Origin of the sequence: Glutamicibacter sp. V16R2B1, assembly GCF_005774635.1 — a bacterium.
Taxonomy (GTDB): domain Bacteria; phylum Actinomycetota; class Actinomycetes; order Actinomycetales; family Micrococcaceae; genus Glutamicibacter; species Glutamicibacter creatinolyticus.
In genome coordinates, this window is sequence record NZ_VATX01000004.1 from 1 (window position 1) to 57671 (window position 57671).

General features: G+C 66.8%; 46 protein-coding genes, 1 pseudogene and 1 riboswitch (1 of these 48 running past the window's edge). Of the genes and pseudogenes, 24 read left to right on the top strand and 23 right to left on the bottom strand.

What is annotated here, in order from left to right; translation table 11 throughout:
• Positions 1–222, top strand: a 222-nt coding sequence (locus FDN03_RS01540) for an integrase core domain-containing protein (RefSeq protein ID WP_138173444.1), incomplete at its 5' end; no start/stop codon positions are given.
• A 66-nt stretch (positions 223–288) separates the two neighbouring features.
• The gene (locus FDN03_RS01545; RefSeq protein ID WP_171021090.1) at positions 289–1143 is read left to right on the top strand and encodes a siderophore-interacting protein; all 855 of its coding nucleotides are present in this window, start codon (positions 289–291) and stop codon (positions 1141–1143) included.
• Positions 1144–1565: 422 nt separating this feature from the next.
• Here the strand turns inward: FDN03_RS01545 and FDN03_RS01550 are convergent, their stop codons facing one another.
• Positions 1566–2447 carry a DNA-3-methyladenine glycosylase gene (locus FDN03_RS01550; protein WP_171021091.1) on the bottom strand — a complete coding sequence of 294 codons (882 nt, stop codon included), beginning with the start codon at positions 2445–2447 and terminating at the stop codon, positions 1566–1568.
• Complete coding sequence (locus FDN03_RS01555) at positions 2444–3037, bottom strand: DNA-3-methyladenine glycosylase I (RefSeq protein WP_138173448.1); 594 nt, start codon at positions 3035–3037, stop codon at positions 2444–2446. The genes FDN03_RS01550 and FDN03_RS01555 overlap by 4 nt, the downstream gene beginning before the upstream one ends.
• An 84-nt stretch (positions 3038–3121) precedes the next feature.
• Between FDN03_RS01555 and FDN03_RS01560 the strand changes: the two genes are divergently transcribed.
• From FDN03_RS01560 to FDN03_RS01575, 4 genes are all read left to right on the top strand, one after another.
• Positions 3122–3496, top strand: coding sequence for a metalloregulator ArsR/SmtB family transcription factor (locus FDN03_RS01560; protein ID WP_281283955.1), 375 nt, complete (start codon positions 3122–3124; stop codon positions 3494–3496).
• On the top strand, positions 3486–4406 hold the full coding sequence (locus FDN03_RS01565; RefSeq protein ID WP_246049706.1) for a cation diffusion facilitator family transporter: 921 nt from the start codon (positions 3486–3488) through the stop codon (positions 4404–4406). Before FDN03_RS01560 ends, FDN03_RS01565 begins: the two co-directional genes overlap by 11 nt.
• Positions 4407–4541: 135 nt before the next feature.
• Complete coding sequence (locus tag FDN03_RS01570; RefSeq protein ID WP_054820852.1) at positions 4542–5291, top strand: ABC transporter ATP-binding protein; 750 nt, start codon at positions 4542–4544, stop codon at positions 5289–5291.
• An 8-nt stretch (positions 5292–5299) separates the two neighbouring features.
• A complete protein-coding gene (locus tag FDN03_RS01575; RefSeq protein ID WP_138173452.1) occupies positions 5300–7795 on the top strand; it encodes an ABC transporter permease in 2496 nt (831 codons plus the stop codon).
• Positions 7796–7912: 117 nt separating this feature from the next.
• Here FDN03_RS01575 and FDN03_RS01580 read toward each other — a convergent pair whose 3' ends face one another.
• The 3 genes from FDN03_RS01580 to FDN03_RS01590 are packed head-to-tail and all read right to left on the bottom strand — an operon-like array spanning position 7913 to position 13457.
• Positions 7913–11248 carry an ATP-binding protein gene (locus FDN03_RS01580; RefSeq protein WP_138173454.1) on the bottom strand — a complete coding sequence of 1112 codons (3336 nt, stop codon included), beginning with the start codon at positions 11246–11248 and terminating at the stop codon, positions 7913–7915.
• A 5-nt stretch (positions 11249–11253) separates the two neighbouring features.
• On the bottom strand, positions 11254–12000 hold the full coding sequence (locus tag FDN03_RS01585; RefSeq protein ID WP_138173456.1) for a DUF4194 domain-containing protein: 747 nt from the start codon (positions 11998–12000) through the stop codon (positions 11254–11256).
• Positions 11997–13457 carry a DUF3375 domain-containing protein gene (locus tag FDN03_RS01590; protein ID WP_138173458.1) on the bottom strand — a complete coding sequence of 487 codons (1461 nt, stop codon included), beginning with the start codon at positions 13455–13457 and terminating at the stop codon, positions 11997–11999. The genes FDN03_RS01585 and FDN03_RS01590 overlap by 4 nt, the downstream gene beginning before the upstream one ends.
• A gap of 237 nt (positions 13458–13694) precedes the next feature.
• Here FDN03_RS01590 and FDN03_RS01595 point away from each other — a divergent pair, with 237 nt between their 5' ends.
• Positions 13695–14975, top strand: coding sequence for a polysaccharide deacetylase (locus FDN03_RS01595; protein ID WP_249354183.1), 1281 nt, complete (start codon positions 13695–13697; stop codon positions 14973–14975).
• A 173-nt stretch (positions 14976–15148) separates the two neighbouring features.
• On the opposite strand, the gene FDN03_RS01600 is transcribed toward FDN03_RS01595, so the two are convergent.
• The 5 genes and pseudogenes from FDN03_RS01600 to FDN03_RS01620 form a co-directional block, all read right to left on the bottom strand.
• Positions 15149–15421 (bottom strand): HAD-IA family hydrolase, encoded by a 273-nt coding sequence (locus FDN03_RS01600; RefSeq protein ID WP_249354186.1) that lies wholly within the window; start codon positions 15419–15421, stop codon positions 15149–15151.
• Between the two features lie 28 nt (positions 15422–15449).
• A pseudogene (locus FDN03_RS01605) lies at positions 15450–16756 on the bottom strand (ISL3 family transposase).
• A gap of 91 nt (positions 16757–16847) precedes the next feature.
• Entirely contained in the window at positions 16848–17264 is a 417-nt protein-coding gene (locus FDN03_RS01610) for an HAD hydrolase-like protein (protein ID WP_138173462.1), read from the bottom strand.
• Between the two features lie 274 nt (positions 17265–17538).
• Positions 17539–20997, bottom strand: coding sequence for a bifunctional RecB family nuclease/DEAD/DEAH box helicase (locus FDN03_RS01615; protein ID WP_138173464.1), 3459 nt, complete (start codon positions 20995–20997; stop codon positions 17539–17541).
• A 104-nt stretch (positions 20998–21101) separates the two neighbouring features.
• Positions 21102–21407, bottom strand: coding sequence for a hypothetical protein (locus FDN03_RS01620; protein ID WP_138173466.1), 306 nt, complete (start codon positions 21405–21407; stop codon positions 21102–21104).
• A 199-nt stretch (positions 21408–21606) separates the two neighbouring features.
• Between FDN03_RS01620 and FDN03_RS01625 the strand changes: the two genes are divergently transcribed.
• Positions 21607–22326, top strand: coding sequence for a M50 family metallopeptidase (locus tag FDN03_RS01625; protein ID WP_138173468.1), 720 nt, complete (start codon positions 21607–21609; stop codon positions 22324–22326).
• Here the strand turns inward: FDN03_RS01625 and FDN03_RS01630 are convergent.
• Positions 22294–23496 carry a YihY/virulence factor BrkB family protein gene (locus tag FDN03_RS01630; protein WP_138173470.1) on the bottom strand — a complete coding sequence of 401 codons (1203 nt, stop codon included), beginning with the start codon at positions 23494–23496 and terminating at the stop codon, positions 22294–22296. The two genes, FDN03_RS01625 and FDN03_RS01630, sit on opposite strands and share 33 nt — an antisense overlap.
• Before the next feature lie 608 nt (positions 23497–24104).
• Here FDN03_RS01630 and FDN03_RS01635 point away from each other — a divergent pair.
• Together FDN03_RS01635 and FDN03_RS01640 are read left to right on the top strand one after the other, a co-directional pair.
• Positions 24105–24824, top strand: coding sequence for a transglycosylase family protein (locus FDN03_RS01635; protein ID WP_138173472.1), 720 nt, complete (start codon positions 24105–24107; stop codon positions 24822–24824).
• A 380-nt stretch (positions 24825–25204) separates the two neighbouring features.
• A complete protein-coding gene (locus FDN03_RS01640; protein WP_138173474.1) occupies positions 25205–26608 on the top strand; it encodes a CoA transferase in 1404 nt (467 codons plus the stop codon).
• On the opposite strand, the gene FDN03_RS01645 is transcribed toward FDN03_RS01640, so the two are convergent.
• Both FDN03_RS01645 and kynA read right to left on the bottom strand, forming a co-directional pair.
• Complete coding sequence (locus FDN03_RS01645) at positions 26557–27444, bottom strand: PaaX family transcriptional regulator C-terminal domain-containing protein (RefSeq protein WP_138173476.1); 888 nt, start codon at positions 27442–27444, stop codon at positions 26557–26559. The two genes, FDN03_RS01640 and FDN03_RS01645, sit on opposite strands and share 52 nt — an antisense overlap.
• Positions 27431–28297, bottom strand: a complete 867-nt coding sequence (gene kynA / locus FDN03_RS01650; protein WP_054820982.1) for a tryptophan 2,3-dioxygenase — start codon at positions 28295–28297, stop codon at positions 27431–27433. Before kynA ends, FDN03_RS01645 begins: the two co-directional genes overlap by 14 nt.
• Before the next feature lie 154 nt (positions 28298–28451).
• On the opposite strand from kynA, the gene FDN03_RS01655 reads away from it, so the two are divergent.
• From FDN03_RS01655 to FDN03_RS01670, 4 genes are all read left to right on the top strand, one after another.
• Positions 28452–29138 carry a CE1759 family FMN reductase gene (locus FDN03_RS01655; protein WP_138173478.1) on the top strand — a complete coding sequence of 229 codons (687 nt, stop codon included), beginning with the start codon at positions 28452–28454 and terminating at the stop codon, positions 29136–29138.
• Between the two features lie 153 nt (positions 29139–29291).
• A complete protein-coding gene (gene hpaH, locus FDN03_RS01660) occupies positions 29292–30077 on the top strand; it encodes a 2-oxo-hept-4-ene-1,7-dioate hydratase (protein WP_138173480.1) in 786 nt (261 codons plus the stop codon).
• Positions 30062–30871, top strand: coding sequence for an aldolase/citrate lyase family protein (locus FDN03_RS01665; RefSeq protein ID WP_138173482.1), 810 nt, complete (start codon positions 30062–30064; stop codon positions 30869–30871). The genes hpaH and FDN03_RS01665 overlap by 16 nt, the downstream gene beginning before the upstream one ends.
• A 111-nt stretch (positions 30872–30982) precedes the next feature.
• The gene (locus FDN03_RS01670) at positions 30983–32272 is read left to right on the top strand and encodes a DUF6350 family protein (RefSeq protein ID WP_138173637.1); all 1290 of its coding nucleotides are present in this window, start codon (positions 30983–30985) and stop codon (positions 32270–32272) included.
• 34 nt (positions 32273–32306) lie between these two features.
• Here the strand turns inward: FDN03_RS01670 and FDN03_RS01675 are convergent, their stop codons facing one another.
• The gene (locus tag FDN03_RS01675) at positions 32307–32828 is read right to left on the bottom strand and encodes a DinB family protein (RefSeq protein WP_054820988.1); all 522 of its coding nucleotides are present in this window, start codon (positions 32826–32828) and stop codon (positions 32307–32309) included.
• A 344-nt stretch (positions 32829–33172) separates the two neighbouring features.
• On the opposite strand from FDN03_RS01675, the gene FDN03_RS01680 reads away from it, so the two are divergent.
• Positions 33173–34321: a calcium:proton antiporter gene (locus FDN03_RS01680; RefSeq protein WP_249354189.1), complete on the top strand. Its 1149-nt coding sequence runs from the start codon at positions 33173–33175 to the stop codon at positions 34319–34321.
• 70 nt (positions 34322–34391) lie between these two features.
• The gene (gene purN, locus FDN03_RS01685) at positions 34392–34964 is read left to right on the top strand and encodes a phosphoribosylglycinamide formyltransferase (protein WP_138173486.1); all 573 of its coding nucleotides are present in this window, start codon (positions 34392–34394) and stop codon (positions 34962–34964) included.
• A 10-nt stretch (positions 34965–34974) separates the two neighbouring features.
• Here the strand turns inward: purN and FDN03_RS01690 are convergent, their stop codons facing one another.
• Together FDN03_RS01690 and FDN03_RS01695 are read right to left on the bottom strand one after the other, a co-directional pair.
• Entirely contained in the window at positions 34975–35694 is a 720-nt protein-coding gene (locus FDN03_RS01690; RefSeq protein ID WP_138173488.1) for an aminoglycoside 3'-phosphotransferase, read from the bottom strand.
• Positions 35687–37021, bottom strand: coding sequence for an MFS transporter (locus FDN03_RS01695; RefSeq protein WP_138173490.1), 1335 nt, complete (start codon positions 37019–37021; stop codon positions 35687–35689). Before FDN03_RS01695 ends, FDN03_RS01690 begins: the two co-directional genes overlap by 8 nt.
• 148 nt (positions 37022–37169) lie before the next feature.
• On the opposite strand from FDN03_RS01695, the gene FDN03_RS01700 reads away from it, so the two are divergent.
• The gene (locus FDN03_RS01700; RefSeq protein WP_138173492.1) at positions 37170–37931 is read left to right on the top strand and encodes a hypothetical protein; all 762 of its coding nucleotides are present in this window, start codon (positions 37170–37172) and stop codon (positions 37929–37931) included.
• 88 nt (positions 37932–38019) lie between these two features.
• A complete protein-coding gene (gene purH, locus FDN03_RS01705; RefSeq protein ID WP_249354192.1) occupies positions 38020–39690 on the top strand; it encodes a bifunctional phosphoribosylaminoimidazolecarboxamide formyltransferase/IMP cyclohydrolase in 1671 nt (556 codons plus the stop codon).
• Positions 39691–39818: 128 nt separating this feature from the next.
• Here the strand turns inward: purH and FDN03_RS01710 are convergent, their stop codons facing one another.
• Genes FDN03_RS01710 through FDN03_RS01720 form a run of 3 tightly spaced genes read right to left on the bottom strand, consistent with a single transcriptional unit; the run spans position 39819 to position 42918 of the window.
• Positions 39819–40550: a GntR family transcriptional regulator gene (locus FDN03_RS01710; protein WP_138173496.1), complete on the bottom strand. Its 732-nt coding sequence runs from the start codon at positions 40548–40550 to the stop codon at positions 39819–39821.
• A complete protein-coding gene (locus FDN03_RS01715; RefSeq protein ID WP_138173498.1) occupies positions 40547–42163 on the bottom strand; it encodes an urea amidolyase family protein in 1617 nt (538 codons plus the stop codon). The genes FDN03_RS01710 and FDN03_RS01715 overlap by 4 nt, the downstream gene beginning before the upstream one ends.
• Complete coding sequence (locus FDN03_RS01720; RefSeq protein WP_138173500.1) at positions 42160–42918, bottom strand: 5-oxoprolinase subunit PxpA; 759 nt, start codon at positions 42916–42918, stop codon at positions 42160–42162. Before FDN03_RS01720 ends, FDN03_RS01715 begins: the two co-directional genes overlap by 4 nt.
• A 366-nt stretch (positions 42919–43284) precedes the next feature.
• Between FDN03_RS01720 and FDN03_RS01725 the strand changes: the two genes are divergently transcribed.
• A complete protein-coding gene (locus FDN03_RS01725; RefSeq protein ID WP_138173502.1) occupies positions 43285–45507 on the top strand; it encodes an NADP-dependent isocitrate dehydrogenase in 2223 nt (740 codons plus the stop codon).
• Positions 45508–45773: 266 nt separating this feature from the next.
• Entirely contained in the window at positions 45774–46580 is an 807-nt protein-coding gene (locus FDN03_RS01730) for a nitrilase-related carbon-nitrogen hydrolase (RefSeq protein ID WP_138173504.1), read from the top strand.
• Positions 46581–46593: 13 nt separating this feature from the next.
• Here FDN03_RS01730 and FDN03_RS01735 read toward each other — a convergent pair whose 3' ends face one another.
• Complete coding sequence (locus tag FDN03_RS01735) at positions 46594–48264, bottom strand: PucR family transcriptional regulator (RefSeq protein ID WP_138173506.1); 1671 nt, start codon at positions 48262–48264, stop codon at positions 46594–46596.
• Positions 48265–48358: 94 nt separating this feature from the next.
• On the opposite strand from FDN03_RS01735, the gene FDN03_RS01740 reads away from it, so the two are divergent.
• Both FDN03_RS01740 and FDN03_RS01745 read left to right on the top strand, forming a co-directional pair.
• On the top strand, positions 48359–49849 hold the full coding sequence (locus FDN03_RS01740; protein ID WP_138173508.1) for an amino acid permease: 1491 nt from the start codon (positions 48359–48361) through the stop codon (positions 49847–49849).
• Positions 49850–49920: 71 nt separating this feature from the next.
• Entirely contained in the window at positions 49921–51579 is a 1659-nt protein-coding gene (locus FDN03_RS01745) for an NAD(P)/FAD-dependent oxidoreductase (RefSeq protein WP_249354194.1), read from the top strand.
• Here FDN03_RS01745 and FDN03_RS01750 read toward each other — a convergent pair.
• The 3 genes from FDN03_RS01750 to FDN03_RS01760 form a co-directional block, all read right to left on the bottom strand.
• Entirely contained in the window at positions 51576–52523 is a 948-nt protein-coding gene (locus FDN03_RS01750; RefSeq protein WP_217496551.1) for a 2-hydroxyacid dehydrogenase, read from the bottom strand. The two genes, FDN03_RS01745 and FDN03_RS01750, sit on opposite strands and share 4 nt — an antisense overlap.
• Before the next feature lie 157 nt (positions 52524–52680).
• Entirely contained in the window at positions 52681–54213 is a 1533-nt protein-coding gene (dgt, locus tag FDN03_RS01755; RefSeq protein ID WP_138173643.1) for a dGTP triphosphohydrolase, read from the bottom strand.
• Positions 54214–54266: 53 nt separating this feature from the next.
• Positions 54267–54671, bottom strand: a complete 405-nt coding sequence (locus FDN03_RS01760) for a hypothetical protein (RefSeq protein WP_138173510.1) — start codon at positions 54669–54671, stop codon at positions 54267–54269.
• A gap of 364 nt (positions 54672–55035) precedes the next feature.
• Positions 55036–55126, top strand: a riboswitch (SAM riboswitch).
• A gap of 109 nt (positions 55127–55235) precedes the next feature.
• Here FDN03_RS01760 and FDN03_RS01765 point away from each other — a divergent pair.
• Positions 55236–56156, top strand: coding sequence for a methylenetetrahydrofolate reductase (locus FDN03_RS01765; protein ID WP_138173512.1), 921 nt, complete (start codon positions 55236–55238; stop codon positions 56154–56156).
• 83 nt (positions 56157–56239) lie between these two features.
• Positions 56240–57671 carry the 5' portion of a 5-methyltetrahydropteroyltriglutamate--homocysteine S-methyltransferase gene (gene metE / locus FDN03_RS01770; protein WP_138173514.1) on the top strand. Its footprint extends 920 nt past the window's final position, so 1432 of the gene's 2352 nt are visible here — the first part of the coding sequence; the start codon lies at positions 56240–56242; its stop codon lies off the right edge, out of view.

Below are 57671 nucleotides of genomic sequence, written 5' to 3' on the forward strand. Positions count from 1 at the left end.
TGCACCAGACCGCAGTGGCCTCAGACGAATGGGAAGATCGAGCGCTTCCACCGCACTCTCGCGTTCGAATGGGCCTACGCCCGGCACTACGGCTCAGAAGCCGAGCGCGCCGCCGCTTACCCGGCCTGGCTCCATGAGTACAATCATCACAGACCCCATACCGGCATCGGCGGCAAATCACCCATCGACCGCGTACACAACGTCCATGGGAAGAACAGCTAGATGCCGTTGGGCCCAAAAATGAATTAGGCTAGCTATATCTAACCTATTAGTTCAAGGGGTGTTTTTGTGGCCAAGAGTGATGGTCGTCGTCCGGTGCGTCCGCAGGTAGTGCTCGAAGTGGTGGCTCGCCAGCAGATCTCCGCGCACCTGGTGCGCCTGACCTTCGGCGGTCCAGGGTTTTCCGACTACCAGGACAAGGAGGTCACCGACCGCTACGTGAAGATCCTCTTCGCCAAGCCCGAGCTGGGGCTGCAGCCGCCCTACAACCTTGATGAGCTGCGGGCCATTCTCCCGGCCCAGGATCTGCCGGTACGCCGCACCTACACTGTGCGCAACGTGGACACCGAGGCCCGGACACTGGACATCGACTTTGTGGTCCACGGGGACGAGGGGCTGGCCGGGCCGTGGGCACGCGACGCGCAGGTCGGTGACAAGATCTGCTTCAGCGGTCCCGGCGGACGCTATGCGCCCAGCGCGGAGTACGACTTCCAGTTCCTGGTCGGGGACGAAACCGCGATCCCTGCCATCGCCTGCGCGCTGGAGGCCATGGATGAGGACATGGTTGGGCGGGTGATCATCGAGGTCAACGATGCCAAGGACGAAGTACAGTTCCAGGCGCCGAAGGGCATCGAGATCACCTGGCTGCACCGCAATGCGCCGTTCTCTCCGCAGACAACCATCCTTGAACAGGCGGTTCGCCAGGTGCCGTGGCCCGAGGGCAAGGTGCAGATCTTCTGCCACGGCGAGCGTGAGGTCATGAAAAAACTGCGCATGTACTTCCATGGGGAGCGCGAAGTGCAGCGCCAGGCGATGTCCCTGTCCGCGTACTGGGCCTACGGCCGGGTGGAGGATGAATTCCAGGCCGAAAAGCGCAGCGCCATCGGCCAGATCTTTGACGAGGAGCCGGCGCCGGCAAAATAGCGTCAGCGGCGGAAGATTCTAGGGGCCTGGCCCCGCAGTGGCTCGGAGCGACACCCGCTCCGGGCCGCTTTTTCTTAGATTAGACACACCTAAGAAAAGCTTTGAAAAATTAAGCCAGATGCACTTGACGTTATTGTGGTGGGGTGTCGTATGCTTAGTGCGGAGCCTTCCCCGTGTGTGGTCGGGGGAGGCGCTGACTTTGGTCGATGCGAGTCGACCAAGAGCCGTCACGGGACTTGCTCAATCCCCGGCGGTGGTCGGCCTAGCCGGCTTGAAGTAAAAGGGAAAGGGAACGGCTGACCTGCTCAGTCAGCCGATTCGCAGAATGAAGCGCATCAAGCATGCACGCCTTGATGCGCTTCTTCTGTTTTAAGTCCGGGTTTTGGCTGCGTGAGATTTGCCTGGGTGAGCCAGGGCCGTCCTCACATCGGTAGCGCACCTGCGCCTGGCAGAGCGCCAAGTTCGCCCGCGACCTTCCAGAGCAGCACGGTCGCCAGCGCGTTGTCCTTTTCCCAATCCAGCAGGGACGCCTTCTGCTCCCAGCCCAGCAGTTGCAGGGCGCGGCGCACCACCAGGTCCGAAGCCAAGAAGACGCGCGGGTCGCGCAGCCCGCGCAACGCCACATAATCCACCGTCCACGGGCCGACTCCCTTCAGGGCCAGTAGACTCTGGCGCAGCTGCGGGGCCGGGGCCTTCATCGACGGGCCGAAATCCAGGTACCACTGGGCCACCCGTTGCAAGGTTGCCGCCCGGGAGGCGGGGCACCTGATGATGGACACCAAATCGGGAACCGATGTTCCGGCGACCCTCGCGGCCTCTGGAAAGGCGTGGAACCCGCTCGCGTGCTCGACCCCCAGTGCCGTGACAAGCCGCAGCGCCAGCGTGCGGGCGGCACGGGTGGAAATCTGTTGACCCAGCACCGTAGTCACCAGGGCCTCAAAGAAATCCGGGTAGCTGATCAGGCGCAGGTGCGGATGCCTTCGGGCGCAGGCGCTGAGCAATGGATCCCTGGACAGGCGGCGCAATCCCGCAGTGCCGTCCTGCGCCAACCCCAGCCAATGGGTCACGGCGTCCCGCAGCCCTGCTTCGGCGCTCGCCGGCGCCTCGGTGGTCACCCCGACGCCGCCGGCATCTACCCGCAGCTCGGTCAGCTGCCAGCCGGTGGCCGTGCGCAACAGCCGGGTGATCGTGCCCTGCGCCGGATCCAGGGTTTCCTGAATGGGCAGTGAATGCACCTGCAGCACCTGGAACAGATGCGCCACATCCAGCGCCCCGGTGGAGGTGAGGCGGAACCGGTGCGTCACTGTCGCCAGATTCCGGAACTGCCGCGGCGGTGCGAACCCAGCAGGTGGGTGTCCACCATGCCGATGGCCTCCATCAGCGCGAACATGGTGGTGGGTCCCACGAACCTGAAGCCGGCCCGTTTCAGCGCCTTGGACAGCGCCACCGATTCGGGGCTCTGCGTGGGAATCTCGGCCAGGGTGGCCGGCTGTGGGGTGTGCTGCGGGCGGTGTGACCAAATTAGCTCCGATAATCCGCCGGCGGCGCGCAGGGCGACGGTTGCCCGCGCGTTGCTGATGGTGGCCTCAATCTTGCGCCGGTTGCGCACGATCCCCGCGTCCTGCAGCAGCTGGTCAATCTGCGATTGGCCGAAGGCCGCGACCGCGTCGGGGTCAAAGCCGGCGAATGCCCGGCGGAAGTCCTCCCGCTTCTTCAGGATGATCGCCCACGACAGGCCGGACTGGAAGGCCTCCAGGCTCAGGCGCTCAAACAGGCCGCGCTCATCGGTGATGGGCATGCCCCATTCGGTGTCGTAGTACTCACGCAGCAGCTCGCTGCTGGCTGCCCACGGGGGCCGCGCCAGCCCGTCGACCCCGATGATTAAATCTCCCATGCCACCATCCTGCCACTGCCGCCTGGCCCCGCTTGCCCTCGCGTCCGTTCCTGCTATCATCGTTATATGGCGATAATAGAGTCAGTGACCGATGAAGATGCGGGTGCGGTGACCCGCCGACGCACCGCGGCCCTCTTCCACTGCCTGGCCGACCCGATGCGGCTGATGATCCTGGAACACCTGAAGACCGGGGAGCACAAGGTCAAGGAACTGACCGAGCACCTGGGCCTGGCCCAAAGCACCGTGAGCGCCCATTTGGCGTGCCTGCGCGAAGGCAACCTGGTCAAGGCCCGTTCGGTGGGGCGTTCCAGCCTCTACTCGCTGAACGACGAGGCGGGGCTGCAGACCCTGCTGAAACACGCAGGACCGTTGGTGCGCGCCGAGCGGGGCGAGCACCACTGGCTCGACGAACACGAAGGCCCGAATTCCAACCAGGAGGCGCTGCACAGTGTCCCATGACCACTCCCATGACCACGGCCTGGCCGAGATGAACCGCAAACGCCTGGCCTGGGCGTTTGGCATCACCGCCACGATCCTGATCGCCGAGGTCGTCGGGGCGCTGCTGACCAACTCGCTGGCGCTGCTGGTGGACGCCGCCCACATGCTCACCGACACGCTGGGGCTGCTGATGGCGCTGACCGCCGCCAACCTGGTGATGCGCAAATCCACCGACCAGCGCACCTGGGGTTTCCGACGTGCCGAGGTGCTCTCCGCGACGCTGCAGGCGGCGCTGCTGCTGGCGGTGGGCATCTATGCGGCCATTGACGCGGTGCGCCGCATCTTTGAACCGGCCGAGATCCAGTCCACCGGCCTGCTGGTCTTTGGCGTAATTGGGTTGCTGGGCAACCTGGTTTCCATGTGGATCATCTTCGCCGGGCGGCAGGACAACCTGAACATGCGCGCCGCGTTCCTGGAGGTGCTGAACGACGCGCTGGGTTCGGTGGCGGTCATTGTGGCCGCAGTGGTCATCTGGCTGACCGGCTGGGCCACCGCCGACTCGCTGGCCGCACTGTTCATTGCCGCGCTGATTGTGCCCCGCGCACTGAAGCTGCTGGGGGAGACCACCCACATCCTGCTCGAATCCACCCCCCGGGGCCTGGACCTGCATGACGTGCGCCAGCACCTGGAGAAGCTGCCCGGGGTGTTGGCGGTGCATGACCTGCACGCCAGCCAGATCGCCTCGAACCTTCCGGTGCTCACCGCCCACGTGGTGGTGGCCGATGAAATGTTCTCCTCGGACTCCACCGGCGAGCTGCTGCGCCTGCTGCAGCAATGCGTCGCCGAGCACTTCGAGGTGAGCATCAGCCACTCGACCTTCCAGATCGAACCGGCCTCACATCGCCGGAGCGAATACCACGTGGACTGCTGATCGTGTGGGGCGCGTGCCTTGCGGCACTGCGACGGCCGGTGGGCGCAGCTCTCCACCCCTGGTATGACACTGTGGCGCCAAACACCGTTCATTTGGCCGATCCCTTGGTGGCATGCGGGTTTGTAGTCTTGGACTATGAATCAAGAAACCGTTGTGGAAACAGATTTCGCCGTGCAGGCCCGGGGCCTGACCAAGACCTACGGGCACGGCTCGACCCGTGTCGAGGCGTTGAGGAGCGTTGACGTTTCCTTCGTGCGTTCGCGCTTTACCGCCATCATGGGCCCCTCCGGCTCCGGCAAGTCCACCCTGATGCATTGCCTGGCCGGGCTGGACACCGCCGATGACGGGCAGATCCTGATCGGCGGCAAGAACCTGATGCAGCTCAGCGACGACCAGTTGACCGAGATGCGCCGCGAACAGATCGGCTTCGTCTTCCAGTCCTTCAACCTGGTGCCCACCATCACCGCGCGGGACAACATCCTGCTGCCGCTGGCGCTGGCCGGCAAGAAGCACGACCCGGCCTGGTTCGAGCAGGTGGTGGGGATCCTGGGGCTGAACGACCGCCTGGATCACAAGCCGCACGAGCTCTCCGGCGGCCAGCAGCAGCGTGTGGCCGTGGCCCGCGCCCTGCTCACCCGCCCCGAGGTGGTCTTTGGCGATGAACCCACCGGCAACCTCGATTCGCGCACCGGCGCCGAAGTGCTGTCCCTGCTGCGCGCCTCCACCCGCGAAATGGGCCAGACCATCATCATGGTCACCCACGACCCGGTGGCCGCCTCCTACGCCGACGAAGTGCTGTTGATGAAGGACGGGCAGCTGGTGGGCAAGCTGGCCGAGCCGACCGTTGCCTCGGTGACCGACGCGCTGGCCAACCTGGCGGAGTAGGACTGATCATGCTTCACGTCGCATTAGCGAATATCAAGACCTATGCGCGGCGCTACATCGCCGCGGTGTTGGCGGTGGCCATCGGCACCGCATTCCTCGGGGCCAGCCTGGCGGTGGACACCTCCACCCGGGCCACATTGAAGAACTCCGTGGGCGAGGTCTACCGCAACGCCGACCTGGTGGCCTTCCAGGACTGGAAGAACGAGGACTACGGCACCGAGTCGGACAAGCCCATGACCCTGGACGTGCTGAACTCGGTGCGCAAGCTGCCCGAGGTGTCCACCGCCTACGGTTCGGTGCGGGCCGGCACCAGCCTGCGCACCGACAAGAACGCGTTCGGCGCCTGGCTGGTTCCGGTCTCCGCCGAGAACCGCTTCTCCGGGCTGAACCTGATCGAGGGCCGGGCCCCGACGAAGGAAACCGAGATCACCGTCGATGAGAAGGGCGCCCAGGAGGAAGGCCTTTCGCTGGGGGACGTCGTCGCCCTGGACGGGGTCAGCGGCGAGGACGGACTGCAGGAAGTGCGCATCGTGGGGCTCAGCGCCCCCAGCGCCGACCCGTTCATGGGCGGGATGATGCAGGTGGGCGTGTCCGAAGACGCCTTTGAATTTTTGATGGGCGAGCAGGCGCAACTGGATGAGCTGATCGTCAACGCCTCCGGTGACGTTTCCGCCGCCGCGCAGGCGCTGCGCGAAGAACTGGCCGAGCAGTCGGTGAAGAGCGCCTCGGTGCTTACCGCCGATGAAAAGATCATCGAGGACGTCGCCCAGCTCACCGGCGGCACCGACCAGCTGACCGTGGTGCTGCTGATCTTCGCCCTGGTGGCCCTGGTGGTCACCGGCCTGGTGGTGATGAACACCTTCTCCGTGGTGATCGCCCAGCGCACCCGCGAACTGGCCCTGCTGCGCACCCTGGGGGCCAAGCGGGGGCAGATCCGCTCCTCGGTGCTCATTGAGGCGCTGCTGATCGGCGTGGTCTCCTCGCTGCTCGGCGTGGCCGCCGCGGTGGGCCTGATGGCCGGGCTGATCAAGCTGCTGCAGGTGACGGTGCCGGACATGGCCTACGCCACCCTGGCGCTGGATCTGAAGGTGCTGCTGGTGCCGTTGGCCATCGGCATCGTGATGACCGTGCTCTCCGCCTGGGTTCCGGCCCGCCGGGCCATGAAGCTGGCCCCGCTGGCGGCGCTGCGCCCCTTTGACGCGGCCAGTGTGAAGAACCGCGCCGGCAAGCTGCGGATCGTCTTTGGCGCCATCCTGGCCCTGGCCGGGATCGCCGGGCTGGTGGCCGGGGCGATGCTCAAGTCGCTGCCGATCGCCTTTTTGGGCGGATTGTTCTCCTTCCCCGGCATCCTGATGCTCGCCTCGCTGTTCGTGCCCTCCGCGGTGTACGGCATCGGGCGCCTGGTCTCCGGGGGCAAGGTGGCCGGCAAGCTGGCGGCACTGAACTCGGTGCGCAACCCCGGTCGCACCACGGCCACCGCGACGGCGCTGCTGATTGGCGTGACCCTGGTGTCCATGATCATGGTGGGCGGGCAAAGCGCGAAGGTGTCCCTGAACCAGGGGCTGACCGAGGAATACCCGGTGGACCTGATGGTCCAGTCCGGGGACCTGAACCCGGCGCAGGAAACCCAGCTGCGCCAGATTGAGGGGATCTCGGCGGTGAGCCGGTACGAATCCGGGGCACCGAAGATCGAGCTGGACAACGGCACCAGCGACGAGTCCTACCTGTTCATCGTGGACACCACGACGCTGCAGGATGTGCTGCAGCAAAACGCCCCGCTGCCGCAGGACGGCGAGCTGGTGTACACCAGCGGGGCCAGCGGGGACGCCAAGGCCACCACGGCCACCATCAAGGGGCATGAGCTGAAGCTGGTCACCTCCTCGGCCAGCTACCTGCCGAACATGATCACCCAGGACACCGCGCAGCGGATCGGGCTGCAGCATGAAGAGGTGATGGGCGGTGCCCTGGTTCGCCTGGACGACTCGGTCAGCGACAGCCAGGTCAAGCAGATCGTGGAGCAGATCTCCAAGACCCTGAACGTTGACCAGGCGCTGGTCAGCGGCGGGGTGACCGAGAAGGCGATGTTCTCCCAGATCATCGACGTGCTGCTGATGATCGTCTCCGGCCTGCTGGCAGTGGCGGTGCTGATCGCGCTGATCGGTGTGGCCAACACGCTCAGCCTCTCGGTGCTTGAACGCACCCGGGAGAACTCGCTGCTGCGGGCCCTGGGCCTGAAGAAGAAGCAGCTGCGCTCCATGCTGGCGGTGGAGGCGGTGCTGATCGGCGGGGTGGCCGCCCTGCTGGGCCTGATCCTGGGCGTCATCTACGGCATGTTCGGGGCATACAGCACCCTGGCGGCCGTGGGCACGGTGTACTTCGACATCCCGTGGCTGCAGCTGGCTCTGGTGCTGGGTGTCAGCCTGGTCGCCGCGCTGCTGGCCTCGCTGACCCCCTCCCGCCGGGCCGCGAAGCTCTCCCCGGTGGAGGGCCTGGCCACCGAGTAGCCCTCCGGGGCTGGGCACAGTGAAGGGCTGGTTCCACCTGATGGTGGGACCAGCCCTTCACCTGGTTAACCACAAGGTTGGGGCCGCGGCAACCAACGCCGCCGCCCGCCGCCCCTTCTAGTCGCGCAGCGCGATGGTGGTGGCCATCGCCGGGGAGCGCCCGGTGGTGACAAACCCGGAGATGTTCGAGCCCGGGTGCTTGATGATGTCGGTGATGGAGCCCAGGTGGCTGCTCAAGTCGATCTTGTCCTCCGGGGCGGCCAGCACCAGGTGGAAGCCGAACTCCTGCAGGGCCCGGATGCCGGCGGCGGCATATTCCGAGTTCGCCTGGATGAAGGCCTCATCGATCATCACGGTGCCGTAGGAGGTGAACCCGGCGGTGGCGAAGCCCAGCTGGTAGGCCAGGGCGGCGCCCATCACGAACGAGGTGAAGCGCTGGCCCTCACCCCCGGAGAGGGTTCCGGGCTCCAGCCCGGTTTCCACCTCGCCATTGGGCTTGTGCTCATCGCAGCGGATCACCACGTGGTGGCGCACATCCAGCACGGTGGCCCGCCAGGAGCTGCGGCCCGGGTCGGCCAGCGCCTCCACGATCGCCTCCAACGCGGCGTAGGAGCGCTTCAGGGTGCTTTCCTCCCGGGTGCTGTAGGCCTCGTTCAGGGCCTGCTTCAGTTCGCGGCGGAACGTTCCGGCCTCGGCCGGGATGGCCGGCTCCACCTCGAAGCGCAGGATCGACCCGTGCTCGAAGGGCACGTCGGCCAGGATCTGGTTCAGCGGCTTGATGCGTTCGGCGATCATCCTGCGTTCCTCGTCAAGCAGCTGCAGCAGGTCGCTGAAGCGCTCGTAGGAGCGGTTGGCGAAGTACTCGCGGAACTGGGCCTCATGGTGCGGCAGGCCCTCGGCGACGATCTGGTCGTGCAGCCGTTCATAGTGTTCGCCGGCCTGCGCCCCGGTGCCGTGGGTCTGGGCGTGGGAGGTGCCGAATTCGCGGGCGAAGCGCTTGAAGGTGTCGCTAAGCTCGTTGGCCACCGCCACCCGTTCGGCGTTCAGGGTGCCCAGCTCACCGGTCAGCTGCACCCGGGCCTCGGCGAAGACGGTGGTGAGCTGCGCCGGGTCGGCCTGCTCGGCCTGCTGCAGCGCACCGATCACCGTCTTGACCGGTTCCAGCTGGGTGACGCCCTCGGGCAGCTGTCCCAGCAGCTGCCGGGCGTCGGCCTGCTCCTCGCCCAGGGCCTGCACCACCCGGCCCGCCTTGGCGATCTCGGCCTCCAGCTCCTGGATCCGGGAGCGGATCAGGGCCAGCTGGCCGATCACCTCATCGGATTCGGTCTGGGCCTGCTTCAGCTGCTGACGCAGCCCGGAGGAGTCCCCGGACCGGCTCAGCGCGTCCCCGAGCTTCTGTTCGCTGCGGCGCAGCGCCTCCAGCGCCGCGGAGGTGTCCAGCTGGGCGAAGCTGCGATCATCCTCGCTCAGGGCCTGGAGCACCCGCGCCTTGGCCAGCACCTGCTCCTTGGCGGCGCTGCGCTGGTCGGCGGCGGCCTGCGCGTCGGCGATCTGCTCCTGCAGCCGGGCCTGCTTGGCCTGCAGCTCGGTGATCTTCGCTTCGTTGGTGAACCCCAGCAGGTGCTCGGAGACCGGCAGGCTGCGGGTGTCGCGTTCGAAGCTGCCGGTGCCGGACTTCAGGGTGCCGGCCGGGGTGATCGCCTTGGTGTGCCGGTGCATCTGGGCATCGTTTTCCACGCACACCAGCGGATAGTCGGCGGTGATCTTGGCCTGCAGCCAGTGCCCGGCGGCGGTGGACATGAATTCGAGCTTGCTCACCAGGTCCGAGGCCCCGGCAACCGCCGGCTTGGGGGTTTGGGACATGTCCACCCAGCGGATCCGGCCCAGCCCGTCCAGCTGGTCGATGGCGTGGGTGACCGCCGCCAAATGCTCCCCGGGGACCAGGATCGAGCGGGCCAGGGTGCGCAGCGCCTTTTCCGCGGCCGTGCGCCAGCCCGCCTCGCTGGCCGCCACGTCCATCAGCTCCCCGGCAAAGGGCAGCTGGTCCTCGGGCACACCGCTGGCCGAGGCGATCGCCCGCCGGGCGGCCACCGAACGGTCATCGATGTTGCTGGTGCGCCGCTGGTAGGAGTCGATCTGCTTTTGCAGGTTGGCCGCCCGCTGGCGCAGGTTCATCAGCGAGGCCATGGCCTCGTACTCCACGGTCTGCGCGTCCTTGGTGATCGAGTCCAGCTGCTGCACGGTGCGCGCCGCATTGGCGCGCAGCTCATCCAGGCCGGTGGCGCTGAAGTCAAAGCTCAGCCCGGCCTGGGTGACCTGTTCGTGCAGGGCACGCAGCACGCTCTCCTTTTCGGACAGCGCCTTGCGCGCCGCATCGGCCTCCCGCTCCAGCAGCATCAGCGCCTGGGCGCCGGTGTCGTCCTGCAGCTGGCGCAGCTGGCCAAGCTGGCCGGCCAGCTCCTCCCTGCGGGCCTGCAGCTGCCCCTCCTGCTCGCGCAGCGTGGAGAGCTGCTTGGTGTGCACCTGCAGGTCCCGGCGCAGCACCTGGGCGCGCACGGCCTGCTCCAGCTCGGCCAGCTGGGTGTTCACCAGCTGCTCAATCCCGGCGATCTGCTCGGCCAGGGCCGCGTACTGCCGGTTCTGTGCCGGCACCTGGGCCAGCACGTCGCGCTGGCGCCGGGCGGTGTCCAGCTGGCGGTAGATGCCGCGCAGGTGGGCGAAGTCCTCCACGGCTGCGGCCGCGGCCTTCAGGGTGGCCGGTTCCTCCAGCACCTCGTGGCGGAAGAACTGGTTCACGCCCTTGGCCAGGCCCTTCCCATTCTGCAGGGTGCGCAGCAGGGCGAAGGCCTTGTCGTTCTCCACCCCGAGCCGGCGGCGCAGCCGTTCCACGAACGCCTTGTGGGTGTCGAACGCCTCGGCCGGGTCCAGCAGCTTCTGCAGCGAGGAGACGGTGAAGCGCCGCGCCCCATGGTGTTCCAGCTCGGCCACATCCAGCGGCCCCTCGCACAGCAGGTAGTGCTTGGAGACCTGGTTCTCCAGGCCCGCCTCGGGCAGGTCGAAGACCGCCGCGGCGGTGACCGTGTTGCCCATCCCGTCCTCGTAGCCCAGGCTGACCGCGCTCCAGGTGGCCCCGGGCCGCTGGTAGACGGTGCCCGAGCCGGTCTTGAACTTGCGTCCGCGCATGTAGGAGAACGTGGTGCGCCGATCCTCGCGGGTGGCCGCGTCGTTGGCCGACTCGTTCAGCCTCGGGGTGGCGAAGAACAGGTGGCCCATCGCGTCAAAGAGCGTGGACTTGCCCACGCCCGGGTGCCCGGTGATCAGTGTCCCGGCCCGGTCCACCTGCAGGGTGTGCAGGCCGTGGAAGGTGCCCCAGTTCACGATCTGGATGCGGGAAAGCCGGTGCTGGCCCGGGTTGAGGGTGTCGCCCAGCGGCAAGGTCATTTCTATGCTCATCGGTGCTACTCCTGAACCATCTGGGATTCGTCGCTGATCCGGGCATCGCCCCCACCGGGCAGCGGCGGCTCATCAGGATCCTCCGCCAGCTGCCCCTGGTGGGCTTCGCCGGGCTGATCGGGCAGCGCCGGCTGCGCCTCGGTGTTGTCGATCGCGGCGATGTAGCCGGGGATGTCCTGGATGCTGGCGATCGGCAGGGCCATCGCCAGGGCCGGGGAGATGCGGTACTCGTCGACCAGCTCGGTGCCGGTGATCAGCCGCAGCGTGTTCAGCCGGCCGATCGCCGCGTCGCAGGACTCGGCGAAGCGCTTGTCGTCGCGGTCGCTGGCGGTGCGGTGCTCGGCCAGGATCTCGTGCATGGCGGTGCGGGAAATGACCGCGTCGGTGCCGCTGCCCGAATGCTGTTCCAGCAGCAGGCGCAGGCGCAGCGCCAGCAGCGTCTCGTCCCGCTTCAGGCCACGGCGCGGGGCGATCGGGGCCGAATGCGGCAAATCCACGTCCACCGGGCTGAGCATCGCGATCTTGCGTTCGGGATCGATGCTCAACCCCAGGAAGATCTCCGAGACGTACCCGGTGATCGCGGCGCGCTGATCCAGCAGCAGCTGCCAGCCGGCCGGGTCCACCGCGCCGTCCAGGTAGGGCCCGCGCAGCAGCTTGACCAGCAGCTGGCGCAGCTGCACCGGGAAGGAACCGGTATCGCCGTCGAACAGGGGCTCGGTGATCGTTTCGGGGTTCACGGTGCTGGTGCTCATAGCGGCTCCTTGGTAAAGCTCAGTGCGGGCAGCAGGGCGGTGCGGGTGCTGCCATCGACCTGGAAGTATTCGACCGGGTGCAGTTCGGCGGGGCTCAGCGCCTCACCGTTGGTCCGTCCGATCTCGATCAGCGCCCTGATGGTGTTCAGGTGCCGATGTTCGGCCGGCAGCCGCGTGTACAGCTGGTGCAGCGCCACCGGGGCGTTGCCGGCGTCCTCCAGCCCGGCGCGCACCGCCTCGCGCAGGAAGGGCATGTCGGCCTTCGCGGTGCTGGGGGTGCGCACAATGTCCGCGGCGTCGAACTGCGGCGCCTCGGCCAGGGGCGGGGGAGCCACATGCTCGGAAGGGTCAAAGATGCCCAGCCCGTGCAGGGTCACGAACTGCGGGGCGTACAGGTCCAACGGGGCCAGCGCGCTGCGCGGCTTCAGGTTCGTGGAACGGCTGATCGCCAGTTCCGCTTCACGCACCGCCTGGCGCAGCAGCTGCGCCTGCTGGTAGTCCTCGGACTGCACGAACGCGTGCAGCGATTCGGAGAGCCGGCCGTAGGATTCGTGGACCTCGGCGGCCTGGCGGCGCAGTTCGCGCAGCAGGTTGGTCAGGATCTGGCGTTCGGGGGCCTGCAGGCCATCGACGAAGTCGCGTTCAAGCACCTCGTTGACCGCGGCCCGGAATCGCTGCTGCGCCTCGGGAGAGCCGAGGAATTCGGTGAAGCCGGAGAAGGTTTCCCCCTCCGCGGTGGAGCGCAGCTGCCGGTCGGCCTCCAGCACCTGGCCCACGGCCACGCCCTTGGCGGTGGAGGCATCCAGGATCCCCTCACGCAGGCTGTGCAGCATCTGGCGCACCCCGTCACGCATCCGCCGGAAGTCGGCGGGCAGGCTGGAGGCCAAATCCAGTACCGAGCGGGTGGCCGACAAGGCCGAGGCCGGGGAAAGCACCGCCGGGTCGTGCCCGGCCCGCAGCGCATCGATCTTCGCCTGGCGCTGGGCAATCTCCGCCTCCAGCGCCCGGATGCGGGCCTGCGGGTCCGGGTCGGTCTCATGGGCCAGGGATTCCAGGGAGGTCAGCAGCGTGTTCAGCCGGGAGGAGTTCAGCCGCGAGTCGTCGGTGGACAGCTCGTCCAAAAAGCGCAGCACCCGCAGGGTCGCCGCGGACGGCTCGTAGCTGAAGCGTCCGTCAATCAGCGGCCGGGCCAGGATGCCCTGGCGTACCCAGCCTTCGGCGAAGTCCTCGGCCGTGGAACTGGCCGGAACCTGCTCTTCGCTGTCCCGGGCCTGGCGCAGGAAGGAATCCAGGGAGGCGTGGAACAGTTCCAGGGACACCCGGGGACGGTCGGCGGTGAATTCGGCCCGAATAAACGCCAGCGCCCACGGCGGGGCGGTGATCAGCCGGTAGGCGGCGGACCGGCGGAACTGCTGGGACTGGTGCCACAAGCGATTCGCGCGGTGCGAGGGCTGCATAAACTTCCTTCGTCCTTGTCTCCTGCCTAACCTGTTTATCCTAGTTCATCTGCTGCAACACGCGGTGGGCGCCACAGCCGAAGCAACCCGGGCACCCGGCGCTGAGTAGGAGGGGAGTGTTCACCTCGGGCAACACGCTTGTCCAAAGTTACACCGGCGGTTCTGAACCGGCCCCGGCCTGTGTAGGGTCGAAGCAAGGAAAGCGTAAACCTGCCGACCTTTGGAGGCTGTCAACCCGTGAACCGAACCAAGCTGCTCTCATCCGTGGCAATTCTCTCCCTGCTGCTGGCCGGCTGCAGCCAGGCAGACGACGCTGCCGGCGGCCCGGAGGCCGCCGGATCGCAGCAGGATGAACAACAGAGCCAGGAGCAGGCCAAGGCCCAGGAAGCCGAACGGGTCAAACAGGTCAAGGACGAGGTCAACCGGCTGGCCGACGGGTACGACTATGACGCGGCGATGAAGCTGGTCAAGGACGAACCCAATGAGGAACTCAGCTCGCTGGCCAGCGGCCTGCAGGAGGAAAAGGACGCGACGGTGGCCTGGGAGAAGCCGAACCAGATCCCGCACCTGTTCTTCCACTCCCTGGTGATCGACACCGACCGCGCCTTCGACGGGGACGGGGAAGCCCAGGGCTACAAGGACTACATGGTCACCCAGGACGAATTCTCCAAGATCCTGGACCAGCTCTACGAGCGCGACTACGTGCTGGTCAACCCGACCGACTTCGCCAAGCCCGACAAGAACGGGAAGATGAAGTACGGCAAGATCATGCTGCCCAAGGGCAAGAAGCCGCTGGTGCTGTCCATCGATGACGTGAGCTACTACGAGTACATGGACGGGGACGGGTTCGCCGACAAGCTCATCGTCACCGACGAGGGCAAGGTGCGCAACGTCTACACCGACGCCGAGGGCAAGGAACACACCGGCGCCTACGACGTGAGCACCATGGTCGATGACTTCGTGGAGGAACACCCCGACTTCTCCTACCGCGGGGCGCGCGGGTTGCTGGCGATGACCGGCTACAACGGCCTGTTCGGCTACCGCACCTCCGACAGCCAGTACCCGGAGAACAAGAACATGGACAAGGACAAGGCCGCCGCCAAGGAAGTGGCCGAGGCGATGAAGGACAACGGCTGGGTCTTCGCCTCGCACTCCTGGGGCCACATCGCCACCGGAAAGGTCTCCCTGGACCGGCTCAAGCGCGACACCAAGCTGTGGAAGGACGAAGTGGAGCCGCTGGTGGGCAAGACCGACCAGCTGATCTACCCGTTCGGTTCGGACATCGCCCAGGTGGGCCAGTACTCCGGGTCCCGCTACAAGGTCTTCAAGGACGCCGGCTTCCGCTACTTCTACGGGGTGGACGGCACCACCACCGCCTGGATGCAGCAGACCGACGAATACCAGCGGCAGATGCGGGTCAACGTTGACGGCCTGCAGTTCGCCAAGGAAAAGCGTGGGGACCGTCCGGTGCTCTCCCACTTCTTCGACGTGGACAAGGTCATCGACAAGGCCCGGTAGCCGCCGGTAGCCAACCTCATCCCCGTGTGCCTCCTGCTGTCACCAAGACGGCAGGACGCACACGGCGTTGCGGCATGAACGCAGATTTATGCCGCAGGAGTCCCTGCGTGGTGCGCCAAACTTGGGCCAAACCCTGGGGCACCGGGGAGCGGGGATGGGCTGGCAACGCAGGATCAGCCGCTGACGTCCAGGGCTTTGCCCCGGAGCACAAGATGCCCGTCCTGCCGGTGAACCTGCACCTGCTCCAGGTTTTGCACCACGAAATCAGCATCGGAGAGCTCTTGGGCAGCGTGGGAGGTCGCGACGGCCAGTACCGTGGCTCCGGCCGCCCTTCCGGCATGAATGCCGGCCGGGGCATCTTCGATCACCAGCGCTTGTGAGGGAGCTACCCCTAGCCGCTGTGCCGCCAACAGGTACCCCTGCGGATCCGGTTTGCCCTGCGACACGTCTTCGGCGCTGATGAAAACTGGCTCTTCACAATCCAGGGTGTAAAACGGGTCTGAACCCGCCAGATTCCAAGAGCGAACGGGCAATATAATTCGCTAGGCTCCGGAACCCCAGAGCGCTGCCGCGCAGGTGTTCCAACCTCCCATTGATCGCTTCGGTGGGGCCGTTCGAGGTGCTTGCCCGGTCAAAGTAAGCCAGGATATCCTCGGCCCGGCGCTTCAGGGTGCGGCCCAGGGACGCCAGTTCGGGCAGCCCGGTAGGAATTTTTGCTTTGATCAGCTCGATGACCTGCTCCATCGACCACCTGCCGATGCTCTTCTCCTTTTGCCGGTACGCGTCCACGATGCGCTGATAGATGTTCCAGGTGAATTGCACCGGTTCGTGCTGCTGATCAGCAAATAAGGCATCAAGGCGTTCAATCTGCTTCTCAGTCAGCAAACCATCCCCGGTCAACAGCGTGCGCCGTGCCGTATAGAGCGGATCACCCTTGCGGCCACGGTGCCCACAGGTGTCTTGCTGCACCCGCTGACGGCACTTATCCAATGCTTCGGAAGCCAAGCGCACCACATGGAAGGGATCCATCACTTCTACCGCGTCCGGTAGCTCTTCCGCGGCGGCGGTTTTGAAGCCGCTGAAACCGTCCATTGCCACCACTTCAATCCCGTCCCGCCATTCTTGGGACGGTTCGCGAGCCAGGACTTGAACACGGCCTTGGAGCGGCCTTGGACCATGTCCAGCAGCCGGGCCGGGCCAGCACCTTCGGTGACCGGGGTCAGGTCAATGATCACGGTGACGTATTTGCCTCCACTGCGGGTGTGGCGCCATACGTGCTCGTCCACCCCAATGACTTTTACTGCGTTGAACCGTTCAGGCTTGTTGATCAGCACTCGTTGCCCCTGACCCAACACCGCGTCATTAGCGGTATTCCAGGACACGCCCAGCCCCTCAGCAACCCGTGCCATGGACAAGTGCTGACACACGATCCCGGTCAGCGCCCAACCCAACCCGCCACGAGAAATCTTCGCCCGGGGCTCGGCAGCCTGGCTGGTGTCCTGACGCCACACAGTACCGCAGTCAGCACACCGGTACCGGCGCACCCGGATCACCAGCGTGGTCGGCCGCCAGCCGACTGGCTCATGCGCCAGCCGGCGCACCACGGTGCCACGAGGCGTTCCCGGCTGCCCGCAGTTACGGCACCACGGATCCGCTTCGGTGACCTTGCATAGGATCTCGGCACGTTCAGGCAACAACCGCTGACCGCAGGCTGTCAGGCCCAGCTCGTCCAGCCGGCAGAACGTGGTCAGATCCGGGGCGGTAAAGGTAGTATGGGACAACGTCGGGGTCTTTCAAGAAGGTTGTGTAGGAACTTCCATTCTTGTGAAGACCTCGACTTTTTACTGCCCTGCGACACGCCCCGAAATCAGATCAGCGGCAGTGCTGCCCTACACCCTCAATTGCGAAGAGCCTGAAAACTTGCGGGGACGGCAACCCGGCTGCCGTCAAACGGGCACGCATGAGCTGCGCGCCACCCGAGGTGACCACGCCCCAACGCTGCGCAACGAGACCTTGAAGCATGCTTGAAACTCCCGGCAGCGCCACAACACCGTCCAGGTCAGCAAGCTCCATCTCCAGCAGGACGGCACACGCCTCGTCGACCTGATCCGCCGGCAGCAGCATGGAGACCACATCCTCGGTACGCCGACCGTGGCTCTGGGCGAGGATACGGGCCGCATCAAACCCATAGCGCTCTGCCCACGTCCGCCAGGTCCGTTCGACCGCGGGAGTCGAATCCACCAACGTTCCGTCAATATCGAACAGTAAGGCCTTTGCGCGCAGTTCCATTCCTCCAGCCTACTGACCCCGCACTGCCCTCTGAGCGGTGCCCAGCTGCAGAATAGATTCAGCCGCCATGCTGCTACGGTCTTTTGCCCACCATCGACGGTCAGGACGCCGCTTGCCCGCTGGTTCCGTTGGTGCCGGCGGCTGACCGTGACCCGTCTTTCCCGTTGCGTCAGGCAGTGCGCGTCTGCCCAGGCGGGCCGCTGAAGTCTTGCCCGATGAGCCCACAACCTCTTTCCTCCCCGTGAAGGAATCCGGATGCTGAGGATCTATGGTGCTAGAGGCTCAAGAACGCACCGAGCTGGGAGAGGTTGGGAATCGAGGTTGGCAGGTAGTCGGTCAGCCGCGGGGAACGCACAATCACCGCCCGCCATTGGCCGCGGGAGATCGCGACGTTGATCCGGTTGCGGTTGAGCAGAAAGTCGATGCCGCGGGCCGCGTCCTCGGCGCTGGAACACGCCATGGAGACCAACACCACCGGGGCCTCCTGGCCCTGGAACTTGTCTACGGTGCCCACCCGGACATCGGCGTAGCCGTTGTCCTGCAGCAACTGCTGCAACAGGTTCACCTGCGCGTTGTAGGCGGCCACCACCAGGATGTCGTGCTGTTCCAGGGGCCGCGGCGCCGATTGCGGGCCGTCGGCCCATTCCAGCCCCAGATGCTCATCCACCAGCCGCAGGATCTCGTGGGCCTCCTCCACGCTGCTGGTGGTGTTGCCGCGGTGCTCAACGAAACGGGTTTCCACCCCGGCACAGGCCCCGGTCAGGTGCCGTTGCCCGGCGGCCGGGGCCGCCTGCAGCTGTCCGTCGTAGCTGAGCCGGGACACCTTCTCACACAGCTGTGGGTGCATGCGCCACGAGGCGTCCAGGAAGTAGCCCAGCTCGGCGGGCAGGATGGGGTGCCCGTCCGAAAGCCAGCCCAGCGCCGAAATGTCCACCGGCTGCGGGTGGGAGCCCTGCGTGACCTGCGGCAGCTGCTGCGGATCCCCGAGCAGCAGCAGGTTGCGGGCCGCCGCGGACACCGCCAGCGTGTTCGCCAGCGAATACTGTCCGGCTTCGTCGATCACCAGCAGGTCCAGGGCCCCGGGCGCCACCTGCTTGCCGGTCATGGTCCAGGCGGTCCCGCCGACCAGGCAGCCGCCCTCCTGCTCAAGCAGTTCGGCGACGGCGTTGGCCCCGGTATGCTGCCAGGGAACCTCCTTGCCGTGGTTGGGCTTCTTGCCCACCTGGTCCGCCGGAACCCCTGCCTGCACCGCCTTGTTCAGCACGTTTTCGATGACCGCGTGGGACTGGGCAACGACCCCGATCTTCCAGCCGTGCTCCACCAGCTCGCGGATCACGTGGGAGGCCACGAAGGTCTTGCCGGTCCCCGGAGGGCCCTGCACCGCCAGGTAGGAGTTGTCCAGGTCCAATAGCGCGGCCACCACGGCCGGATAGACCTGGGCCGAACCGTCAACGACCTCCGGCGGCGGGGGAGTAGTGTAGCTCTTCAGCCGCGGAGGGCGGCGGCGCAGGATGTCCAGCCCGGCGGTGTCCGGCAGCGCCGGGACCATGGCGCCGACCTGGTTCGCGACCTGCGCCAGGGCCTGTTCAATGCTGGCGGTGCGCAGCGGCTGGTCAGGGGTCAACGCGACCGGCACCGCCCCATATTCGGGGACCCGGGTGGTGGACTTTTCCTGGATCACCAGGTGGTCCTCGCCGACCTCCAGCACGGTGGCGTTGAACGCACCGCCGCGCACGGACTCATCAACCTCCATGCCCTCGGGCAGTGGATCGCCGAACATGGCGAAGAAGCCGGTGCCTTCGGAAACCAGGGACCCCTCGGCCAAGGTCCCGTAGACCTTGGAGTGCCGCGCCAGGGTGCGTGAACGCGGGGTTGGCTTGTGCCAGTCCTGCAGCACCTGTACCGAATCGACGGTGAATACGCCCCGCGTATCGGACCAGTCCTCCATGGGCGCGGCGAGCCGGTCGAAGTGCTCCCACCAGAACTGCTTGCGTTCCCGGCGGTGGTAACCGGTGGCTGCGGCCACCATGGCAATTGCCCGGTCATCCGCGCTCAACGCCTGCCCAGCCGGCAGCCCGGCGATGTAGCGCTGCAGCCGCTCCTCCTCTGCGGTGGGTTCCGCCGTCGAGTCCGGCAGCTGCTCCTGGGCCAGTGGCGCGGGGGCCTGGACCGGGCTGGCAGGAACCAGCCCGAGCAGCCAGTCGCGCAGCCGCAGGGTGGACAGGCAGTCATACTCGTTGTAGTCGGCGATGGACTCAAGCACCTGACGGGCCTCGGCCTCGCGCCCGGCATCCCGGGCCTGCATGTAGTGTGCATACGCGACCACCGAGGCCCCGGCATCCACCACGTCCCCGGAGCGCAGGTGCTCGCCCATGTAGAGCGGTTCAAGCTTCTTGATGGAGTAGGAACGCGTGGAGAGCACCAGTGAGTTGCGTACCGTTTCATACAGGTCCACCAGCAGCCCCTCGCGCAGCCACTGGTCGATGGCTTCCTCCCCGGTCACGTGCACCTGGGACAGGTTGCGCAGCGCCGACTTCTCATACGGGGCGTAATGGTAAATGCGCATGTGGGGGAAGCGTTCACGCCGAGCGGTGACGTAGTCGATGAACTGCAGGAACGCGGTGCGCTCCTCGCCGCGGTTGTGCGCCCAGAAGGGGCGAAACACCGGGGTGCCGGTGTCGTTTTCCACTACCCCGAACAGGTACTCCAGTCCCCAGCTGCCGTCGGCGGGCTCCTGGTACATGGGATCGCCCTCGAAGTCGAAGAAGATGTCTCCGGGATCAGGCGCCGGCAGCCGGTTGATGGTCTGTGTTTCCTTGATCCGGTAGGACACCGCGCCAACCTGCCCGTCGGGTTCGGCCAACCCCAGCTGCATGCGGGCCTGGTCGACGTAGCGGCCCAGCGCGGTGCCGGGGGCCGCCTCCACCTCGGCCAGCTGATGGATGCTGTGAATTCCGCGACGGCGCAGCTTGGCCCGCTGGGTCATGGACATGTTCGCCACCTGCAGCACATCCCCGGTGGCGCTGACCTGCTCGGCACAGAAATCGCAGCGCCCACACACCTTGATGGCATCCGAATCCCAGAGCACCGGGTTCCCGGACTGGCGGTGACGTTCGGTCAAGGCCAGGAATTTGCGCCGTTGGGCCCGGAACACCGGCAGGATTTCGGTGATCCGGTGCACCGAATGGGTGCCGTCGCCCAGCACCAGGGTTGCCTGCGGGCTGAGCGGGATGCCCTCGGTCTGCAGCTGGTCGGCGTAGGCTCCGAGCTGCAGCAACGCGCTAACCCGGGCGTGCCGGGCCAGTTTGGTGTCCCACACCGCCCAGGACCCGTCGGGTTGGCGGACCAGGAAATCGGCGAACCCCACAAAGGAACCGTCATAGAAGGTGGCCTGGTAGACCACGTCCGCGCCGTTGCGCAACACTTCGAGGGTCTGTTCGTGGGCGGCCAACAATCCCTCATGGGTCATCACCGGACGATCCGGGAAGGACTTCACGCCCCGGTGGGCCGCCGCATCGTAGGGCCCGTACTTCTCCTCCAGCTCGGCCAGGATCCGCCGTTCGTGCACGTCGCCGAGCTCCGCGCTGCGTTCGAGCATCTCATCGGGGGCAAAGTGCGGCTTCGGACGCAGCCCCAGCTTGATGTCCAGCAGGTACAGCGACTGGTACTCGCACCTTACGGCGATGGCCAGGTCGCTGGCCGAGTAGATGAAACGGTCCTGGAGGAAGAACACGGGGACAGGTGCCTTTCGTTGACCTGGAAGTTACCCTGTCAACCTAGCACCGGTCCCCGACGTTTGCGGTGTGCCGGATCCTGCGTTCGGGCACTGGCCCCCTGCTACTTGGCCCGGCGCCCGCCGAAGATCAGCGAGGCGGCGGCCACTGCCGCACTGACGGTGTTGACCGCGGTCCACGGGCCCATGTTCTTGGCCAGCGGATGCGAACCGCCGAACGCCCCCAGGTAGGCGGCGGTCAGGGTCACGGCCCGTGCGGTGCCGGCATCCTTCTTCCAGATCAGGAACGCGCCGGTGCCGGCGGCCGCCAGCACGGCTCCGCCCAGGGCGCGGTTGCGGGTGCTGCGGGCGGTGGCGAACCCTCCGGTCAGGCCGCCGACGGCCAAAGCGGTTGAGACGATACGCGACATGGGTGCTCCTTGCGTCGGGGTGGTTGGTACTGATGCCATCCTATGCCGAGCCCCTCCGGTTCCCGGGCGCTCGCCGCACGGGCCGGTAACGCGAGACCCGGCACGGGAGGACGGAAATCCGGGCGACGGGCCCGGTGTTGCGTAAGCTCGACTGCAGGCGCGCCGCCCGACGCGCCAATCAAAAGCTGAAAGGTGCGGTGTGGGAGAAACGCTCAACGCGATGTGGCAGCGGCTAAGCCTGCAGCATGAACTGCAGCTCAGCCCTTGGCAATGGGTGTTGCTGGGCGCACTGGTGGCGCTGCTGGTGTTGCCGCGACCCGCCTGGCGGCTGACCGGGATGTACTCCACGCTGCTTCACGAGCTCGGGCACGTGGTGCTAGCGCTATTCACCGGCCGCTTTGTCACCGGGCTGCGCCTGGGCTGGGACCACTCCGGGGAGGTGGTCAGCCGGGGACGCGGCAAGGCCTCGGTGATCATCTCGGGCGTTGCCGGCTACCCGGCTCCGCTGTGGTGTTCGGCGGGACTGCTGGCCGCAACGGCGGCCGGCTACCCCGGACTGGCCCTGGGGGCCTACGCGATCCTCTTCTGCCTGGCCCTGGTTTTCGTGCGCAACCTCGCGGCCCTGCTGGTGTGCGTAGCCAGCGCGGCGCTGGCGTTGGGCATCGTGTTCTTCGCGCCGGTGGACATGTTCGTCTATGTGGCCCTGCTCTTGGCCGGGTTCCTGCTGGTCGCCGGGGCCCGGGACTGTCTGAAGCTGTTGGCCGTGCACACCTGGCGCCGGCAGGATGTGCGCCAATCCGACGCCTATCTGATCGGGGCGTCCACCGGAACGTTCTCGGGGATCTGGCTGCTGGTGATCCTGACGCTTGCCGGGAGCGGACTGTGGCTAGCGGTGCGCAGTCTCATCCTGCTGATCTGAGGAGGCGGCCGGATCGGCGGAGGCCTCGTGCTTCCTGATGAGATGCCGCATTCCCAGCCAGGCGGCGGTGGCTGCCCCGGCCGCGAAAATCAGCCGATGGTGCGACTTGTGCTGCGGAAGCATGGAACCGTCCGCGCTCTCCAAGGGGTCCCCGCCGTGCTGGATCCGAATCTGCTGGGCGTGGACCAGGTCGCGGAAGTTGCTCAGTTCCCGGCGGGCAAAGAGCGTGTCGTCGCGCACCGGGTACTGCAGTTCTTCATCGGCGGCCACCCCCTTGCGCAACTGCGACAGGCGGGAGAACTCGACGTCCACGACCGCGCCCATCAGCAGGGCAATGTTGATGATCCAGCAGGCCACGACCAGGATGATCACACCGCCAATGGCGCCGTAGGTGGCCGAATAGGAAGCAAAGTTGGCGATATAGAAGGAAAAGCCGCCCACCGACAACCCCAGCACCACCAGGGCGCTGATGGTGCCGGTGGAGAACCATTTAAAGGGGCGCTTCACGTTCGGGGTGAAGTAGTACAGCAGTGCCAGGACCAACAGCGCCATGACAAACATGGTCGGTGGTTTGAGCCAGTTCAGTACGGTGGCGAATTGGTCTCCCAGCCCCACCACGTTGCCTATGCCGCGGGCGACTGGCCCGGAGGTGACCAACAGTGCGAAGGAGACCACCATGACAATCATGATCAGGATGGTGATGCCCAGCATCTGGGGGCGGCGTTTCCACTGGGGACGGCCTTCTTGCACCTTGTACAGGCGGTTCATGGCGCGGCTGAAGGCGTTGACGTAGCCGGAGGTACTCCACAGGGCGCCGGCGATGCCCAGGAAAATGGTGAGGCTGGTGCCCGAGGTTTCGGCCGCCAGGCCGGTCAGCAGCTGCTCGGCCATGTCCATGACCTGTTGGGCGTCGTCGCCCAGGTGCTCATGGCCCTGCGGGTTCAGCGCCTGGTGCAGGATCTCCAGGATCGCCTCGGTCGCTCCCTGGCTGGCACCGACCAGTGCGAGTAGAGAAACCAGGGCCAGGACCCCGGGAAAGAGCGCCAGCACCATGAAGTATGAAAGGGATGCCGCCGAGTCCAACCCATTGTTGCGGAAGAACTCCCGCACCGCCCGGGAAAATGCCTGCAGGACTTCCGGTGCCTTGCGTGGGCTGGCACTACTGGTCATGGATGTCCTCTCGGCTCGTTTGGCGCAGCAAGGGCAACGGGCACCCTGATCAGTTCCACCCTACCCAAACTGCTCGGAAGCGCCCTGCTCAGAGCGGTCATGGCTACCGGATGACGAATGCGATTTGAGAAGCTGATCGGGTCGGTTATCTAGTGGGTTCTGGATGGTTCAAAGGCTCTGCCGGATCGCCCTCCGTTGCCTCATTGAGCTCGCAGGGAGCGTGCGGCAGCCTCCCAGCAAGGGAACAGCCAATACCACATTTTGTAGCATGCATCACCCCAAATTCGCTTCCATCCAAATAACGTTTTGGTTCCAAAATTCGGTGCTCCGGGGTGTCTCGAAGAACTTTTTTTGAAAATTTTTTAATGGGGTTGACTGCAACAAACGCCGATTCTGGAAGGAACCTGAGTTGCCAAGGGGGTCAGGGTGTGGGCTATCGTCATGGATAACGTTTCGATAACACTCGCAGTGTTATGGGAAAAAGCAAAACGCCGCCGGAACTTCCGTGTGCCCATTCGGTAGGCGTTTCAGTAATGTCGAAATGCGACGCTGGGCGCAGCGCCAGGATGGCTTGGACAGCCTACGCGTGGGAAGAGCACTGGAGAACCATGATCCAGCAGAAGAGCAAGAAGACCATCCGTCGCGGCACCGCCGCTCTGGCAGCAGTCGCCGTTGCAGGTGGCGCCATGGCCGTAGCAGCAGTTCCGGCCTCCGCAGCCAGCACCTGGGACGCCCTGGCTCAGTGCGAATCGAGCGGTAACTGGTCGACCAACACCGGTAACGGCTACTACGGTGGCCTGCAGTTCTCGGATTCCACCTGGAAGGCCTACGGCGGCAAGGGCTCGGCAGCCAACGCTTCGAAGGCTGAGCAGATCCGCGTTGCCACCAAGGTCCAGCAGGGCCAGGGCTGGGGCGCATGGCCCGCATGCTCGGCCAAGCTGGGTCTGAGCGGGAAGCCGACCGGCACCCCGAAGGCTCAGACCAAGAAGGCTGCTCCGCAGCAGAGCACCCAGAAGACCACTGCCAAGAAGTACACCACTCAGAAGGCTGCCCCGAAGAAGCAGACCACCCTGAAGTCGGTGGAGCGCACCGCAGTGAAGACTCAGTCCGGCAAGCACGTCGCACCGGTTGCCAAGGCTCCGGTATACAACGTGAAAGCCACCGACTCGGGCAAGAACTACACCGTCAAGGCTGGCGACACCCTGTTCAAGATCGCCCAGGACCTGGGTCTGGACGACTGGCGTTCGCTGTTCTCGGTGAACAGCGACAAGCTGTCCAACCCGGACCTGATCTTCGTGGGTCAGACCCTGAACGTGCCGACCAAGTAATCACCTACCTGGTCTTCAGCCCCGTACACTGCCGCATGCGGCAATGTCCGGGGCTGAACACGTTAAAGAGGTGCGCACCTTAACGGTAGGCAGAGCGGAGAATGCCTTCGAGCGTGAATTGACTGACTGCCCAACCACTGCATGGCGCACGCCACGCCGTCGATGTTCCCCACAGGCAACACAGCACTCATCCGCGCGCTGCCCACTGAAGACACGAGCAGAGGCAAGAGTCACCTTTTGAAGCAAGTCGGCTAGACACCATCGAAGCCACGCGTTGCCGGAGCTTTCCCTATGGCGCAACGTAATACCCGTGCTGGTGGTTCACGGCAAGTCCACGCGAACACTGTGCACCTGCTGTCCGACCTGGGCATGATGGTTCCATGTCGCGCAGCACTCAATTGGTCCCCGGTTCCGCTGGTGCGGCGTTGCCGCCTTTGAATGCACCGTTTCTTGCGCATGGTTTGCTGCCTTCTGACGTGCACAGCGCGCCGCCGGGCCCGCGCCGTTGGTGGGCCGGGCCCCTGGATGTGGAGGGGCTGGCCCTGGCTGCGGTCCAATTATGCGTGCAGGCCCTTGAGTGCTGTGGCGCTGGCGCGCACCGGCTGACGACGCCTGCGCACCGGGTGGCGCAGGCCTTCAACTCCTTCGGGCTGCTTCGTGTCGATTCCCAGCCCATCCCGGGTTTTGCGCCTCATTCCGGGTTTTTTCGCTGCGCCGAGGGATGGATCAGGACGCATGCCAACTACCCGCACCACGAGCAGGCCCTGCTGCGCGGGTTGGGGCTGGGGACGGATGGCAATGTGGAGCAGTCTCTGCGGGAACTGACGACGCTAGAGGCCGAGCAAAAAATTGTGAATGCCGGGGGAGTGGCCGCCACCGTAAGAACACGCAACGAGTGGAATGCCATGATCAAGCGCGGCAGTCCGAGCACGCCGGACTGGGTCGAGTTCGATATGGCGTCTGGGCGCCCAACGCGATCATGGCAGCCCGCGCCCACCGGCGATGCCCCTCTGCGCGGCCTTCGCGTACTGGATTTCACCCGGGTCCTGGCTGGCCCTACGGCTGCCCGCACGCTAGCCGTGTTTGGGGCCAGTGTCTTGCGGATTGACCCGCCTCAGCTGCCTGAAATCATCGGACAGCACATCGAGACCGGCTTCGGGAAGCGAAGCGCCACGGTGGATGCTGGCAGCCGCGCGGGACGAAGGCAGCTGGAGGACCTTTTAACCAAGGCGGACGCTGTCCTGCTCGGCTACCGCCCAGGGGCCCTGGAGCGCCATGGGCTATCCGTTCAGGGCCTACGGGAGCGATTCCCGCACTTGGTACTCGTGACCCTCGATGCCTGGGGAGATGCGAACCCCTGGTTCGGGCGACGCGGTTTTGACAGCATCGTTCAGGCTGCCACCGGGATTGCAGAACTTTATCGAGCGCCGGGTGGTGCGCCCGGCGCCCTGCCCGTGCAGGCTCTGGACTACGCCACCGGGTACGGCATGGCGGCAGCGGCCATCGCCCTGCTTACGGAACGCACTCGCAGCGGACAGTGCGGGGTGGCCCATTTCGCGCTGGCACGCACCGCCCGGGAACTCATTGACACCCCGGTGCCGCAGGTTAAGGCTGAGCGGCTGCCGGACGCGCCACTGCGGTCGATGCCGAGCCCGTATGGAACCCTGACCTACGTGCCACCTCCTTTTAATAGGAGGCACCGCACCGTTGACTATCCCGGGCCTCCACCGGTCTACGGCGCGGACGAACCGGTGTGGGACACCCGGGAACCTTCGGAGGTCTGAATGATGAGCCCCCTGGCATAGTCGTCGGCGCTGTTGGCAAAGCGCCGCGATAACTTCAGGAATCGCTCCCGGCTGGTGCTGCCCGGCCAGGTCCCCGGCAACATGTAGGCCGGCAGCCCGGGATCCAGGTAGGGAATGGCGCGCCAGGCATCGATGAGCCGGACATAGTGGCGGTAGGCCAGGGCGTCGGTGAGCTTACGGTCCTGGTCCACCGTCGAGACGGTCTGCAGGAAGTCCTCGTGCCGCCGTGACAGCCGCTCCAGGTCCCACCACTGTTCGGCGGCAGTGCGCGCTGAGCCGGGAAAGTCGGGCGTGTGGGCGCGGAACACCGTGACGTGGTTCCTGGCTTGCAGGGCCTGAACCACGGCCGAGACCTCATCGTGCAGGTATTCGGGAAAGATCCATACCCCGGCCGATACCTGTCCGCCGCCGAGCTGGCCGAAGTGCTTGCGCAGTTGGTGACGCAGGGGGCGCAGGGATTCGGGCACGGAGTAGGTCACGAGGGTCCACCCATCATGGGCGCTCATCTGCCGCGGGGTGAAGATGCGCCGGTTGCCGCGGGCAAACATGGCTTGGGCACCAGCGGTGACGTGGATGGCCCCGTCACCGCTGGTGCCCAGCAGCCCCCGGTCCACCAGTCGAGACAGGGCGGTTTGGGCCGCCGGTTGGCTTACGCCGGCGGCAACTGCCAGCTCCAGCACGGTGGCGCGAGCTATCGGGGCCTCGTGATGGCGCAGGTACAGGCCGGCGATGGTGCGGATGATGGAGGTCGCGCTGCCGCTGCGGGATTCAAAGTCGTCCAGCGTGAACGCGGCCAGTGCGTTAGCTGGCGCCAATTTCGGTGCGCACCGCGAAGAGCTCGGGGAAGAAGGTCAGGTCCAGGGCCCGCTTCAGGAAGCCAACCCCGGATGATCCACCGGTTCCGGTCTTGAAGCCGATGGTGCGCTGCACGACCCGCATATGGCGGAAGCGCCAAGCCTGGAAGTTGTCCTCCACGTCCACCAGGTCCTCGCAGGCCTGATAGAGGCTCCACAAGGTGTCCTCGGACTCATAAATGTCCTTGAAGACCGGGATCAACCCTTGCTGGAATTCCCAGGCCTTGGTCACGTCGCGGTGCAGGACTTCTGCCGGAATGGCGTACCCCTTGCGCGAGAGCGCGGCCAGGAACACATCGTAGAGCGTGGGCTCATGCAGCAGCTGCTCCAGCAACTGGTGCGCCTTGGGGTCGGCCTCATGCACCTTGAGCATTCCCGCGTGCTTATTTCCCAGGATGAACTCCACCGCACGGTACTGGAAGGACTGGAAGCCGGAGGAGGAGCCAAGGAACCCGCGGAACTGGGCGTATTCACGCGGAGTCAGGGTAGCGAGTACCGACCACTGCTCGGTGAGGGTCTTTTGGATGTGCTTCACGCGGGCCAGGCACTTCAGCGCCTTGCCGATCTCGTCCTGGGTCAGTAGGCGCCGGGCCTCCATCAGCTCGTGCAGCATCAGCTTCAGCCACAGTTCGCTGGTTTGATGCTGGATGATGAACAGCATCTCGTCATGATGCTGGGGCTGGCTCACCGGATGCTGGGCGGAGAGGATCCGTTCCAGATCCAAGTAGCTGCCGTAGGACATTGTGTTGTGGAAGTCGGTGTGCACTCCCGGTTCAATGTCGCGCTGGTTGGTGCCCTGCTGCTCAGTAGTCATGCCCCAAACTGTATCAATATCATGGCGACCGTCACAATGATGAAACCGTGAACGGACGGCGACCGCATGAGGGGCATCCCCTGGACTCCACGGGAATGTTTTTGCAGACGAGGATGTTTTGTATGCAAACGCATGAACTACGGGAGGGTATGAGATGAGCGAATCGATTGTTGTGATTTCCGGGGGACTGGGCACCCCCTCCAGCTCCGGACTGCTGGGCCGCCAGCTGGCGGACGCCGTTGCCCGCGAACTGGCTGTCACCGGCGTGCAGGGTGATATAAACGTCATCGAGTTGCGCGACTTCGCCACGGACATCACCAACAACCTGCTCACCGGCTTCGCCCCGCCCCGACTGCAGCAGGCCATCGACTCGGTGGTGGGCGCCGACGTGCTGATCGCCGTCTCCCCGGTTTTCACCGCCTCGGTCTCGGGCCTGTTCAAGTCCTTCATTGATGTGCTGGACCCGAAGTCGCTGGAAGGCAAGCCGGTCGTGCTGGCCGCGACCGCCGGCAGCGCCCGCCACCAGCTGGCCATCGACTACGCGATGCGCCCGATCTTCTCCTATCTGCGCACCCATATCCTGCCCACCACCGTCTTCGCCTCCTCGGAGGACTGGGGTGCGGACCAGGGGTCGGGAACGCTGGCCGAACGCGAACAGCGCGTGGCCCGCGAAGTGGTGGCCACCCTGGCCGGCAGCAAGGGGCTGAGCGCGGACCTGGATCTGGGAGATACCCGCTCGATTGCGCCCCGGGTCAGCGAGAACGCCTCGTCCCGTGACGAGATGACGTCGCTGCCCTTCGAACAGCTGCTGGAACAGGTTCGTTCGGGCATCAACTCCTAAAGGAACATCGGCTTTCCCGGCCCGCCCTGGCGGGCCGGGAATCTAAGTACGATGTGCCAAAGCGTCGACATCCTCGATAGCATTCCCCTTACGAGCCGTGAAGTGATCCGGCTCGTAAGGGCAACGAATCGAATGTGAAAGGTTGATCCGTCGATGCTATCCGAGGAAACGATCACGGCAATCGCCGATGAGCTGGTCCAGGCCGGTGCCACGCGCACCCCGGTGCCGCGGCTCACGGCCCGCTACCCGGAAATGACCGTGGAGGATTCCTACCGGGTCCAGAACCTGTGGCGTCAGCGCTCGGAAGCCAACGGACGGGTGCTGGCCGGACGCAAGATCGGGTTGACCTCCCGTGCCATGCAGATGGCCACCGGCATCTCCGAGCCGGATTACGGGATCATCTTCGATGACATGGTGCTGAACTCTGGCTGCACGGTGCAGTGGGAGGACTACACCCACCCGCGCATTGAAATGGAACTGGCCTTCAAGCTGAACAAGGACATCGAAGGTCCGAATGCGAACATTTTTGACGTGCTGCAGGCCACCGAATACGTGATCCCGGCACTGGAAATCCTCGACTCGCGCATTGAGATGGAAGGCCGCACCATTGTGGACACCATCAGCGACAACGCCGCGATGGGTGCCATGGTGATCGGCGGGAACCCGGTCAAGGTGGACACCCTGGACCTGCGGTGGGTTTCGGGCATCCTGTTCAAGAACCAGACCGTGGAGGAGACCGGCGTCGCAGCCGGCGTACTGAACCACCCGGCCGCCGGCGTGTACTGGCTGGCCAACAAGATCGCCCCGCACGGCGACAAGCTGCAGGCCGGGGAGATCATCCTCGCCGGCTCCTTCACCCGCCCGATGTGGGTGTACCAGGGCGACACCGTCTTCGCCGACTACGGACCGTTGGGAACCGTGACATGCCATTTCGAGTAGAACCCGATCCCTCCTTCAAGGACGCGCTGCACGGCGCGGACCGGGCGTTGCTGGGCATCTGGGTGTGCTCCGGGTCGGCGCTGAACGCCGAGATCTGCGCCGGAGCCGGCTTTGACTGGCTGTTCATTGACGCGGAGCATTCACCCAACGACCTGTCCAGCATCCTGGCCCAGTTGCAGGCGGTGCGCAGCTACCCGGTGGTTCCGGTGGTCCGTCCGCCGTTCAACGACGCCGTTTTGATCAAGCAGTACCTGGACCTGGGCGTCCAGTCACTGATCATTCCCATGGTGCACACCGCCGAGGACGCGCGCAACGCGGTGGCCGCCTGCCATTACCCTCCGCACGGGGTGCGCGGGGTGGGTTCGGCGCTGGCCCGCTCGGCCCGCTGGAACCGCATCGACGGCTATCTGCAGCGTGCCTCGGAAACCCTGACGCTGATGGTGCAGATCGAATCCGCCGAAGCGGTCGAGAACGTGGAACAGATCGTGGGCACCGAAGGTGTTGACGGGATCTTCATCGGGCCCTCGGACCTGGCCGCCTCCATGGGGGTCATCGGCCAGCAGGGCCACCCGGACGTAGTCCAGGCCGTCACCACGTCGATCAACGCGGGACTTGCTGCCGGCAAGTTCGTGGGCGTCAACGCGTTCGACAAGTCCACCGCCCAGCGCTATATCGACGCCGGGGCCCACTATGTGGGGGTCGGGGCCGACGTGGCGCTGTTGGCCCGCGCCAGCGAGGCGCTGGCCGCCTCCTTTGGCGAGGAACGACCGACGGACGCCCCGGCCAGCTACTGAGCAGGTCAACCTCAGCACTACCCCAGCAGTTGCCATCATTGCGCGTCGCAGAGCAAAGCACGACGCCAATGGTGGCAACATTGTTTTTTAATGAGCCGCGAAAAGAAACCCATGAAGGCAGTAATGCTGCGCCTGCGCAATGGCTGGCCGATGCCATTGATGCTGCAGGGAGTATTTGAGATCCTGCAATCGGTGGTGTTCGTCGCTGCCATCCTGCTGGTGCCGCTGATCGCGGTCTACTTCAGCGGGGGCTTCAGCGAGGAATCCTTCGAAGCGATCATGCAGTTCGGTGGACTGATCTGGCTGGCCGTGCACGGGGTGCCGATCCAAATCCACAACCTCGGCCCGGAAACCGACCCGAGCTCGGTCTCCGGGTGGTTCACCCTGATTCCGCTGGGTTTGAGCCTGATCCCGCTGTTCTTCGCCATGCGCGCCGGGCGGCGCATCGCCCGCGCCTCCTACACCGACCAGCTGTGGCAGGGCCTGCTGGGCGCCTTCACCGCCTATGGGCTGGTGGGCCTGGCCACCGGGTTCCTGGTCAGCAACGACTACGCGTCGGTCAATGTGGTGGCCGCGGCGCTGCTGCCGCTGGTGATCGTGTTCTTCGGACTGCTTATCGGTGCCCGGCGTGAAGCCGGGTCCTGGGGGAGGCTGATCGGAATCGACACGGCCAAGTACCTGACCAGCATCTCCCCGCACCGGCGCTGGGCCGGCTCCTACGTCTGGCACGTGATCGTGGCCGGCTTCGTGGGGTATGTCGCGGCCGTGGGCATCAGCGGCGTGGTGCTTTCCGTGGCGGTGGGCACGCACTGGGTGGACGTGGCCAATGTGTACCAGGAACTGCGGCCCGGGGCGGTGGGTTCCTTTGCGCTGACCCTGCTGCAGCTGGGGTTCATCCCCAATGCCGTGTTCTGGGTGCTGTCCTGGATCAGCGGCGGCGGGTTCGCCATCGGCACCGGCAGCACGCTGTCCACCCTGGAGACAACGGTGGGACCGCTGCCCTCGATTCCGCTGCTGGCTGCGCTGCCCTCCGGCGACCATGGAAACTTCTGGCTGTTCATGCTGCTGCCGGTGCTGGCCGGGGTGGCAGCCGGCTGGTACTTCCTGCGGGTGGGGGAGAACCACCTGGAGGACTGGTTCGCCCGCCGCATCCCCTACCACTGGCTTTCACTGGCCACCTCCACCGCGGCGCTGTCGGTGTTCACCGGCATTGTTGCCGGGGTGTTGAGCCTGGCCGGGGCGTGGCTGTCCTCCGGCTCACTGGCGGTGGGCCGGCTGACCGAGGTGGGCCCGCACCTGTGGGCCTCGGCCGGATGGCTGGCCCTGCAGGTCGGGTTGGGCACGGCGATCGGCTACCTGATTGCGCCCTTGTTTGAAACGGACCCGGTGCTCGAAGGGTAGCCAGGTTCTTCCGCCGGGCCGGGCACCGCGGCCGCTACGCCTTGATGTCCCATAAGTGGTGCAGCACATCGTGCCATGCGTATTGTGCGAGGCTGGCCACCGTGAAGGCGGCGCCGTTTGAACGCAGTCCCTTGCGGGAGTACTCATGCGGTGAAATCCCATCCAGCCGGGTCATGAACATCGCCGAGGCGGCACGCAGCCGGCTGGCCGCCTCCTCCGGATCCAGCTCGTTGTACCGGGCCTGCTCGGCCGCCTCATCCTGGTCCCAGTTCGGGAACGTGGGTTCGTCTTCGGCCAGCATCAGATTAAAGCGCAGCACCATCACCCGCAGCATGTCCGCCACATGCACCACGTATTCCTGGACACTCCATCGGGAGGGATCGGTGCGCTCGCGGGCGTGCTCACGGTGCAGGGCCAACAGGTAGCGGTCCACCTTGTCCGGCAGCTCATCGACGATTTCCTCCGGTGTCGTCGAGCGTACGTCATGGGCGCATTCGGTGCAGATTTCATCCAGCACCACGGTCCAGTCCTTGTCGTCGGGGACGATGCCTTCCATTGCTCCTCCTGGGAATCGAAGAATGGTGGCTCCAGTCTAGGGCCGTGGCCGACGCATTCCGAGGGATGTCCAGTGTCTTCCGGCTGACTCTTGAGCTGCCACCCAAGCAACCTCCTGGGTCAAGAGCGCCAGTGCGCCGCCTGCTGGCCGGTAGCCCAGGCGGTGGGCTGGGGCCATGGCCAGCACCACGCGGTGCCGGGCCACCGATTGGCTCCCCGCAGCCCGCTGTTCTACCCTGAAGGCAGGCACATTGCCGTTTTTCCGGTCGGGACGACCCGTCCGCTCGCTCGACATGGGGACGACCCCATGGAATAGGTTCTGAACCCTTGCGTTCCACTTCCTTGTTGCGATCAATCGTCACCCCGGTGGCCATCCTCCGGCTCGTCCTTGGCTGGGGCACCTTCTTCCTGCTGCTCGGGCTGGGACGGTTCCTCGCCCCACCGGTGCCCGGCGGGCTGCTGGTGCTGGCCCTGTCAGTCATCGTCGCGGTCATCCTGCTGTGCTCCTTCGGGGTGGTGCACGAGGCCGAGCAGCTCGCGCGTCGGCTGGGAGACCCCTACGGTTCGCTGGTGCTGACCCTGTCCATCGTGCTGATCGAAGTCATCCTGATTTCCGCGGTCATGCTGGGCCCGGGCGATCATTCGACGATCGCCCGCGACTCGGTCATGGCGGTGTCGATGATCATCATGAACCTGGTGATCGGCCTGTCCCTGCTGGTGGGAGGCACCCGGCACGGGGCCATGGCCCCCAACCGCACCGGTGCCTCGGCCTACCTGGCGATGCTGGTGGTGCTCACCTCCCTGGCGTTCGCCCTGCCGGCGCTGATCGGCACCGGGGGCAGCTACACCACCGCGCAGGAGATCCCACTGGTTCTGCTCACCGTCGTGCTGTACGCCTACTTCCTGTACCGCCAAATGGGGGCGCAGTCCGGGGACTTCATTGAGGTGGACCCCAAGGTGATCCAGCGCCTGGGGATTGGCGGAACCGAGGGCCAGGCCGGTGGGCAGCGGACCCCGATCGGCCAGCTGCTGGCCACCCACCGCACCGAAGTGCTGCTGCGGCTGGGACTGCTGGTCATCACGGTGCTGCCGATCGTGCTGCTCTCCCATGACATGGCCAGCCTGCTGGACGACGGCCTGGGCCGGCTGGGGGCACCGGTGGCCCTGTCCGGGATCCTGATTGCCATGATTGTGTTCCTGCCCGAATCCATCACCTCGGTGCGCGCCGCCCTGAACGGGGAAATCCAGCGGGTGAGCAACCTGTGCCACGGCGCGCTGGTCTCCACGGTGGGCGTCACGATTCCCGCCGTGCTGGTCATCGGCATGCTCACCGGGCAAAGCGTCGTGCTCGGTGAATCCCCGGCAAACCTGCTGCTGCTTGGGCTGACCCTGCTGATGACCGTGGCCGGGTTCGGGGCGAAGCGGGTCACCGCCGTGCACGGGGCCGCCCACCTGGCGTTGTTCGTGGTCTACGGGCTGGTGGTGTTCGCCTAGCGGGCCGCTGCTGCGCCCGCCCACCTTGCCGGTGCCAGGCGGCGGGCGCAGCCACCGTAGAATTGAAGCCATGCGTATTGTGGTTTTGGTTTCCGGCACCGGTTCGAATCTCCAGGCAGTCATCGACGCGATCGCCAGCGGCGAGCTGCCCAATGTGGAAATTGCGGCGGTCGGCGCGGACAAGCACGGCACCCTGGGGGTGCAACGCTGCGCGGATGCCGGGATTGAAACCTTCGTGGTGAACTTCAAGGACTATTCCGAGCGGGCGCAATGGAACCATGCGCTGACCGAAAAGTGCCTGTCCTACGCCCCGGACTACGTCATCTCCTCGGGCTTCATGCGCATTGTGAACGAGGAGTTCATCAATGCCTTCGAGGGCACCTACATCAACACCCACCCGGCACTGCTGCCGTCCTTCCCCGGCGCCCACGGGGTGCGTGACGCCCTGGCGTACGGGGTGAAGGTGACCGGCTGCACCGTGCACATCGCCGACACCGGGGTGGACACCGGCCCGATCCTGCGCCAGGAGGCGGTCGAGGTGCTGCCCGGGGACACCGAGGAATCCCTGCACGAGCGCATCAAGGTGGTTGAACGCCGGCTGCTGATCGCCACCCTGGCGGATTTGGCCGCCGACAAGGCGTAGCCCGGACGCGCTATTCCGGCGCGTCCCACAACGCGCGGTAGGCGGCAATGCGCTCCCAATCCGGCGCCACCCCGTAGGCGCTGAAGAAGAGCTCCTCGTAGCCGGGGCCGAAGTTGATGTCCCAGCCGATGCTGTAGCTGGCAATCGCCAGGTCCGACCAGCGGTCCGCCACCCCCAGCAGCCCCAGGTCCACGTGGGCGGCAAAATCGCCGGACGAATCCAGCAACGTGTTCGGCACGCACGGATCCCCGTGGCAGACCACCAACTGCCGCGGTGCCAGAAGCCGTGCCGCGTGGGGCTGCGCCCAGCTGCCGGTGAACGGGCAGTCCTCGACCGGCAGGGTCTCATGCAGCCTTCGCAACCCCCGGGCGATCGCGACGACGGCGGTGCGCGGCTCGGTGCGCCACCGCTCATCCACGGCGCTGGTGCCCGCAACCGCCTGGGTCAGCAGCCAGGATCCGGCGGATGTGGCTCCCTGCCCGAGCACCAGGGGAACCGGGTGATACATCCGGGCCCAGCGCAGCCGCCGGGCCTCGGCCGCCAAATCCACCGCCCGCGCATCTTGCCAGTCAACCGGCGGGCGCGGCTGCCACTTCAGGTATAGGCACCGGCCTGCGGGGGCCAGCCGAAAGGTCGTCCCACCCAGCTCGTTGCGCCACACCGGTTCGGCCCCGCCGTCCGCGGCCAGCCGCAGCAGGTGCTGCGGCAGGTGGGCGGGAAGTTCAGTCAAGCTCGCGGCCCGTGGTTTCCGGGGCCACCCGCGCCATGACCAGCAGGGCCAGCACCACCAGCACGGTCGCCCCGGCGAACAGGGCGCTTAGGCCCACCACCGGCCACAGTGCGGCGAACAGCAGCGGACCGAACCCGGCCGCCAGCCGGGACATGGTCGAGGCCCACCCGAACCCCGAGGCGCGCAGCTCGGTGGGGTACAGCTCCGAGACATAGGCGTAGAGCACCGGGATCGCCACCTGCACCACCATCCCGAACACCAGCACCCAGCCGATGGCGGCGGCCGGCACGTGAAGCACCTGGGCCACCAGCACCAGCACCAGGCCGGAGAGTGGCGCGGAAACGCCCAGCAGCCACTTGCGGCCCACCCGCTCAACGAGCAGGGCGGCGATCACTACTCCGAGCAGACCCATCAACGCCATCACCGCGGTGGTGAACAGGGCCGCGGACTGGGCCATCCCGGCCTCGGCCAGGATGGTGGGCAGCCAGGTCAGTGCCAGGTAGTAGACCAGCAGGATGGTGATGAACAGCAGCCAGCTGGTCGCGGTCAGTGACGGGGAGTACCGCCACAGCGCCACCACCTGCTGCCACCACGGTGTGGGCTTGGCGTCCGGCATCTCGATCCGGTACTCGCGCACCTTGGCCCCGGTGCGGGTCACCAGGTCGTCAATCACCGCCCGCGCCTCGGACTCCCGGCCCCGGGAGGCCAGGTACAGCGGGGACTCGGGCACCTGGCGGCGCACAAAGTAGACCAGCAGCGCCGGCAGGATCATCACCACCAGGATCAGCCGCCAGTTCTCGGTCGTGGCAATCACGGCCCCGGAGATGAAGAAGGACAGCGCCGCACCCACCGGCCACCACCCGTCCATGGCGGTGAGCACCTTGCCGCGCAGCCGGGCCGGGGTGAACTCGCCCACCAGCGCATAGTCCACCGGGATGCAGCCGCCCAAGCCCACACCGGCCAGGAAGCGGAACGCCACAAAGAACCCGAAGTTCGGGGACAGCGCGCCCAGCACCGTGAAGACCGAGAACATCAGCAGGGTCGCCGAGAACGCCTTCTTGCGCCCATAGCGGTCCGCCAGCCCGCCCCAGATGAACGCGCCGATCGCCATCCCCACCAGGTTCGAGGTGCCCAGCAGCGCCGCGGTGGTGCGCTCCAGCCCCCACTCGGCGGCGACCAGCGGGATCAGTGCGCCGTTCAGGGTCACATCCCAGGCGTCGAACATGAACCCCAGGCCGCCGATGATGAAGATCGAGCCCTGCACGGACCACTTGAAGGGCAGCTCCTGCACAATGCGGGCGCCGGAGGGGCGGGTAATGGTAGACACGGTCAAAGTCCTTCGGTGGAGGATGCGGCTGCGGAGGCAACAGGTAGTAGCCTACCGACACTGCCGTGGCTTCGGGCACATCGCTACGCCCGATTGCCCGGTGCGTCAAGGCCTACCGGTGGCCCGCCGAACGGGGTAATCTCTGGACATGGGAGTAGATTGGACCGCTCTCGAAGAGGCGCTACGGGTGTCCGCCCTTCGACATGCGGCGGAGATTTTGGAACAACACCCGACCCAGGACTTCTACGCGATTGCCCTGCACGGGGTCAGCAGCGAGGAGTCCGAGTCCATTGACATGCCCCTGCTGGCGTTGAACTCCATCCAGGCGCTGGAACGCGACCGGCTGACCGAAACCCGCGAACTGCTGGTGGCGCGCGGCGAAGACCTGGACGAGGACGAGGAATACGAGGACCGGGCGGACGCCGATGACTACTCCGGCGTCGAACCCGGGGACCGTGAAACGGAGGACGACTCCACCGACGGGCACGGGGCCGAGGACGAGGACCACGACGGCCAGGACCTGGACGATGTGCTGCAGGCGCTGGAAGCGGACCTGGAAGCCGACGACGATGACGGATTCTATTCGGACAAGTGGGAACCCACCGAATGGCACTGGTCCTCCATCGGGCTGGTGGAGGAGGTGGCCGCCGAAATCTGGAGCGACGCGCTGGCCACCCAGGCCCAGCGTGAGGGCTGGAGCGAAACCATCCGCGCCTACTACCGCACCATGGTCAGGGTGGCCATCGGGTTGCGTGATGCCCTGAACGAACGCACCAAGCTGGACCTGGTCACCTACGTGGCCGACGACGACCACGCCGAGACACTGCTGAAGCTGTGCCTCACCCCGGAACAGCTCAGCGAACATTTCCCCGACATCGTCCAGGACCAGACCCTGTCCGAAACATCCTGAAGGTTGACCGCACCCCGGGGCTAGAATGGTTGCGGCGGCCGCCGTGCCGCCGCAACCACAATGTCGCACTGCCCGGGAGACCATTTACGTGAGCAAGACCGCCCTAGACCGTGTAGCGATCCGTCGCGCCCTGATTTCCGTTTACGACAAGACCGGTCTGGAGGAGCTGGCCGCCGGACTGCATGAGGCAGGGGTGCAGCTGGTCTCCACCGGTTCAACGGCCCAGCGCATCGCCGCGGCCGGCATCCCCGTCACCGAGGTGGAACAGGTCACCGGTTCCCCGGAAATGCTGGACGGGCGCGTGAAGACGCTGCACCCGCGGATCCACGGCGGCATCCTGGCCGACCGCCGCGTGGGCAAGCACATGGACACCCTGGCCTCCATGGACATTGACCCGATCGACCTGGTGGTCGTCAACCTGTACCCGTTCGTGCAGACCGTCGCCTCCGGCGCCGCGCAGGACGACGTGGTCGAGCAGATCGACATCGGCGGTCCGGCCATGGTGCGTTCAGCCGCGAAGAACCACGCTGCGGTCTCCATCGTGGTGGACCCCTCCTTCTACGGGCAGGTCATCGACGCCGCCAAGGCCGGGGGCTTCGACCTGAAGACCCGCCAGCGCCTGGCTGCCAAGGCCTACGCCCACACCGCCGCCTACGACACCGCCGTGGCCTCCTGGACCGCCAGCCAGTTCCTGGACGAGGACGAACAGGGCCAGGTCCAGTGGCCGGCCTACGCCGGGGTGGCCCTGGAACGCGAAGCGGTGCTGCGCTACGGGGAAAACCCGCATCAGCAGGCCGTCCTGTACACCGATGCCGCCGCGCCGGCCGGGATCGCCCAGGCCAAGCAGTTGCACGGCAAGCCGATGAGCTACAACAACTTCGTGGACGCGGACGCCGCCCTGCGCGCCGCCTTCGACTTCAGCGAACCAGCCGTGGCCGTCATCAAGCACGCCAACCCGTGCGGTGTTGCGGTGGCCACCCCGGGCGCCGCGGACCCGATCGCCGACGCCCACGCCAAGGCCCACGCCACCGACCCGGTCTCCGCCTTCGGCGGGGTGATCGCCGCGAACCGCACCGTCACCAAGGCGATGGCCGACACCGTCAAGGGCATCTTCACCGAGGTGGTCATCGCCCCAGACTTCGAAGATGAGGCCGTGCAGATCCTTTCGGCCAAGAAGAACATCCGCCTGCTGACCCTGCCGGAGGGGTACCGCCGCGCCGCCAACGAGTTCCGCCAGATTTCCGGCGGCATGCTCATCCAGGCGTCGGACACCATCGCAGCCGACGGTGATGACACGGCCAACTGGACGCTGGCCGCCGGCTCGGCCGCCGACGAGCAGACCCTGGCCGACCTGGCCTTCGCCTGGCGCGCGGTGCGCGCCGCCAAGTCCAACGCCATTCTGGTGGCCAAGGACGGTGCCGCGGTGGGCATCGGCATGGGACAGGTCAACCGCGTGGACTCCTGCAAGCTGGCCGTGGAACGCGCCAACACCTTGGGCGTGAGCGTTGAATCCGGGGCCGACGCCGCCGGCGGAGCCGAGAACGTGGACGGCGCCGAGTCCAAGAACCGCACCCGGGGCGCCGTGGCGGCCTCGGACGCGTTCTTCCCGTTCGCCGATGGCCTGCAGATCCTGATTGACGCCGGAGTCAAGGCGGTAGTCCAGCCCGGCGGCTCGGTACGCGATGAGGAAGTGATCGCCGCGGCGAACGAAGCCGGCATCACCATGTACTTCACCGGCGCCCGCCACTTCTTCCACTAGGTCCTGGCGCATCGCGGGCCCCCGCACGACCTGAATGACTCAGGCGGGCGGGGGCCTGCCGCGTCTTGCCGGTGCCTCCCGGGGATTTTGTGTCGGCAAGCCGCCGGTGGCGGCAGCGGAAACGCGCTTTAACCGCGTCGAGGGGCAGCGCCCGGCGCCGTGGCGGATAACCGTGAGAGCAGCTCGGTTTCGGCCGCTTCCAGGTAGCTGCGCAGTTCATAGGCTGCCGCGACCCGCTGCCCGCGATCGAGCAGTCCCACGACGTTCACATTGCCCTGCAGGTAGGTGCGATGAAAATCCGTGGTGCCCTGCGCCGACTGGAACGCCAACCGCATCCGGGCCAGCACGCGGTGCATCAGCTCCTGCAGGTGCCTACTGCCTGACCCGGCAACAATCTGCTGGTGAAACCGCTGGTTCGCATCCGCGACCCCGACCGTGTCGCTGGCCGCCATCGCCTCCAGGCCAGAAACCACGGTGCGGTGCAGCTGGGCAACATTTAGGTCCGCGCCCCAGGCCACCGCCGCCGGTTCGATCATCCGGCGCACCGCGTAGATTTCACGTACATCCTCCGGCCCGGGAGAAGCCACGAACACCCCGCGGTTGGGGACCCGCGTGATGATCAATTCGTTGTTCAACATCCGGAACGCCTCGCGCAGGGTGTTGCGGGAGATCCCAAAGGTTTCGGAGAGCGCCTTTTCCCCAAGCTTTTGGCCGGGAACCATCTTGCCTGCGGCGATGAGCGCACGCAGCCGTTCGGCCACCCACGCGCCGGTGTGCGCGTGAGCGGCCACCCCGCGTTCCAACAGGCCGTGGCAGGGGGCAGCATCCGTGGCGGCGGCTGCTTGACGGGGCTCGTTCATCCGCGCCCACCTCCCGTCCGCGGCATCGATGAGCCGGGTTCCAGCAGCACAAAGCGGATGGGGGTGCCGGGGGCGAGCTGAGCCGCCTTTGAGACGTCCTCATCGACCAAGGTCGCGATGACCGGATAGCCGCCGGTCACCGGGTGATCTGCCAGGAACAGCACGGGCAATCCGGAAGGGGGAACCTGAAGCGAACCGCGGACCATGCCTTCGCTTTCAAGCTCACCGGCGCGCAGCCGGACCAGCGGCCTGCCGCCCGCGGCATTGCTCAGGCGCATTCCCACCCGGTTGGACTGGGCGCTGACTTCCCACGTTTGGGAAACAAGCCGTTTCAGGCCCTGCGGTCCGAACCAATCATCGCGTGGACCGGCCACGAGGCGCAGCCTAAAACATCCGTCCGGCTCGGGCTGGGGCAGCGTGGAGGGTTCGGCGCCGCCCACCGGATGGGTGCCGCGGATCCTCGCCGTGGGCAGGCGCTCGCCGGGTTGCAGGGGTGCCGGTCCGAGGCCGGAGAGGGAATCGGTGGACAGGGAGCCCAGAACCCGGTGGCCATCAAAGCCGCCACGGACCGCCAGGTAGCTGCGAAGCCCGGCCGTGGCCGCGGAACAGCTCAAGGTTTCCTTGTCCCTGAGGATGAACGGCACGTTCATCGCTGCGGTGCGCATGCTGGTGTGATCCTCGGCTTCGCCGTGGATCTCGAGCCGCACCTCGGCCCCGCTGACCGCCAGCACCTGGTGGCCAATGGCCCGCACGCGCAGCGAACCGGCAAGGGTCTCGATGACGGGCGCACCGGGCAGGTTCCCGACCAGCCTGTTCGCCTGGTGCGCCGAAATCGCATCGGCAGCGCCGGAGGGGGAAACGCCAAGGTTGCCGGCGCCGCGGCGTCCTGCATCCTGGATCGTTGATTGCGGGCCGGGGCTGATGACTTCCACCCCCGACGTCACCTGTGGTGCCGGTGGCTGGTGGTTCGCGGCAGGAACGCTCAGTCGCAGTGCCGCGCGTTGCGGCACGAATTTCACCTTGTCGCCCGGTTGCACCAGGGCCGGGGGCGTGCGGTTCACGTCCCACATGCGGGTGTCGGTATGCCCGAGCAGCTGCCAGCCGCCGGGGGACGCCGCGGGGTAGATGGCCGAGTACTTCCCGCCCAGGGCAACCGCGCCGGCGGGCACCGTGGTTCGAGGCGTGCTTCGACGTGGAACCTCCAGGGGCGTGCCCTCGGACTGCAGGTAGGCGAACCCCGGGGCAAAGCCGGTAAATGCGGCAGCCCATCGTCGTGAACTGTGCAGTTCGATCAGCGCTTCGGTGCTCAGGCCGAGCAGCTCGGCCACCGCGTGCAGGTCCGGCCCGTCGTAACTGACGTTCACCGTGATGAGCTCGCCTTCGTGCCGGCGGTCCAGGTCAAGATGCAGCGTGGGAATGAGCCGGTACGCGTAGCCGGCATTGGGCAGGCAGTCGGTCCTGAGCAGCACCGTGCGCGCACCGGTTTGCACATCCTGCTGTCCTGGCAGGGGATGGGATTCCAACCAGGCGGTCAGCGCCATCGCGGACGCGGCATCGGACAGCTCCACGAGCACCGCTCGGGTGCCGGCAAAGTGGACGGCATCGATCGTCATGCGAAGCTCTTGATGTCTATCCCCGAGGACTCCAGCCCGGCACGCACCGCGGCGGCCACCGCCACGGCTCCGGCCGTATCCCCGTGAACACAGATGCTCTCAGCGGAAGTGCGGATGATGGTGCCATCGATGGCCCGGATGGTGCCTTCGCTGGCCAGGCGAATCATGTTCTGGGTGATGCGTTGGGGGTCATGCAGGACGGCAGCGGGATCCGTACGCGAAACCAAGGTTCCGTCCGGGTTGTAGCTGCGGTCGGCAAAGGCCTCGCTGACCGCCCGCAACCCAGAACGTTCGGCCTTGTCCAGGGCGATCGACCCGGGAAGCAGGAGCACGGGAAGGTCGCGTCCGAAGGCCCGTATCGCGTCAATCACCGCCTGGGCGTGCTCTTCATGGTGCACGATGGCGTTGTACAAGGCGCCATGCGGTTTGACGTACTTGACTTCACTGCCGGCAGCCCGGGCCATGGCATCCATCGCCCCTAGCTGGTAGAGCAAGTCATCTGCCAGTTCGTTGCCCGGAACCTCAATGAAACGGCGGCCGAACCCGGCCAGGTCGTGGTACCCGACATGAGCCCCGATGGTGATGCCCGCCTTCGCCGCCTCGCGGCAGGTGTGGGCGATGGTGCGCGGGTCACCGGCATGGAATCCGCAGGCCACGTTGGCCGAGGAGACGGATTGGAAGATCGCGGTGTCATCTCCCATGCTCCAGCTTCCATACGATTCGCCCACATCGGAATTCAGGTCGATGTATTGCACTGTGATCCCCGTCTCTACTTGCCTCCGACCTTAACCATGCAGCAAATGACGGGATTGTTCAACAATCTGGTTGCGTGCTTGCTGCCGGGTTCTTCCGGCGGCAGTCCCGGGGCGTCTGGGTTGCTGTTATGCCCCTCCCATGGCGGGGTTTGCGAAAAAGCGGTTTGAGTTACGAGACCTTAACTTAAAGCGGGGATGCCGATCTCGGGCCGCCAGGCCCGACATTCCAGCGCAAAATCAAGGCAGTTCGCAGGGATAACTAGGCCACAAAACGTGTCGTGGAGCCCGAAATCAGGTAAGTTGGGAACGTTGAGTTTAGGGCGGTTAACCCCGCTTCCGCACGACGATCAGGGAGACGCCACACCTATGGCCAAGATTATCTACACCCACACCGATGAAGCGCCGATGCTGGCGACCCACTCGTTCCTGCCGATCGTCGAGGCCTACGCTTCGACCGCCGGGGTGGAGCTGGAAACCCGCGACATCTCGCTGGCCGGCCGCATCATCGCCAGCTTCCCGGACTACCTGACCGAGGAACAGCGCATCGCCGATGCCCTGGCCGAGCTGGGTGACCTGGCCAAGACCCCCGAGGCCAACATCATCAAGCTGCCGAACATCTCCGCATCGATCCCGCAGCTGAAGGCCGCGATCGCCGAACTGCAGGCCGCCGGCTACGCCCTGCCCGATTACCCGGACAACCCGAGCTCGGATGAGGAAACCGACATCCGCGCCCGCTACGACAAGATCAAGGGTTCGGCCGTGAACCCGGTGCTGCGTGAAGGCAACTCGGACCGCCGCGCGCCACTGAGCGTGAAGAACTACGCCCGCAAGAACCCGCACTCGATGGGTGCCTGGTCCTCCGACTCGAAGACCAATGTCGCCACCATGGGTGCCGATGACTTCGCCTCGAACGAGAAGTCCGTGGTCATCGACAAGGACAAGAGCATCTCGATCCGCTTTGTCGCCGAAGACGGTGAAGTCAAGATCCTGAAGAAGCCGTTCAAGGTGCTGGCCGGCGAGGTCATCGACGGCACCGTCATGCACGTGGCGGCCCTGGACGAGTTCCTCAAGGACGCCGTGGCCCGCGCCAAGCGCGATGACGTGCTGTTCTCCGCCCACCTGAAGGCCACCATGATGAAGGTCTCCGACCCGATCATCTTCGGCCATGTCGTCAAGGCCTACTTCTCTGAGCTGTTCGACACCTACGGCGAGCAGCTGGAAGCCGCCGGGCTGAACCCGAACAACGGCCTGGCCGCCATCCTCGGCGGGCTGGACGAGCTGACCGACGAGGTCCGCGAGGGCGTGGAGAAGCTGATCGCCAAGGGCCTGGAAGAGGGCCCGAAGCTGGCCATGGTGGATTCGGACAAGGGGATCACGAACCTGCACGTGCCTTCCGATGTGATCGTCGACGCCTCGATGCCGGCCATGATCCGCCTAGGCGGAAAGATGTGGGGCCCGGACGGCGAGGAAGCCGAAACCCTGGCCGTGCTGCCTGACTCCTCCTACTCCGGCGTCTACCAGGCCGTGATCGAAGACTGCCGCGCCAACGGCGCCTACGACCCGACCACCATGGGCACCGTGCCGAACGTGGGCCTGATGGCCCAGAAGGCCGAGGAATACGGCTCGCACGACAAGACCTTCGAGATGACCGGCAACGGCCACGTCCAGGTGCTGGACGAGTTCGGCACGGTACTGATCGAGCACCAGGTCTTCACCGGCGATATCTGGCGTGCCTGCCAGACCAAGGACGTTGCCATCCGCGACTGGGTGAAGCTGGCCGTCAACCGCGCCCGCGCCTCCCAGACCCCGGCGGTGTTCTGGCTGGATGAGAACCGCGCCCACGACGCGGTGCTGATCAAGAAGGTCAACGAATACCTCAAGGAGCACGACACCGAGGGCCTGACCATCAAGATCCTCTCGCCGATCGAGGCCACCAAGTACTCGATTGAGCGCATCCGCAAGGGCGAGGACACCATCTCGGTGACCGGCAACGTGCTGCGCGACTACCTCACCGACCTGTTCCCGATCCTGGAGCTGGGCACCAGCGCCAAGATGCTCTCGATCGTTCCGCTGCTGGCCGGCGGCGGCCTGTTCGAGACCGGTGCCGGTGGCTCGGCCCCGAAGCACGTACAGCAGCTGGTGAACGAGAACCACCTGCGGTGGGACTCGCTGGGTGAGTTCCTGGCCCTGGCCGCTTCCTTCGAGCACCTGGCCAGCAACTACGACAACGCCCGCGCCCAGGTGCTGGCCGACACGCTGGACGCCGCGACCGGTACCTTCCTGCTGGAAAACAAGTCGCCCAAGCGCAAGGTGGGCGAGCTGGACAACCGCGGCAGCCACTTCTACCTGGCCAAGTTCTGGGCCGAGGAGCTGGCCAAGCAGGACAAGGACGCCGAATTGGCGGCCGCCTTCGCCGACGTGGCCAAGGCACTGTCCAACGATGAGGAAACCATCCTCAGCGAGCTGGCCGAGGTCCAGGGCCACAGTGTTGAACTGGGCGGCTACTACCGTCCGGACGAGGCCAAGACCACCGCGGTCATGCGTCCGAGCAAGACCCTGAACGCTGCTTTGGAACTGCTGACCAAGTAGTCCCGGCGCGCTGAACCACTGGAGGCACCAGCCATGGGCTGGTGCCTCCACTCGTTAAGGCGGATGCGCAACCATTCAGTGGCCCCGACATCCTGCACCAGCTGCCGGGTTCCGGGTCGGCCTGACCCGTCCGGGCGCCCAGCGAAACCAGCCATGGCTGGTGCAAAACATCCTGCGCACCCGGGAAGCTGGGACTTTTTTAACTCGGCGGCATCGGTAACGACCCCTAGCCTTGAAGTAGTACTGACGAGGAAGTGGACATCACCATGCGACTGGCAATGCTGCAAGACACCGCGACCGTGCTGGATGGGGACGCGAACATTTCCCTGATCGCCCATGCGGCCGAGCAGGTCGCCAAGGCCGAGGCCGACCTGCTGCTGACGCCTGAGCTGTTCATTAGCGGGTACGCGCCCGAGCAGATCCTCCAGCGGCTTGTCCCCGAGCAGGCCGCGGCGTGGGGCCAGCGGATGCCCGAGGTGGCGCGCGCCGCCGGGATCGCGATTGCCTATTGCCTACCGGAATACGTTGACGGCCAGTGGATGATTGTCGGCTATGTGGTGGACCGGAGCGGGGCCCAGCTGGCCCGCTATGTGAAGGTGCACCTCTACGGACCCGAGGAGCAACGGGTGTTCAAGCCCGGCACCGGCGCCCCGGCCCTGTTCGAGCTTGAGGGCCTGCGCATCGGGCTGATGATCTGCTTTGACGTTGAATTCCCCGAAACCGTACGCGCCGCGGCCGTTCGTGGTGCCGAGCTGGTCATCGTGCCGACCGCGTTGAGCGTGGGCAATGATCCGGTCACCGATTCGCTGATTCCGGCCCGCGCCATGGAAAACGGGGTCTACGTGGCGTACGCGAACCACAGCGGCATGGAGGCCGGACTGGAGCTCTCGGGGCACTCGGTGGTGGCGGCGCCCTCCGGCACCGTGCTGGCCGCCGCCGGGGCCGAGGCCGAACTGCTGATCACCGACCTTGCGGCCCGCCAGGTGAGCGAAGCCCAGCGGATCACCCCCTACCTGGCCGAACTGCGCAACGACCTCTACCAGCGCTGGGGTGCCGAAACCCGGGCGGACTAGCCGCTGGGCTGGACTATGTTCCGGTATTGGAAATGAAACGCAGCGCCAGATAAAGCTCCTGACGCACCGCCGCCTCGGACAGGTCCACGCCCAACAGCTCGGCAATGGCGCTTATGTGCCGGCGCATGGAGTTGCGGTGCAGCTGCGCAGCGGCTGCCGAGGCATCCCACTGCCCGTTGGCCTCCAGCCAGGAACGCAGCACCCTCAAGTACAGCTCGCGGCGGGCCGCGGGCAGTTCTAGCAGCGGGGCGAGCAGGTCATGGGCCAGTTGTCGAGCCGCATTCAGCGGCAGCAAGTCGGCGAAGGTGCTGCCCAGATCCGCGGCCCTGAGGCTGCGCTGCTCATCGAGCACCCGCCGCAGCAGCCCCGCGGCCTGCAGATAGGCCTCGTGCAGTTCCGCGCCGCGTTGCCGCCACCCGGCGGCGGACGGATCCAGGGCGCGGGAGACCGCCACCAGCATTCCCGCTTCCCGGGCGCGCAGCATCAACGGGTCGTCGACCGGTTGGCGGGTGACCACGGCCAGCTGCCCATCCAGCCGGGCCACCAGCCGGGTGTCGAACAGGCTGCGGCAAAGCACCACCTGGTGATCGGGATCGGTGTCCCCGTCTTCCTGGCCGGCGGCGAGCACCACGTGGAGCGGCTGCCTGGGGTTTCCGCCCACCGCAGCATCAAGCAGCTCATTGGTGCGCCCCGATTCGGGGTCCTGCCCGGTGATTCCCAGCACCAGCAGCGTGGCCAGCTGGGTCGCGGCGAAGGAGCCAACCAGGCGCTGATGCAAGATGACCTCCAGCAGGCTCAACGCCGTGCCGGCGATGCTGCGCACCGCGACCGACGGAGGTTCGGCCAGGGAGAGCACCAGGGTTCCGGTTCCCGGGTCCGGACGCTGGCTGGCGGCATCCTTCTGGCCGGGGGAGGCCGTGGGCTGGCGGGCCCGCAACGGGTAGACCAGGTGCGTGACCTCCCCGTCGCTGAGCACCTCCAGGCGTGCCGAACGGTGGGAGGCGAGCTTGTGGCGCACCGCGTGCAGGGCATCCTCATCGGGCAGGTCCACGCTGCTGCCGCGGGCCACGTGGCGCAGGCGGCCATTGGGGTCCAACAGCTGCACGGCCGCGCCGATGCGTGGGGCCAGCTCCTCGATCAGCCTCGTCTCGGGCCGGTCGCGGTCCAGGGCGCGCAGCAGCGCCCGGTTCGCCTCGGCCACATCCTTCATCATCCGCGCGGTGTCACTGCGCAGCAGTTTGGCGAACGTGATGCCCAGGTGCGCGAACGGCACGGAAACATCGATCTGCCACAGGCTCAGTCCGTGGCGGCGGCAGGCGGCGCTCAGGGCCGCAGGCACGTTTTGGAAATAGGGTTCGGTGCCAAAGCCCAGGGCGCTGGCCCGGGCACGAACCAGTGCGGCCACGTAGTCATCGATCCGCCGATCGCGCTGCGGCCCGGCCGGCACGTCCAGCCATTGGGCGCCGGTGGTCAGCACCAGTTCGTGGGGGATCAGGTAGGCGGTGGGGTCGGCCAGGTCGCTGGGCTCCACCCAGTGCAGCGGGGCGTCCCCGCCCTCCACCACGACCCGCACCCCGCCGCGGATTTCGCGCAGGAAGCGGGCCACCGTCAGTCCTTCCCAGGGCACCTCGGCGTCTTCAGCCACAGGTGCGCGATCCAACCAGTCCGGTGCATTTTGTCCCATGTGCTCAAAGTTTAGTTCAAATCGGCTAGGGTTGAGATGCCGCTCACAGACCTAGTCTGGAAAGCGATGGATGAACAGCTACGCAAGGAACATCATGAGTACACCGAGCGGCTTGACCAGGTCCCCACGCCCCACGCTGACGGCGCAGCTTCGACGCCGTAAGTCGATTTCCCACATGGTGGAGTCAGCCCAGGCCGACAACGGCGGCGGGCAGCTGAAGCGCACTCTGGGCGTTTTCCAGCTCACCATGATTTCCGTGGGTGCCACCCTGGGCACCGGCATTTTGGTGATCCTTGGCCAGGCGGTGCCGATCGCCGGACCGGCGGTCTTCATCTCCTTCTTGCTCGCCGGTGTCACCGCCCTGCTCTCGGCGGTCAGTTACGCGGAAATGGCCGGCATGGTGCCGGTCTCTGGGTCCAGCTACTCCTACTCCTACGCCACCCTGGGCGAGGGCATCGCCTGGGTGTGCGGCTGGTGCCTGGTGCTGGAGTACGCGGTCTCGGTGGCGGCCGTGGCGGTGGGCGCCGCCGAATACGTCAACGAAACCCTCAGCGTCTTCGGCCTGGAGCTGCCTGCCGCCCTGGCGGCAGGACCCAGCGAGCCAGGCGGAATGGTGAACCTTTCGGCCCTGATCGTGGTCGGGCTAGCCACGATCCTGCTGATCCGCGGTGCCCGTGAATCGGCCCTGGTGAACACCGTGGTGGTCATCATCAAGACCGGCATCCTGGTGTTCTTCTCCATCGTTGCCTTCACCGCCTTCAACGCCGGAAACTTTGAACCGCTGCTGCCCATGGGCGCGGCGGGGGTCACCGGCGCGGCCTCCATCGTGTTCTTCTCCTACATCGGCTTCGACGCCGCCTCCACCGCCGGTGAGGAGGCCCGCAACCCGAAGCGGGACCTGCCCCGGGCAATCCTGTGGTCAATGGTCATCGTGACCACCGCGTACGTGCTGGTGGCCGTCACCGCCGTCGGTGCGCGGCAGTGGCAGTGGTTCGAAGGCTCCCAGGCCGCCCTGGTGCAGATCATCCACGAACTGACCGGCCAGCAGTGGATCGTGCTGCTCTTTGCCGCCAGCTCGGTGCTGGCCATCGCCTCGGTGGTGCTCACCGTGCTCTACGGGCAGACCCGCATCCTGCTGTCCATGTCCCGCGACGGACTGGTGCCCGGCATCTTCTCCCGGGTCAACGCCCGCACCGGCACCCCGATCGCCGGCACCGTGATCACCGGGAGCGTGGTGGCGCTGACGGCCGCCTTCATCCCGCTGGGACAGCTGGCCGAGGCCACCAGCATCGGCACCCTGTTCGCCTTCGCGCTGGTCAGCGTCTCGGTGATCTACCTGCGCCGCAAGCAGCCGCTGGCCACCCGCACCTTTAAGGTGCCCTTCTACCCGCTCACCCCGATCCTGGGCGCCGCGGCCTGCCTGTTCCTGATGAGCCAGCTGGCTCCGGTGACCTGGCTGGTCTTCGGGCTGTGGATGTGCGTGGGCATCGTGATCTACTTCGGCTACGGCCGGCGCCACTCCCGGCTGGGGCAGCTGAGCAAGCAGCAGTACATCGACGCCCACCTGAACCGGCCGGCCGACTAGGTTTTGGCGGGCCGGACCGCCCACGACTTTTCAATCCCAACGTTTCACGCACGACCAAGGAGCAACACCGAATGAGCCTGAGCATGCTCAACCCCGACTTCCCCTTCAGCTACGACCACTACCTGGCCGGCGCCGAGGGGCTGGGCCAGATTCCCCGGGAACATCACGGCACCGAGGTAGCCGTGATCGGTGCGGGGCTGTCCGGGCTGGTCACCGCGTATGAGCTGATGAAGCTGGGGCTCAAGCCGGTGATTTTCGAGGCCGACCAGATCGGCGGGCGGCTGCGCACCGCCTCCTTCGCCGCCGCCCCGGAGGTCACCTGCGACCTGGGAGGGATGCGTTTCCCGAGCACCGGCAAGGCGTTCTACCACTACATCGACAAGCTGGGCATCGACACCTTCGAATTCCCCAACCCGATGGCCGGGCCCACCCCCTCCACGGTGATCGAGCTGAAGGGGGAGAAGGTCTACGCCGAACGACCCGACCAGCTGCCCGCATTCTTCCACGAGGTCGCCGACGCCTGGCGCCGGGCGTTGGCCGAGGACGCCGACTTTGAACGCATGCAGCAGGCCCTGATCTCCCGCGACACCGCGAAGATCAAGGAGCTGTGGGACCGGATGGTGCGTGAACTGGACGAGGAGACCTTCTACGGCTTCATCGCCAACTCGGCGGCCTTCAAGGAAGCCGGCTTCGAGCACCGTGAGGCGTTCGGCCAGGTCGGATTCGGCACCGGAGGCTGGGACACCGATTTCCCTAACTCGATCCTGGAAATCCTGCGGGTCGTGTACACCGACGCGGATGACAACCACCGCGGCATCACCGGCGGGGCGGCGAAGCTGCCGCACGCCCTGTGGAACCACGCGCCCCAGGACCTGGTGCACTGGCCGGCCGGCACCAGCCTGTCCTCGCTGCACCACGGGGCACCGCGCGGTGCGGTCTCCCGGATCGTGCGCGGGCAGGGCCACGGCCCGCACGGGCAGCGCATCGCGGTCACCGAGAAGCACGGGCGGACCCAGGAATTCGATGCGGTGGTCTCCACCACCCAGTCCTGGCTGCTGTCCACCGGCATCCACGTGGAGGAGTCCCTCTTCGAACCGAAGATGTGGACCGCGATCGAACGCAGCCACTACATGCAGTCCTCCAAGACCTTCGTGATGGTGGACCGGGCGTTCTGGAAGGACAAGGACCCCAAGACGGGCCAGGACCTGATGTCCATGACCCTCACCGACCGGTTGAACCGGGCCACCTACCTGCTGGACAACGGCCCGGGCAAGCCGGCGGTGATCCTGCTGTCCTACACCTGGAACGATGACGCGTTGAAGTGGCTGTCCCTGGATGCCGAGCGCCGCACCGAGCTGATGCTGCACTCCCTGGAGCAGATCTACCCGGGCCTGGACATCCGCAGCCACATCGTGGGCACCCCGATCACCGTCTCCTGGGAGGCGGACCCGAACTTCATGGGTGCGTTCAAGGCCAACCTACCGGGCCACTACCGCTACCAGCAGCGGCTGTACACCCACTTCGACCAGCGGGGGCTGCCTGAATCGCAGCGCGGGATCTTCCTGGCCGGCGATGACATCTCCTGGACCGCGGGCTGGGCCGAGGGTGCGGTGACCACCGGGCTGAATGCCGTGCACGGGGTGATGCGCCACTTCGGCGGGGACAGCTTTGCGGCGAACCCGGGCCCGATCCACTTCCTGGAGGAATACGGGCCGATCGCGCTGGACTAGCGGATCCGGCCCTGGGGGCTGGCGGCCGCGGCGCGGATCATGTTTCGTGCTTCGGTCCCGGCCGCCAGCGCCTGGACCTGGGTGAGCGCCAGGTCGTAGACCAGCTCCATCACCCGGTGGGTGTTCCCGCCCACGTGCGCGGTGATCAGGCAGCCCGGGGCCTGCCACAACCGGTGGCCGGCCGGCAAGGGCTCGGGGTCGGTGACATCCAGGGCCGCGCGCAACCGCCCGGCCTCCAGCTCGGCCAACAGGGCGGGGGTGTCCACCACGGCGCCGCGGCCGATGTTCACCAACAGCGCCCCGTCACGCATCCGGGCCAGGAACCCCTGGTTGACCAGCCGCTGGGTGTCATCGGTGTGCGGCAGCGCCACGATCACCACTTCGGCGTGCGGCAACAGCGAATCCAGCTCATCGACGCCGTGGACAATCGTGCCATCGGGCAGGGTGCGCGCCGTGCGGGCCACCGGCAGCAGTTGTGCTGGTTTGAAGGGCAGCAGCCGTCGCTCGATTTCCTGGCCCACCCCGCCGTAGCCCAGCAACAGCACCCGGGCCCCGTGCAGGCTGCCGCCCCAGGTGGGTTCCCAGCGCTGTTCACGCTGGCGGTGCACGGCGGTGTCCACCCCACGCAGCGCGGCCAGGACCAGGGCCAGGCAGTGCTCGGCGGTCGCGTCCTCGATGGCCCCGCGCGAGTTGCTCAGTCCCACCCCGGCGGGCAGGTGCTCCAGCACCCACTCGTAGCCGATCGACATCAGGTGCACATGCTCCAGTCCCGGAATGCGCGAGACCCTGGCACGGTGCTGCGGGTTGCGGGGCCGCTCGGTCACCAGCACCTGCGCGGGCGGGGCATCCGCGGCAGTGTCGTTCAAATGCCACACGATCGGCTCGACCCCGGGCAGATCCAGGCGGCGGGCCAACTCGTTGGAGGGAACAAGAACACGCAACACCAAGGTTCATCCCGTCGTAGAAGTCAGGGGCCTGGCTTGGACCCAACCCCAGACCATTCTTGGCACAAGCCCTGCCGCCGCGCCAATCCCCGCAGGCAATGTGACCGACAGGGGCTGCCTGAAGGTTGGGCGCGTTCGGCAGCGACCGGGCCGGGTGCTAGAGTCCGCGGCCCACTTCCCAGATCCCTTCCGAGGTTCCGGTCAGCAGCGCGTTGACCGACACCGCCTGCGCGTCGGTGAAGGAGGCGATATAGTCCACGATCGCCCGGGCCTGGCCCAGGCGCTGGACCTCTCCGTCCCCGGCCGGCCCAAAGCGCTGGGGCTCCATGGCCCGCAGCTGGCGGTACTCCTCGGTGGCGGCCTCCACCGAATCCAGCAGCCGGCGCGGGGCGCGGGAGGCGTCGTCCGGGTCATTCAGCCAGGCTTTGAACCCCTCGGCCAGCGAGGAGATGATCCGGGTCTGCCCGCGCTGGTAGACCGCCAAATCCGAGCGGTCCAGCACGAAGCGCGAGTGCACGAACTTGAGCACCACCACATCATGCCAGGCAGCGTCCGCGAGCCGGACGTGGCCGCTGCGGACCACCGGGGTGCGTTCCACCGCGATCGAGGCCTGCAGCCGGTCAATCCAGCGCCGGGTGAAGCCGGTGACCGCCCGGTCCGCCTCCAGCCCGCCGTTGTACGGCACCGCCAGCAGCCCCTCCACCAGGTCGTGTTCCACCCGTTCCACCGAGTCGCGGAACGCCTCCGGGCAGGCGACCCACGGGTCCTTGGCCAGCAGCCGGCGCCAGGTGCGCTCCAGCGCGTGACCCGGGCGGCGCATGTCCAGTTCCCCTTCGGGGATTTCGGCCAGGGAGCGCGAATGGTTCAGCCAGGCCCGCAGCTCGGCGGAGACCGTGGTGTACTGCAGCACCCCGGCCCGGTAGAAGTCATCCAGGTCGTGCACGGCATAGGCGATGTCGTCGGCGATGTCCATGACCGAGCATTCCAGGGTCTGCTGGTGGGTGGCGATGCGCGGGAACACGGAGAGCACATCGTGCATCTCGGCGATCTCGATGTCATAGCAGGAGAACTTCGCCGCCCCGGCCCCCGAATGGTTCCCGGCCCCGCGCGGCAGGTCCTGCGGGGAGCGCAGCGGCTGGTTCAGCCATTCGTTGCGCGACCACGGGTACTTCAGCACCCCGGCGCGCACCGCCCGGGTCAGGTTCAGCCCGCGGGCGGTGGCGTCGCAGCTGTCCAGGGCGGTGAGGATGCGAAAGGTCTGGGCGTTGCCCTCAAACCCGTCGGGCAGCCCCAGGCTCTGCCGCGCCACCCGGTCCAGCTCCTGCTCACCCAGGTGCCCAAACGGCGGGTGGCCCAGGTCGTGGGCGGCGGCCGCGGCCTGCACCACCACCGGGTCGCAGCCGCCCAGCTCCTCCACCAGCTGTTGGGTGCGCGGATCCGAGTTGCGCAGCCCGATCGCGATCGAGCGGGCCACGGCCGACACCTTCAGCGAATGGGTCAGTCGGTTGTGCACCACGGTGCCGGCCCCGGCCTGCGGGATCACCTGGGTGACCGCGGAGAGCCGGGAAAAGTAGGGGGAGAAGCGGATCCGCTCAATGTCCACACGGAACTCGTCCTCATCGGGGCGTGCAGCTTCGCTGATGGCGCGCTCGCGCCCGCCGCTTAGGTGGGTCTTCTGCCTGGCATTCATCGTAGTCACCAGCCTAGATGATGCACCGGCCGCGGTCCGGGAAGCGTGCGGGGTCATGCCCCGGCCCGCCGATCCAGCGGGCGGGCCGGGCGGCGCAGCAGCAGCGCACCGAGGGTGAACCCGATGTACACCAGCGCGGCCAGGAAGGACTGGGTCCCGAAAAACCAGCTCAGCTGCCCGTACCAGCTCAAGAGCACACAGCCGGCGGCGGTGAGCACCACCAGCCCGGCGGCCGGCCAGCGCCGGGGCAACTCCTCCAGCACCCGGCCCTGCACTGCCAGCAGCAGCCTGTAGACCAGTAGGCAGGCCCCGGTCAGCACCAGCAGGCCGCTGACCGTGCCGCCGTACTGCACCTGCTGGCGCAGCGGCTGCAGGAGGCGCGAATACAGCATCGGCAACACCAGCGAGGCGACCAGGCACAGCACCACGGTCAAGGACAGGCGGATTGCGGTGTACATTGCGGCTCCTTGGCACCGGTTCGGCCCCTGCGCCCGCGGCCCCTGCCGGCGCACCCAGTGGCCGAAGACTTTCATCCTTTCCCGGAGTGTAGGTGATCGGCCGGGCTTTGGCACGGGCCGCACGGCGCGTCATCACCGCGTCACACAAAGCCGCCCGGCGCAACACTTCAGCGGCCCTGCCCCCCGGTGCGCCCCCGGCAACCCGGGGAAAACCGGTCACCGCCCACGCGTCACACTGCGGGCGTAAGAATCGCGTCATCTTAACGTTCACGCGTCACATGACGGGGTGGGACGGCGGATGACGCGGCGCGGCCCGGCGTGCTTGCGCCGCCGCCGGGCCCTGGCGAACGATGGAATCACCAACAACCCATCAAGAGCGGCTAAGAGATCTGGCTCGACGACGCCGCAGCAACCACCGGGAAACCGAAAGGTGCTAATGCCAGAAACGATGGAGCAGTACCGTCCGATCCGCCCCGGCCGCCGCGCCGGGCCCGGCCGCTGCCGGCCGCACCCCAGGGTGCGGGTCACGGTGCACTGCCTCGTCGCTGACACGAGGAGGAACACATGCCCGGTTCGGTGGCCCCACCGTCCCTGTCCTACGAGCTCTACCCGCCGGTGAACCGCGAGGTGGCCGAGTCGGTCTACCACAGCATCGAGCAGCTGGCCGACACCAGCCCGGACTACGTCTCGGTCACCTATTCGGGCACCCCGGCCCGCCGCGCCCAGTCCCTGGCGCTGATCGAACACCTCGTCACCCAGACCAAGCTGCGCCCGCTGGCGCACTTGACCTGTGTGGGGGAGTCGGCGCAGTCGCTGCGCGTGCTGATCCGCCACTTCATCGCCCTGGGGGTGCGCGGGGTGCTGGCGCTGCGCGGTGACCTGCCGCAGGACCCGCAGGGCTGGCGCGGTGAATTCCCGTTCGCCCGCTACCTGATCGAGCTGATCCGCCAGGTGGAGGACGAACACGCCGCCTCCCTGGCCGGGGGCCGGCTGGGGGTGGGGGTGGCCGCCTACCCGCACCGCCACCCCGAGTCCCCGAGCTTCGAGCACGACATCGAGGTGCTGCTGGGCAAGCAGCGCTCCGGGGCGGACTATGCGATCACCCAGGTCTACTTCCAGCCCGAGGACTACCGGGGGCTGCTCGCCGCGGCCCGCCGCGCCGGGGTGTGCATCCCGATCATCCCCGGCATCATCCCGCTCAATTCGCTGCGCCGGCTAAACCGGCTGGCGGCGCTGACCGGGGTGCAGCCGGACCCGATCCTGGCCCACGCGCTGCAAAGCGCGACCAGCGACGCCGAACGCCACCGCATCGGGGTGCGCTGGGCGGTGGACCTGGCCCGGGCGGCGTTCGATGACGGGGCCCCGGGGCTGCACCTGTACACGTTCAACGACCACCGCGGCAGCCTGGACGTGATCGAGCAGCTGCAGCTGCCCGGCGCCCGCAGCACCTTGGCCCAATCCTGGGCCGCCCACAGCGGGGCCTAGGCGCCCGCTTCCACCGACGAACCACCGAATTGCCCAACGACCCGGCCGGGCACCCCGGCCCGGCAGAAAACTAGGAGAACACCATGAGCAAGCAGCACTTCCCGCAGGCCAGCATCCTCGGCTACCCGCGCATCGGCCGGCGCCGCGAACTGAAAAAGGCGCTGGAGGCGCACTGGGCCGGCACCCTGACCGAGCAGCAGCTGCACGAGCGGGCCTTTGCCGTGCAGCAGCAGAACCTGGAACGCCTGGTGCAGCTGGGGCTTGACCCGGCGAACGGCTCCCTGCCCGGGGACCACGCCTACTACGACCAGGTGCTGGACACGCTGGTGGCGCTCGGGGCGGTGCCCTCCCGCTTCGCCGAGGTGCTCAGCGCCCCGCTGAGCACCGCCGACGCCTTCACGCTGGCCCGCGGTGACGCGCAGCGCGCCCCACTGGAAATGACCAAGTGGTTCGACACCAACTACCACTACCTGGTCCCGGAGCTCGGCGAGCGCACCACCCTGCGCGCCAACCCCGCCGGGCTGCTGGAGAACTTCACCGCCCACGCCCGGGCCGGGCACACCATCCGCCCCACCCTGGTCGGCCCGATCAGCTTCCTGCTGCTGGCCAAGGCCGAGGAGGGCGCCGCCCGCTCCGGGTTCACGCCGCTGCACCGGATCGATGAGCTCGTCGAGGTCTACGCCCAGCTGCTGGCCGAGCTGGCCGCCGCCGGGGTGGGCTGGGTGCAGCTCGATGAGCCGGCCCTGGTCACCGAGGCCGGTGCCCGGCACGCGGTGCCCGGCGGCCTGGCCGAACGCGTGTACCGCCAGCTGTCCTCCGGCCCGCGCCCGGCGCTGCTGGTCACCACCGGGTACGGCACCGCCGGGCAGCTCACCCGCCCCGGTGAGGGCCTGGGGGTACTGGCCCGGGCCGGGGTGGACGCGGTGCAGGTGGACCTGGTGCGCGGGGTGGCCCCGCAGCCCGAATTCCTTGGCCAGCTGCAGGGCACCACCGTGGTGGCCGGGATCGTGGATGCCCGCAATGTGTGGCGCAACCACCTGGGCGCCTCGCTGATCGCGCTGCGCGCCCTGCGCCAGGCGGTGACCGCCGCCGGCGGACGCCTGGCGGTGGGCACCGCCACCTCGCTGCTGCACGTGCCGCACGATGTGGCCCTGGAGGGGAACCTGCCCGAGGGGCTGGCCGACTGGCTGGCGTTCGCGGACCAGAAGGTCAGCGAGGTGCTCACCCTGGCCACCGGCCTGGAGCACGGGGAGGATGCGATCGCCCGCGAACTGGTGGCCACCGAGCGGGCGCTGGCCGCCCGCGCCGCCTACCCGGGCACCACGGTGCCGGAGGTGCGTGAACGCCTGGCCGGGCTGGGTGAGCAGGACCTGCAGCGCCCGGATGAGCAGCAGCGCGCCGCCGCGCAGCGGGCGGGCCTGCAGCTGCCGCTGCTGCCCACCACCACCATCGGCTCCTTCCCGCAGACCGCTGAGGTGCGCGCCGCCCGGGCCGCCCACACCGCTGGCACCCTGG

Bases quoted from the DNA above. Each gene is read 5' to 3' on its own strand.
- FDN03_RS01555 (WP_138173448.1), bottom strand. From the start codon at position 3,037: ATGGGAGATTTAATCATCGGGGTCGACGGGCTGGCGCGGCCCCCGTGG.
- FDN03_RS01570 (WP_054820852.1), top strand. From the start codon at position 4,542: ATGAATCAAGAAACCGTTGTGGAAACAGATTTCGCCGTGCAGGCCCGG.
- FDN03_RS01575 (WP_138173452.1), top strand. From the start codon at position 5,300: ATGCTTCACGTCGCATTAGCGAATATCAAGACCTATGCGCGGCGCTAC.
- FDN03_RS01580 (WP_138173454.1), bottom strand. From the start codon at position 11,248: ATGAGCATAGAAATGACCTTGCCGCTGGGCGACACCCTCAACCCGGGC.
- FDN03_RS01585 (WP_138173456.1), bottom strand. From the start codon at position 12,000: ATGAGCACCAGCACCGTGAACCCCGAAACGATCACCGAGCCCCTGTTC.
- FDN03_RS01590 (WP_138173458.1), bottom strand. From the start codon at position 13,457: ATGCAGCCCTCGCACCGCGCGAATCGCTTGTGGCACCAGTCCCAGCAG.
- FDN03_RS01610 (WP_138173462.1), bottom strand. From the start codon at position 17,264: ATGGAACTGCGCGCAAAGGCCTTACTGTTCGATATTGACGGAACGTTG.
- FDN03_RS01620 (WP_138173466.1), bottom strand. From the start codon at position 21,407: ATGTCGCGTATCGTCTCAACCGCTTTGGCCGTCGGCGGCCTGACCGGA.
- FDN03_RS01630 (WP_138173470.1), bottom strand. From the start codon at position 23,496: ATGACCAGTAGTGCCAGCCCACGCAAGGCACCGGAAGTCCTGCAGGCA.
- FDN03_RS01635 (WP_138173472.1), top strand. From the start codon at position 24,105: ATGATCCAGCAGAAGAGCAAGAAGACCATCCGTCGCGGCACCGCCGCT.
- FDN03_RS01640 (WP_138173474.1), top strand. From the start codon at position 25,205: ATGTCGCGCAGCACTCAATTGGTCCCCGGTTCCGCTGGTGCGGCGTTG.
- kynA (WP_054820982.1), bottom strand. From the start codon at position 28,297: ATGACTACTGAGCAGCAGGGCACCAACCAGCGCGACATTGAACCGGGA.
- FDN03_RS01655 (WP_138173478.1), top strand. From the start codon at position 28,452: ATGAGCGAATCGATTGTTGTGATTTCCGGGGGACTGGGCACCCCCTCC.
- hpaH (WP_138173480.1), top strand. From the start codon at position 29,292: ATGCTATCCGAGGAAACGATCACGGCAATCGCCGATGAGCTGGTCCAG.
- FDN03_RS01665 (WP_138173482.1), top strand. From the start codon at position 30,062: ATGCCATTTCGAGTAGAACCCGATCCCTCCTTCAAGGACGCGCTGCAC.
- FDN03_RS01670 (WP_138173637.1), top strand. From the start codon at position 30,983: ATGAAGGCAGTAATGCTGCGCCTGCGCAATGGCTGGCCGATGCCATTG.
- FDN03_RS01675 (WP_054820988.1), bottom strand. From the start codon at position 32,828: ATGGAAGGCATCGTCCCCGACGACAAGGACTGGACCGTGGTGCTGGAT.
- purN (WP_138173486.1), top strand. From the start codon at position 34,392: ATGCGTATTGTGGTTTTGGTTTCCGGCACCGGTTCGAATCTCCAGGCA.
- FDN03_RS01700 (WP_138173492.1), top strand. From the start codon at position 37,170: ATGGGAGTAGATTGGACCGCTCTCGAAGAGGCGCTACGGGTGTCCGCC.
- FDN03_RS01710 (WP_138173496.1), bottom strand. From the start codon at position 40,550: ATGAACGAGCCCCGTCAAGCAGCCGCCGCCACGGATGCTGCCCCCTGC.
- FDN03_RS01715 (WP_138173498.1), bottom strand. From the start codon at position 42,163: ATGACGATCGATGCCGTCCACTTTGCCGGCACCCGAGCGGTGCTCGTG.
- FDN03_RS01725 (WP_138173502.1), top strand. From the start codon at position 43,285: ATGGCCAAGATTATCTACACCCACACCGATGAAGCGCCGATGCTGGCG.
- FDN03_RS01730 (WP_138173504.1), top strand. From the start codon at position 45,774: ATGCGACTGGCAATGCTGCAAGACACCGCGACCGTGCTGGATGGGGAC.
- FDN03_RS01735 (WP_138173506.1), bottom strand. From the start codon at position 48,264: ATGGGACAAAATGCACCGGACTGGTTGGATCGCGCACCTGTGGCTGAA.
- FDN03_RS01740 (WP_138173508.1), top strand. From the start codon at position 48,359: ATGAGTACACCGAGCGGCTTGACCAGGTCCCCACGCCCCACGCTGACG.
- FDN03_RS01745 (WP_249354194.1), top strand. From the start codon at position 49,921: ATGAGCCTGAGCATGCTCAACCCCGACTTCCCCTTCAGCTACGACCAC.
- dgt (WP_138173643.1), bottom strand. From the start codon at position 54,213: ATGAATGCCAGGCAGAAGACCCACCTAAGCGGCGGGCGCGAGCGCGCC.
- FDN03_RS01760 (WP_138173510.1), bottom strand. From the start codon at position 54,671: ATGTACACCGCAATCCGCCTGTCCTTGACCGTGGTGCTGTGCCTGGTC.
- FDN03_RS01765 (WP_138173512.1), top strand. From the start codon at position 55,236: ATGCCCGGTTCGGTGGCCCCACCGTCCCTGTCCTACGAGCTCTACCCG.